Source organism: uncultured Allobaculum sp., from assembly GCF_948576815.1.
Classification (GTDB): domain Bacteria; phylum Bacillota_I; class Bacilli_A; order Erysipelotrichales; family Erysipelotrichaceae; genus Allobaculum; species Allobaculum fili.
The window spans coordinates 1-51,849 of the sequence record NZ_CAPAEZ010000009.1; the positions used below are offsets into that span (position 1 = coordinate 1).

59 protein-coding genes, 3 tRNA genes and 1 pseudogene are annotated in these 51,849 nt (G+C 49.7%); 48 read left to right on the plus strand and 15 right to left on the minus strand.

Translation table 11 applies throughout. The features are described from left to right. The first annotated feature begins 446 nt into the window (after nucleotides 1–446). From Q2J39_RS02005 to Q2J39_RS02020, 4 genes are all read left to right on the plus strand, one after another. On the plus strand, nucleotides 447–1,799 hold the full coding sequence (locus Q2J39_RS02005; protein WP_288339049.1) for an MATE family efflux transporter: 1,353 nt from the start codon (nucleotides 447–449) through the stop codon (nucleotides 1,797–1,799). Between the two features lie 217 nt (nucleotides 1,800–2,016). Beyond that, complete coding sequence (locus Q2J39_RS02010; RefSeq protein ID WP_230268062.1) at nucleotides 2,017–2,598, plus strand: hypothetical protein; 582 nt, start codon at nucleotides 2,017–2,019, stop codon at nucleotides 2,596–2,598. A 268-nt stretch (nucleotides 2,599–2,866) separates the two neighbouring features. Beyond that, nucleotides 2,867–4,249 (plus strand): MBOAT family protein, encoded by a 1,383-nt coding sequence (locus Q2J39_RS02015; RefSeq protein WP_288339048.1) that lies wholly within the window; start codon nucleotides 2,867–2,869, stop codon nucleotides 4,247–4,249. A 229-nt stretch (nucleotides 4,250–4,478) separates the two neighbouring features. Next, the gene (locus Q2J39_RS02020; protein WP_288339047.1) at nucleotides 4,479–5,627 is read left to right on the plus strand and encodes a hypothetical protein; all 1,149 of its coding nucleotides are present in this window, start codon (nucleotides 4,479–4,481) and stop codon (nucleotides 5,625–5,627) included. A 41-nt stretch (nucleotides 5,628–5,668) separates the two neighbouring features. Here Q2J39_RS02020 and Q2J39_RS02025 read toward each other — a convergent pair whose 3' ends face one another. Next, nucleotides 5,669–7,300: a recombinase family protein gene (locus Q2J39_RS02025; RefSeq protein WP_288820527.1), complete on the minus strand. Its 1,632-nt coding sequence runs from the start codon at nucleotides 7,298–7,300 to the stop codon at nucleotides 5,669–5,671. Between the two features lie 102 nt (nucleotides 7,301–7,402). On the opposite strand from Q2J39_RS02025, the gene Q2J39_RS02030 reads away from it, so the two are divergent. Further along, a complete protein-coding gene (locus tag Q2J39_RS02030) occupies nucleotides 7,403–7,558 on the plus strand; it encodes a hypothetical protein (RefSeq protein ID WP_288339045.1) in 156 nt (51 codons plus the stop codon). On the opposite strand, the gene Q2J39_RS02035 is transcribed toward Q2J39_RS02030, so the two are convergent. After that, complete coding sequence (locus tag Q2J39_RS02035) at nucleotides 7,555–7,917, minus strand: helix-turn-helix transcriptional regulator (protein WP_230268067.1); 363 nt, start codon at nucleotides 7,915–7,917, stop codon at nucleotides 7,555–7,557. The genes Q2J39_RS02030 and Q2J39_RS02035 overlap by 4 nt on opposite strands. A gap of 176 nt (nucleotides 7,918–8,093) precedes the next feature. Between Q2J39_RS02035 and Q2J39_RS02040 the strand changes: the two are divergent. The 35 genes and pseudogenes from Q2J39_RS02040 to Q2J39_RS02205 form a co-directional block, all read left to right on the plus strand. Then, nucleotides 8,094–8,441: pseudogene (locus Q2J39_RS02040) on the plus strand (phage antirepressor KilAC domain-containing protein); the annotation flags it as partial. Then, the gene (locus Q2J39_RS02045) at nucleotides 8,425–8,655 is read left to right on the plus strand and encodes a hypothetical protein (RefSeq protein ID WP_288339044.1); all 231 of its coding nucleotides are present in this window, start codon (nucleotides 8,425–8,427) and stop codon (nucleotides 8,653–8,655) included. The pseudogene Q2J39_RS02040 and the gene Q2J39_RS02045, both read left to right, overlap by 17 nt. 94 nt (nucleotides 8,656–8,749) lie before the next feature. Continuing rightward, nucleotides 8,750–9,031 (plus strand): hypothetical protein, encoded by a 282-nt coding sequence (locus tag Q2J39_RS02050; protein WP_288339043.1) that lies wholly within the window; start codon nucleotides 8,750–8,752, stop codon nucleotides 9,029–9,031. Next, on the plus strand, nucleotides 9,003–9,476 hold the full coding sequence (locus Q2J39_RS02055; RefSeq protein ID WP_288339042.1) for a hypothetical protein: 474 nt from the start codon (nucleotides 9,003–9,005) through the stop codon (nucleotides 9,474–9,476). The genes Q2J39_RS02050 and Q2J39_RS02055 overlap by 29 nt, the downstream gene beginning before the upstream one ends. Beyond that, on the plus strand, nucleotides 9,476–10,618 hold the full coding sequence (locus Q2J39_RS02060) for a DUF2800 domain-containing protein (protein WP_288339041.1): 1,143 nt from the start codon (nucleotides 9,476–9,478) through the stop codon (nucleotides 10,616–10,618). Before Q2J39_RS02055 ends, Q2J39_RS02060 begins: the two co-directional genes overlap by 1 nt. A gap of 1 nt (nucleotide 10,619) precedes the next feature. After that, nucleotides 10,620–11,177, plus strand: a complete 558-nt coding sequence (locus tag Q2J39_RS02065) for an ssDNA-binding protein (protein ID WP_288339040.1) — start codon at nucleotides 10,620–10,622, stop codon at nucleotides 11,175–11,177. Continuing rightward, nucleotides 11,170–13,179: a DNA polymerase gene (locus Q2J39_RS02070; protein ID WP_288339039.1), complete on the plus strand. Its 2,010-nt coding sequence runs from the start codon at nucleotides 11,170–11,172 to the stop codon at nucleotides 13,177–13,179. Before Q2J39_RS02065 ends, Q2J39_RS02070 begins: the two co-directional genes overlap by 8 nt. A 13-nt stretch (nucleotides 13,180–13,192) precedes the next feature. Beyond that, complete coding sequence (locus tag Q2J39_RS02075) at nucleotides 13,193–13,489, plus strand: hypothetical protein (protein ID WP_288339038.1); 297 nt, start codon at nucleotides 13,193–13,195, stop codon at nucleotides 13,487–13,489. A gap of 101 nt (nucleotides 13,490–13,590) precedes the next feature. Continuing rightward, on the plus strand, nucleotides 13,591–13,758 hold the full coding sequence (locus Q2J39_RS02080; protein WP_288339037.1) for a hypothetical protein: 168 nt from the start codon (nucleotides 13,591–13,593) through the stop codon (nucleotides 13,756–13,758). A 139-nt stretch (nucleotides 13,759–13,897) separates the two neighbouring features. Then, nucleotides 13,898–15,145, plus strand: coding sequence for a phage portal protein (locus tag Q2J39_RS02085; protein WP_288339036.1), 1,248 nt, complete (start codon nucleotides 13,898–13,900; stop codon nucleotides 15,143–15,145). Further along, complete coding sequence (locus tag Q2J39_RS02090) at nucleotides 15,142–15,531, plus strand: hypothetical protein (RefSeq protein WP_288339035.1); 390 nt, start codon at nucleotides 15,142–15,144, stop codon at nucleotides 15,529–15,531. Before Q2J39_RS02085 ends, Q2J39_RS02090 begins: the two co-directional genes overlap by 4 nt. After that, the gene (locus tag Q2J39_RS02095; protein WP_288339034.1) at nucleotides 15,531–16,589 is read left to right on the plus strand and encodes a hypothetical protein; all 1,059 of its coding nucleotides are present in this window, start codon (nucleotides 15,531–15,533) and stop codon (nucleotides 16,587–16,589) included. Before Q2J39_RS02090 ends, Q2J39_RS02095 begins: the two co-directional genes overlap by 1 nt. Then, nucleotides 16,537–16,758 carry a CPCC family cysteine-rich protein gene (locus Q2J39_RS10770; RefSeq protein WP_353887460.1) on the plus strand — a complete coding sequence of 74 codons (222 nt, stop codon included), beginning with the start codon at nucleotides 16,537–16,539 and terminating at the stop codon, nucleotides 16,756–16,758. Before Q2J39_RS02095 ends, Q2J39_RS10770 begins: the two co-directional genes overlap by 53 nt. 35 nt (nucleotides 16,759–16,793) lie before the next feature. Further along, entirely contained in the window at nucleotides 16,794–16,964 is a 171-nt protein-coding gene (locus Q2J39_RS02100) for a hypothetical protein (RefSeq protein ID WP_288339033.1), read from the plus strand. Next, nucleotides 16,951–17,250 carry a ribosomal-processing cysteine protease Prp gene (locus Q2J39_RS02105; protein ID WP_288339032.1) on the plus strand — a complete coding sequence of 100 codons (300 nt, stop codon included), beginning with the start codon at nucleotides 16,951–16,953 and terminating at the stop codon, nucleotides 17,248–17,250. The genes Q2J39_RS02100 and Q2J39_RS02105 overlap by 14 nt, the downstream gene beginning before the upstream one ends. A 17-nt stretch (nucleotides 17,251–17,267) precedes the next feature. Beyond that, nucleotides 17,268–17,355, plus strand: a tRNA-Ser gene (locus Q2J39_RS02110). Between the two features lie 136 nt (nucleotides 17,356–17,491). Next, nucleotides 17,492–18,907: a terminase gene (locus Q2J39_RS02115; protein WP_288339031.1), complete on the plus strand. Its 1,416-nt coding sequence runs from the start codon at nucleotides 17,492–17,494 to the stop codon at nucleotides 18,905–18,907. Between the two features lie 46 nt (nucleotides 18,908–18,953). Next, entirely contained in the window at nucleotides 18,954–19,418 is a 465-nt protein-coding gene (locus tag Q2J39_RS02120) for a hypothetical protein (RefSeq protein ID WP_288339030.1), read from the plus strand. A 5-nt stretch (nucleotides 19,419–19,423) separates the two neighbouring features. Beyond that, nucleotides 19,424–20,362: a phage major capsid protein gene (locus Q2J39_RS02125; protein ID WP_288339029.1), complete on the plus strand. Its 939-nt coding sequence runs from the start codon at nucleotides 19,424–19,426 to the stop codon at nucleotides 20,360–20,362. A 2-nt stretch (nucleotides 20,363–20,364) separates the two neighbouring features. Continuing rightward, nucleotides 20,365–20,760 carry a Gp19/Gp15/Gp42 family protein gene (locus Q2J39_RS02130; RefSeq protein ID WP_288339028.1) on the plus strand — a complete coding sequence of 132 codons (396 nt, stop codon included), beginning with the start codon at nucleotides 20,365–20,367 and terminating at the stop codon, nucleotides 20,758–20,760. Continuing rightward, the gene (locus Q2J39_RS02135; RefSeq protein WP_288339027.1) at nucleotides 20,747–21,091 is read left to right on the plus strand and encodes a hypothetical protein; all 345 of its coding nucleotides are present in this window, start codon (nucleotides 20,747–20,749) and stop codon (nucleotides 21,089–21,091) included. The genes Q2J39_RS02130 and Q2J39_RS02135 overlap by 14 nt, the downstream gene beginning before the upstream one ends. Next, nucleotides 21,084–21,290, plus strand: a complete 207-nt coding sequence (locus Q2J39_RS02140) for a hypothetical protein (protein WP_288820524.1) — start codon at nucleotides 21,084–21,086, stop codon at nucleotides 21,288–21,290. The genes Q2J39_RS02135 and Q2J39_RS02140 overlap by 8 nt, the downstream gene beginning before the upstream one ends. Continuing rightward, nucleotides 21,287–21,631, plus strand: coding sequence for a hypothetical protein (locus Q2J39_RS02145; RefSeq protein WP_288339025.1), 345 nt, complete (start codon nucleotides 21,287–21,289; stop codon nucleotides 21,629–21,631). Before Q2J39_RS02140 ends, Q2J39_RS02145 begins: the two co-directional genes overlap by 4 nt. Before the next feature lie 161 nt (nucleotides 21,632–21,792). Further along, the gene (locus Q2J39_RS02150) at nucleotides 21,793–22,203 is read left to right on the plus strand and encodes a hypothetical protein (protein ID WP_288820523.1); all 411 of its coding nucleotides are present in this window, start codon (nucleotides 21,793–21,795) and stop codon (nucleotides 22,201–22,203) included. After that, on the plus strand, nucleotides 22,203–22,472 hold the full coding sequence (locus Q2J39_RS02155) for a hypothetical protein (protein WP_288339023.1): 270 nt from the start codon (nucleotides 22,203–22,205) through the stop codon (nucleotides 22,470–22,472). The genes Q2J39_RS02150 and Q2J39_RS02155 overlap by 1 nt, the downstream gene beginning before the upstream one ends. Before the next feature lie 380 nt (nucleotides 22,473–22,852). Then, entirely contained in the window at nucleotides 22,853–23,398 is a 546-nt protein-coding gene (locus Q2J39_RS02160) for a hypothetical protein (protein ID WP_288339022.1), read from the plus strand. Nucleotides 23,399–23,636: 238 nt separating this feature from the next. Further along, entirely contained in the window at nucleotides 23,637–24,152 is a 516-nt protein-coding gene (locus Q2J39_RS02165) for an NUMOD4 motif-containing HNH endonuclease (RefSeq protein WP_075818222.1), read from the plus strand. Nucleotides 24,153–24,216: 64 nt separating this feature from the next. Beyond that, nucleotides 24,217–26,334 (plus strand): hypothetical protein, encoded by a 2,118-nt coding sequence (locus tag Q2J39_RS02170; protein ID WP_288339021.1) that lies wholly within the window; start codon nucleotides 24,217–24,219, stop codon nucleotides 26,332–26,334. Continuing rightward, nucleotides 26,331–27,803 (plus strand): distal tail protein Dit, encoded by a 1,473-nt coding sequence (locus tag Q2J39_RS02175; protein ID WP_288339020.1) that lies wholly within the window; start codon nucleotides 26,331–26,333, stop codon nucleotides 27,801–27,803. Before Q2J39_RS02170 ends, Q2J39_RS02175 begins: the two co-directional genes overlap by 4 nt. Beyond that, nucleotides 27,800–29,878, plus strand: coding sequence for a phage tail protein (locus tag Q2J39_RS02180; protein WP_288339019.1), 2,079 nt, complete (start codon nucleotides 27,800–27,802; stop codon nucleotides 29,876–29,878). Before Q2J39_RS02175 ends, Q2J39_RS02180 begins: the two co-directional genes overlap by 4 nt. A 200-nt stretch (nucleotides 29,879–30,078) precedes the next feature. Further along, the gene (locus Q2J39_RS02185; RefSeq protein WP_289068833.1) at nucleotides 30,079–30,729 is read left to right on the plus strand and encodes a hypothetical protein; all 651 of its coding nucleotides are present in this window, start codon (nucleotides 30,079–30,081) and stop codon (nucleotides 30,727–30,729) included. Between the two features lie 47 nt (nucleotides 30,730–30,776). After that, the gene (locus Q2J39_RS02190; RefSeq protein WP_288339017.1) at nucleotides 30,777–31,745 is read left to right on the plus strand and encodes a hypothetical protein; all 969 of its coding nucleotides are present in this window, start codon (nucleotides 30,777–30,779) and stop codon (nucleotides 31,743–31,745) included. Between the two features lie 22 nt (nucleotides 31,746–31,767). Next, the gene (locus tag Q2J39_RS02195) at nucleotides 31,768–31,974 is read left to right on the plus strand and encodes a holin (RefSeq protein ID WP_288339016.1); all 207 of its coding nucleotides are present in this window, start codon (nucleotides 31,768–31,770) and stop codon (nucleotides 31,972–31,974) included. After that, nucleotides 31,971–32,228 carry a hypothetical protein gene (locus Q2J39_RS02200; RefSeq protein WP_288339015.1) on the plus strand — a complete coding sequence of 86 codons (258 nt, stop codon included), beginning with the start codon at nucleotides 31,971–31,973 and terminating at the stop codon, nucleotides 32,226–32,228. Before Q2J39_RS02195 ends, Q2J39_RS02200 begins: the two co-directional genes overlap by 4 nt. Before the next feature lie 62 nt (nucleotides 32,229–32,290). Further along, nucleotides 32,291–33,202 (plus strand): N-acetylmuramoyl-L-alanine amidase, encoded by a 912-nt coding sequence (locus Q2J39_RS02205; RefSeq protein WP_288339014.1) that lies wholly within the window; start codon nucleotides 32,291–32,293, stop codon nucleotides 33,200–33,202. A 313-nt stretch (nucleotides 33,203–33,515) separates the two neighbouring features. Here Q2J39_RS02205 and Q2J39_RS02210 read toward each other — a convergent pair. Beyond that, nucleotides 33,516–33,601: transfer RNA gene (locus Q2J39_RS02210), tRNA-Leu, on the minus strand. Between the two features lie 12 nt (nucleotides 33,602–33,613). Then, nucleotides 33,614–33,688, minus strand: a tRNA-Cys gene (locus Q2J39_RS02215). 397 nt (nucleotides 33,689–34,085) lie between these two features. On the opposite strand from Q2J39_RS02215, the gene Q2J39_RS02220 reads away from it, so the two are divergent. The 4 genes from Q2J39_RS02220 (at nucleotide 34,086) to Q2J39_RS02235 (ending at nucleotide 38,624) form a co-directional block, all read left to right on the plus strand. Next, nucleotides 34,086–34,979, plus strand: coding sequence for a YitT family protein (locus Q2J39_RS02220; RefSeq protein ID WP_288339013.1), 894 nt, complete (start codon nucleotides 34,086–34,088; stop codon nucleotides 34,977–34,979). A 450-nt stretch (nucleotides 34,980–35,429) separates the two neighbouring features. Next, nucleotides 35,430–37,523 carry a penicillin-binding protein 2 gene (locus tag Q2J39_RS02225; RefSeq protein ID WP_288339012.1) on the plus strand — a complete coding sequence of 698 codons (2,094 nt, stop codon included), beginning with the start codon at nucleotides 35,430–35,432 and terminating at the stop codon, nucleotides 37,521–37,523. Nucleotides 37,524–37,674: 151 nt separating this feature from the next. Further along, complete coding sequence (rpmG, locus tag Q2J39_RS02230) at nucleotides 37,675–37,824, plus strand: 50S ribosomal protein L33 (protein ID WP_230267913.1); 150 nt, start codon at nucleotides 37,675–37,677, stop codon at nucleotides 37,822–37,824. A 173-nt stretch (nucleotides 37,825–37,997) separates the two neighbouring features. Continuing rightward, nucleotides 37,998–38,624 (plus strand): MBL fold metallo-hydrolase, encoded by a 627-nt coding sequence (locus tag Q2J39_RS02235; RefSeq protein WP_288339011.1) that lies wholly within the window; start codon nucleotides 37,998–38,000, stop codon nucleotides 38,622–38,624. 166 nt (nucleotides 38,625–38,790) lie between these two features. Here Q2J39_RS02235 and Q2J39_RS02240 read toward each other — a convergent pair whose 3' ends face one another. Together Q2J39_RS02240 and Q2J39_RS02245 are read right to left on the minus strand one after the other, a co-directional pair. Then, complete coding sequence (locus Q2J39_RS02240) at nucleotides 38,791–39,732, minus strand: hypothetical protein (protein WP_288876412.1); 942 nt, start codon at nucleotides 39,730–39,732, stop codon at nucleotides 38,791–38,793. Next, on the minus strand, nucleotides 39,716–40,666 hold the full coding sequence (locus tag Q2J39_RS02245) for an ATPase, T2SS/T4P/T4SS family (protein WP_230267916.1): 951 nt from the start codon (nucleotides 40,664–40,666) through the stop codon (nucleotides 39,716–39,718). The genes Q2J39_RS02240 and Q2J39_RS02245 overlap by 17 nt, the downstream gene beginning before the upstream one ends. Before the next feature lie 397 nt (nucleotides 40,667–41,063). Between Q2J39_RS02245 and Q2J39_RS02250 the strand changes: the two genes are divergently transcribed. Next, nucleotides 41,064–41,708, plus strand: coding sequence for a YoaK family protein (locus Q2J39_RS02250; protein WP_230267917.1), 645 nt, complete (start codon nucleotides 41,064–41,066; stop codon nucleotides 41,706–41,708). Nucleotides 41,709–41,801: 93 nt separating this feature from the next. Here the strand turns inward: Q2J39_RS02250 and Q2J39_RS02255 are convergent, their stop codons facing one another. The 3 genes from Q2J39_RS02255 to Q2J39_RS02265 all read right to left on the minus strand — a co-directional run bounded on the left by Q2J39_RS02255 (nucleotide 41,802) and on the right by Q2J39_RS02265 (nucleotide 45,408). After that, nucleotides 41,802–42,722 carry a DMT family transporter gene (locus tag Q2J39_RS02255; RefSeq protein WP_288339009.1) on the minus strand — a complete coding sequence of 307 codons (921 nt, stop codon included), beginning with the start codon at nucleotides 42,720–42,722 and terminating at the stop codon, nucleotides 41,802–41,804. Between the two features lie 71 nt (nucleotides 42,723–42,793). Further along, nucleotides 42,794–43,744, minus strand: coding sequence for an NAD(P)-dependent oxidoreductase (locus Q2J39_RS02260; protein WP_288339008.1), 951 nt, complete (start codon nucleotides 43,742–43,744; stop codon nucleotides 42,794–42,796). Nucleotides 43,745–44,151: 407 nt separating this feature from the next. After that, nucleotides 44,152–45,408 (minus strand): cation:proton antiporter, encoded by a 1,257-nt coding sequence (locus Q2J39_RS02265; protein WP_288339007.1) that lies wholly within the window; start codon nucleotides 45,406–45,408, stop codon nucleotides 44,152–44,154. A 530-nt stretch (nucleotides 45,409–45,938) separates the two neighbouring features. Here Q2J39_RS02265 and Q2J39_RS02270 point away from each other — a divergent pair. Beyond that, the gene (locus Q2J39_RS02270; protein ID WP_230267921.1) at nucleotides 45,939–46,490 is read left to right on the plus strand and encodes a DJ-1/PfpI family protein; all 552 of its coding nucleotides are present in this window, start codon (nucleotides 45,939–45,941) and stop codon (nucleotides 46,488–46,490) included. Nucleotides 46,491–46,624: 134 nt separating this feature from the next. Here Q2J39_RS02270 and Q2J39_RS02275 read toward each other — a convergent pair whose 3' ends face one another. The 6 genes from Q2J39_RS02275 to comGC all read right to left on the minus strand — a co-directional run bounded on the left by Q2J39_RS02275 (nucleotide 46,625) and on the right by comGC (nucleotide 49,637). Continuing rightward, the gene (locus Q2J39_RS02275; RefSeq protein ID WP_230267922.1) at nucleotides 46,625–47,215 is read right to left on the minus strand and encodes a PolC-type DNA polymerase III; all 591 of its coding nucleotides are present in this window, start codon (nucleotides 47,213–47,215) and stop codon (nucleotides 46,625–46,627) included. 104 nt (nucleotides 47,216–47,319) lie between these two features. Further along, nucleotides 47,320–47,628 (minus strand): hypothetical protein, encoded by a 309-nt coding sequence (locus tag Q2J39_RS02280; protein ID WP_230267923.1) that lies wholly within the window; start codon nucleotides 47,626–47,628, stop codon nucleotides 47,320–47,322. A gap of 154 nt (nucleotides 47,629–47,782) precedes the next feature. Continuing rightward, nucleotides 47,783–48,211 (minus strand): hypothetical protein, encoded by a 429-nt coding sequence (locus tag Q2J39_RS02285; RefSeq protein ID WP_230267924.1) that lies wholly within the window; start codon nucleotides 48,209–48,211, stop codon nucleotides 47,783–47,785. Nucleotides 48,212–48,276: 65 nt separating this feature from the next. Then, nucleotides 48,277–48,402, minus strand: coding sequence for a hypothetical protein (locus Q2J39_RS02290; RefSeq protein ID WP_288339006.1), 126 nt, complete (start codon nucleotides 48,400–48,402; stop codon nucleotides 48,277–48,279). A 424-nt stretch (nucleotides 48,403–48,826) separates the two neighbouring features. Then, a complete protein-coding gene (locus Q2J39_RS02295; protein ID WP_289068831.1) occupies nucleotides 48,827–49,081 on the minus strand; it encodes a hypothetical protein in 255 nt (84 codons plus the stop codon). Between the two features lie 247 nt (nucleotides 49,082–49,328). After that, on the minus strand, nucleotides 49,329–49,637 hold the full coding sequence (gene comGC, locus Q2J39_RS02300; protein WP_288339005.1) for a competence type IV pilus major pilin ComGC: 309 nt from the start codon (nucleotides 49,635–49,637) through the stop codon (nucleotides 49,329–49,331). A gap of 222 nt (nucleotides 49,638–49,859) precedes the next feature. Between comGC and Q2J39_RS02305 the strand changes: the two genes are divergently transcribed. Continuing rightward, complete coding sequence (locus tag Q2J39_RS02305) at nucleotides 49,860–50,726, plus strand: 3-hydroxyacyl-CoA dehydrogenase NAD-binding domain-containing protein (RefSeq protein WP_288339004.1); 867 nt, start codon at nucleotides 49,860–49,862, stop codon at nucleotides 50,724–50,726. 441 nt (nucleotides 50,727–51,167) lie between these two features. Continuing rightward, nucleotides 51,168–51,656 (plus strand): hypothetical protein, encoded by a 489-nt coding sequence (locus Q2J39_RS02310; RefSeq protein WP_288339003.1) that lies wholly within the window; start codon nucleotides 51,168–51,170, stop codon nucleotides 51,654–51,656. Nucleotides 51,657–51,849 lie beyond the last annotated feature (193 nt).

Genomic DNA, 51,849 nt, shown 5'->3' on the forward strand with positions numbered 1-51,849 from the left:
AAACTAGAAAGGCAAGGCACTGCTCACTTGTGAAGCTTAAGTGAACAGCATTGCAATTGGATGTCTAAAAAAGTATATACAAGTATATACAATATGAGATTCTTTCGACTTTAACGGCGCTGAAAGAAAGCCTGTGGCTCGGAACAGTCCAAAGGCCAAAACGGCTGGCTCATTCTTCCGGTACCTTTCAGGCTGTTGAAAAAGAAAAGCGCTCCCATTGAAAAAAGGTTTCGCTAAAGGTACATGTTCGCAATCTACGCAATGAAATCCATGAAAATATCCATAGAATAAGGATTCGAATCGCGCTAACTTTAAAAGTCGCAGATTCTTGAAGAGCCTTTTCCTGGTTACACGTTTTTTCCCGAGGGAAAACGCCGAAGGAAAATAAATGGCTCACCGGATCTGGAAGCAGCCGTTCAATCCGGCTGTCTGGTTTGGAGGTTTTCATGAATGGTGAACTTACGTGCGGGCCGCTGAAAAAAGCCTTGATTTTTTTCGCGCTTCCGCTGTTTCTTTCGCAGCTGTTTCAGACGCTGTATAACACGGCCGATACGGTCATTATCGGCTATACGCTGGGCAGTACATCGCTGGCCGCGGTCGGTTCGGTTGCTGCGCTGTTTGAATTGATTGTCGGGTTCTGTACCGGATTCAGTCAGGGCCTTGCCATTATTGGGGCACAGAAATTCGGAGCCGGCGATCTGAAGGGATTTCGTCGAGCTCTCGCTCTGTCGATTGTGCTCTCGATCCTGGTTTCCATGACGATTTCGATCCTCTTTCTGTTTGGGATGGAGTCTGTCCTTCGTCTTTTACAGACGCCGCCTGAACTGTTTGATCAGGCCAGAAAGTACATTTCGGTAATCACTTTGGGACTGATCATCACGATGCTTTACAACCTGGCGGCTGCCTTTTTGCGGGCGGCAGGGGATTCGAAAACACCGTTAGTCATTTTGCTGATTTCCTCGGTCATCAATATCGCGCTCGATTTCCAGTTTATCGTCCAGTTTCATATGGGTGTCGCCGGTACAGCCTGGGCTACGCTTTGCGCCCAGCTGATTTCGCTCATTCTCTGCGTGATCTGGGTGATCTGGAAAAAGCCGGATCTGTCTGTGCATTTTTCGGATTTCCGCTTCCGCTCGTCCATGCTTTCCAATCTGCTGAAAATGGGCTTTTCCATGGCGCTCATGTCTTCGATTGTCTCCTGCGGTACGCTCATTTTGCAGACGGGAATCAACCCGATGGGTACGCAGATCATTGCCGGTCATACGGCCGCCCGAAAGCTGATTTCGATTCTGAACCTGCCGGTTTCCTCTCTCATGATGGCTCTGTCCTCGTTTGCCGCGCAAAATGTCGGTGCCGGCGAGTACGAACGGGCGGAACAGGGAATCGCGTTTTCCAATCGACTCGGTCTGTACTACGGAATTACGCTTACCGTTCTGATCTTTCTGAGCTCCAGAACCCTGGTTCAGGCGATCAGCGGCAGTACGGATCCGGCCGTTCTCGATATTGGCAGCCTGTATCTCAATACCAATATTCCGTTTTTCTTCATTCTTGCGATCCTGCTCAATTTGCGCACTTCGCTTCAAAGCATGTCCATGACGCTGATTCCGATTCTTTCTTCGGTCATCGAACTGGCGGGGAAAATGCTCTTCACCTTCCTGGTCGTTCCGTTTACGGGCTACTACGGAATCTGCGCGGTGGAACCGTTTGTCTGGACGGTCATGGCTTTGTTTCTGAGCTATTTCTATTTACGAAACAGACTGTTCAAATCGCATGGCATTACGGCTCATATTTATCGATAAATCCAAAATCTGTCCGGCGCGTTCAGCCGGTCAGACCAAACCGGAGGGGCTTTTGACCCCGGTATAATAAAGCTGATCTCTGACCGATCAGCTTTTCTTTCGCTTTCAAAAACAATTCGAGACAAAACGGAACGAAAGCGATCAGGCAGAGTGTCCTGTATGATGGAACAGGTTCAATAAAAAGAAATTAGAAAAGGACTTTTTAAAAGGAGCTATTATGAAAATACTCAAATCATTTGTTTTAAGTTTTGCATGCCTGTGCATGGGCCTTGGCTTTGCGGGCTGCACGTCCTCGAATAACAGCGGCAGCGCTTCGGATTCGCAGAGCGTTTCCTATGCGGATGCGCAGGAAGTAATGGAAGCTGCGTGGAATGCGCAGGAAGAAGAAACCAAGCCGTCCGTCTTTGGCGGCTATGGCGAAGAGGTAACGGAAGGCATGCCGATGGCCATTTCTCTGGATGAACCGGACAGTCTGGCAGTCGCCTTCAACGTTCCGGCCACTTTGGTTGAACAGTCGCAAGACGCTTCGGCGATGATGAATTCCATGATGGCCAACGCCTTCACTGCATCCTGCTGGCAGCTGAAAAAAGAAGCTTCCATGGAAGAGCTGCGTGATCAGGTGCAGACCACGTTGCTCGATACGCAGTGGATGTGTACGTTCCCGGAAGAATACGCGATTGTGACGAAGGGACAGTTCCTTGTGGTCGTCTACGGCTACACCGATCAGGTCGATCCGTTTGTTCAGGCGCTTCGCTCCGTTTTGCCGGATGCGATGATCACCAAAGCCAATTTTGAGTAATCCGGATTTTTGCAGTGCAATTTTCGAAAGAAGCGTAACGATTCCAGAACAGGAATAGAAAGCCTGCACTTGCTGAAAAGGAAAAGAGATGTACCGACCGTCTGGGCCCTGGCTTGAACGGCCGGCTTTCGTATACAAACCTTGCGGGCGGATCAAAGGATCGAGCTGAAGGCTTCGATTCGGATCCCCTCACTAACAGATCGCATGGACTGGATTTCTGCAGCAGAGTTTGCAGGATCCAATTCGTCCGTCAGGAAAGGAGAGCGGCATGCTGTTCAGTTCAATTTTGTTTCTTGTCTGGTTTTTGCCGCTGACCTTTCTGGTCTATTTTTGCGTGCCTAAGGCTTTCCGCAATTTTGTTCTGCTTGCGGCAAGCCTTATTTTTTACGGCTGGTCTTCTCCCTGGTGGCTGCTTTTAATTGGAGCGGACTGTCTGATCGGCTATGCGTGCGGCCGGTTTATGGAAAACGGGTCTCCATCCGTTCGCCGGGCGGCTTTGATTGTCGGAATTGTTCTTTCCGGAGCGCTTCTGTTCTGGTTTAAGTACGCGATGTTCTTTTCCCGGCAGCTTTCCGCGCTGACTGGTCTGGATCTGGTCTTAAAGGGAATCGCGCTGCCGGCTGGAATCAGTTTTTATACCTTCCAGGTGATTTCCTATCTGGCGGATGTCTACACCCATAAAGCCCCCGCCCAGCATTCCTTTTTGCGCTTTGCATTATACGTCTGCATGTTCTTTCAGCTGATTGCCGGTCCGATCGTTCGCTACAGCCAGATCGAAGGCGAGCTGGAAACTCGAAGAATAGATGCAAAAAAACAGTCGGATGGGGCCCGGCGCTTTGTCTGCGGCCTTTCGAAAAAAGTGCTGATCGCCAATCCGCTCTCAGCACTCAATCAGTTTATTGTCACACAGGCCGAACCAGCCATCGCCTTGTTCTGGCTGAACGCGTTCGCTGTCTCGCTGCTGATTTATTACGATTTTTCCGGCTACAGCGACATGGCGATCGGTCTGGGGGCCATGATGGGGTTTCATCTGCCTGAAAACTTTCGCTATCCGTTTCAGGCCGGTACCATTTCTGAATTCTGGCGCCGCTGGCATATGTCTCTGACGGCCTGGTTTCGCGATTATGTGTACATTCCGCTGGGCGGAAGCCGAAAGGGGAAGGGCAGACAGTTTTTCAATTTGTTTGTCGTCTGGATGTTTACCGGTCTCTGGCACGGAGCGGCCTGGAACTTCATTTTGTGGGGACTGTTTTTCTGGGTGTGGATCAGTCTGGAAAAGTTCCTGCTGCCCGAATCCGTATTGCACACCTGGTCTTACGGGCTGCTTTGCCGCCTGGGAATTCTGATTTCGTTTTTGCTCTTTTATGCGCCGACGCTTTTTGATTTTGCTTCGCAGATCCAGGCGATGTTTGGCGCTGGCGGCCTTCCAGTATGGACCGCGCAGACCGGCTATGTTTTTCAAAACGCGTGTTTACTGATGGCGGCGGCGCTGATCGGTGCCACGTCTTTGCCGCATCGGCTTTTTGTAAAGTACCAGCCGTACCGTATCGTGCAGATTCTCTGCTGGTGTGCGGTCGCTTTCGGACTGATCTTCTGTCTGGCTTCGCTTTCTGCCGGCACATGGAATCCGTTCCTGTATTTTCAGTTCTAGAATTTTCCATTTCAGAATTTTCTGTTGGGAAAGGGAAGATGGCATGCGACATTCCATCTGGATCTGGGTTATGAGAAGGGGTGCGCCAGCTGCTCACTGAAAAACAGGATGGAGATGGATTGTCGTCCGCAAAACGGTTCTGGCGGATGGTTTGTTTCATCTGGCGGATGGTTTGTTTCATATTGTGTTTTTATAGGGCTGTAATTAGTCCGGGAAAGGAGAGCTGTCTATGAAGTTTTCGAGAAATGAAAAATCGAATCCAGAGAAAAATCGGAAACGGTCGGTTCATCCCGGCATGCCGATTGTGCTTGGCATTCTTTCCTTTTTCTGTATCGCTTCACTGATCGGTGATACTGGCTTTGCGCAGACGTACTCGCCGACGGAACGGCGAAAACTTGCTTCCTTGCCAAAAATGGATGTTGAGAACGTTCTGGATGGCAGCGGGGGCAATGCGCTCGAACGTTATACAACCGATCACGTGTTTGGACGGGAAGAACTGCTGCGAGTGAACGCTTGGATGGCCAGCGGTCTTTACGGATCGAAAGAGCAGAACGGCCTGATTGCCAAAGAGGGAAAGATTCTTTCCGTTCAGCGAAAAATCGATAAAAAATCGCTGGATCATGCCAGAGATGTTTTTTCTTCGATTTACGAAACCGATCTGAAAGATACTCAGTGCGCTCTGTACGATTCGATCGTTCCGGACAAGTCATACTTTTTGAAAACAGGGGAGTATCTGAATATGGACTACGAAGCGTACCTGGCCCAGGCACAGTCCGTGTTCTCTTTCGCCAGCGAGATCCCGATCGCTTCAACGCTTTCTCTGGACGATTACTACGCCACCGACCCGCACTGGAGACAGGAAGCCATTCTGGAACAGGCCAGAACGATCGCTACGGCTATGGGCGTAAAACTGGCGGAGGATTTTACAGAAGAGACCATTCGTGAAAATTTCACTGCGCAGCAGGGCCTCCAGAGTGTATGGCCGCACAAGGGGGATACGCTGAAGGTTTTAAAGTCGCCTTCGATGAGCGGCTGGACAATCTGGCGCTATGATGAAAAAGGAAAGCGGCAGGGGACTTTGTACGATCGGACAAAAGCAGAAGGCGAAGATCCGTATTCCGTATTTCTTTCCGGATCGGCGGGAATGATCGAGATTGAAAATCCGGATGGCCCGAAGGATCGGCAGCTGGTTCTGTTTGCGGATTCGTACGGCAGCTCCATGGCACCGCTGCTGGCTACCGGCTACAGTCGGACGACAATTATCGATTTGCGCAACCTGCCCTCGTTCCGTCTGAAGTCTATGATCGATTTTTCCAGACAGGATGTGCTGTTTCTGTATTCCACGTCCGTTCTGAACGCTTCCTACAATCTGAAATAAGGACCGATCCGATTCTGAAAGGTTCGAACACTGACTTTGCCTCAGACAAAAAGAAAACGGATCGCTGCTGGAGGCTGACTGTAAAGCGATCCGTAAAGAGGCAAGAATACAAAAAGACCTTCCTGATTCAGGAAGGCCGATTTGTTGTATATGAAATGGTGGGGGCACTGCGACATAAACTGAACCGTTCTGGCTGGCTCGTCGGAGAGTCTGTATGAAATTCGGATATAGCCGCCATTTCCATCATTTTCATCGTCGAACACTTCAACCCGTTCAACAAACGCATCGAGAAGAACTTTCTGGAAGTCGACTGGTTCAAGAGCACCGCGCATTTTCTCAAGATAGTAGACAACTTTTTCGTAAGAAATAGCGTAGCTGCTCGCCTCGATCTGAGACAGATAGTTTTGAAGATTTGCTTTTTCCTCTTCTGCTTCTTTCAGCCTGGAGACAATCGCATCAGACATTAACCCGTTCGCGATTGCATCGACCAGATTGTTAATCTTTCTGTCAGACTCCTGAATCTGCTTTTTAGCGTGCTCAGTTGCCGCATGAATATCTGACTTTTCGTATTCACTGACCACGAATCGAGCAATTTTATCAATGTACTCATCAGTCAGCATGCTGACTGCATCGTTGATAACCAGTTCTTCCAGCAGCTCTTTTCTCTCGTTTTTCTTATCGCAGTTATGAAGCTGTTTCTTACCATTGCATGAATAGTAGCGGTAGACCTTACCTCTGCGGCTTGTTCCGCTGTCTGGAGTCATTGCATAGCCACAATGACCGCAGAACACTTTTCCTTTCAGTAAAAACTCAGGTGCATCTTTCTTTGGACGTTTTCTCATAGTGGATTGATTCATCTTCAGTTTCTCCTGTACTGCCTGCCATGTCTCCATATCAACGATCGGTTCAATCGCATCCGGATCGAAGATCTCTTTGTGTTCATAGATACCGCAGTACTTCTTGTTTTTCAGGATCCGGCTTACGGATCCGGCCCTGAACGGCTTACCGCCGATGTTGCGAATTCCGCGATTATTGAGCTTAGTGGCGATTTCCCGTAAAGTCATTCCTCTCAGATAATCGGAATACATCTCCTCGATGATGTGACGCGTGTCTGGATCGGGAACGTATTTCTTGTTTTCAATCTTAATCCCCAGAGGAACCGCACCGCCTAGACACTGTCGTTTACGGGCTGATTCATCCATGCCGCGCTGTACTTTCTGAGACAGCTCGCGGCTGTAATACTCGGCCATTCCTTCGAGCAGAGATTCCATGATGATGGATTCAGGGTTATCTGAAATAGCTTCAGTGGCAGACAGTACCCTGATACCGTGCTTTTTCAGCTTGGCTTTGTAGTTTGCAAAATCGTATCGATCACGGGCGAACCGATCCAGCTTGTAGACGATAACCGCCTGAAAAGATTCCCGATCAGCGTCAGCAACCATCTGCAGAAAGTTCTTCCGCTTCTGGGTGTCATGACTGGCGCTGGCGGCTCGATCTACATACTCATCTACAATGAGAATGCCGTTCCGCTCTGCAAAAGCCTGACAGACAGTTCTCTGTCCCTCGATGCTTTGCTCAGTCTGGTTGTTCGATGAATATCGAAGATACAGGACTGCGTTCATTTTGGTTGATATAATAATCACGCCTTTCATTAGGTAGCTCACCATCGTCACGTGCAATAGCGCTGGTGAGCTTTTTTCTACACTCTATATTATATGTAAATTTTTGTTACATTCTACTGTTTGATTCTATGCGCTAAGTGTTACAATACGCATATGAAAGATAAGGATGCTCAAAAATTGCGCGAGAAATTAGTCATCAAAGTAATAATGTGTTTAAAAGATTTATCAGTTGAGCAGCTGAAAAAGGTTATTGAATATATTGATTGGTTTCGAGTTCAAAACTACGCAAAAGAAAAGGAGGAAGCTTAGGCTTCCTCTTTTTCTTTTACAAGGCCTTGTAAAAACTTTTTGATCACTTGTCTTTCCTCAGCTGGCAGTTCCATGAAGTCTCTGATGATTTTCATGTCCATTTGATCAAGATGGTATGTCGCAGCTAAGTTCTCAAGCATGTGTTCGGGTAGGGTTGTGAACATTTCACCTTCACCTGTCTCTAGCCAGCTAAGAGAAACACCGAATCGCTGGCATATGGCAGAAAGCATTTTTTTCGGTGGAGTTCTTAATCCGCTTTCCCATGTATAGAGCGTCTGGCGAGTGATTGCAAGTTCATCAGCAAGCTGATCTTGTGTTAACCCTAGCTCTTTTCTAAGAGCTTTAATGCGTTCGTTCATTATTCCCTCCTTTCGCATATATTATACGCTCTCTGATTTTGAATGTAAAAAAATCTTACATCTACATGCATTACGTTCTTGCATGTAAGAAAAATTATGGTTAATATGTAATAGCAACATACATAGGAGGAAACAGATGACAGCTAAAGAAGTAAAAGCGCCTTGAAGCGGCCAATGCAGAGATGCAGCCAAAAGCACTCTTCGCCGACGCAGTGGCGGCCAGCCACACAAGCATCCTGATCGGTGATCTGGCCAAAATCATCAAGCAGAATGGCGTTGATATGGGACAGCGCAGACTCTTTGCCTGGATGAGAGACAACGGCTATCTGATCAAGCGTAAAGGCGCTGACTGGAACAGCCCGACGCAGAGAGCCATGGAAGCTGGTCTCTTCGAAATCAAAGAAACCGCAATCCATCACAACGACGGACACGTCAGCATCAACAAGACAACGAAGGTCACTGGCAAGGGCCAGCAGTACTTCATTAACCGACTTGTAGGAGACACTCATGCGACGCAGAACTGACAGAACAAAAGCACTGACCAGAGCCGCCCACTTCCTCGGCGCAATCTTCGCCCTGTCGGCCCTGTCAATGGCCGGTCTGATCGACGGAGAGCGGATCTCTGGCGAGCCATGCAACATCTGGCTTTTCATGGCTACGTTCGCGATTGCCGTATCCAGCTACATCGGATCGATGGTGCTCAGTGACATGACGGAAAAGACCGGTGGTGACCGATGAAAAAAAGCCCTTCTGACGGCAATCAGAAGGACCAAGGCCGCTCGGCAAAGCGGCTTACAAAAAGAAACAACTCTATTTTAACGAAAGGAAAACGATGAATAAAGACACACTGCACCATTACGAAATCGCTTTGGATACAGCAAGCTTCATCCATGATCAGGCGCTTTTTGCCATTGAGATCAGAATGGGATACTTCGATATCGCAGTTGAAGAAGGAAAGATCTATCCGGATGAAGTGGACATTGACCGAATCGTCGGCCGGATCGAGAACGCATCCAAGCGGTTGGAACATATGCTTAACGAATTGAAGAGAGAGATTTTTGAAGAAGAGAAAGGGGAAGAAAGAGATGGAACTGAAAATTGTGATCAGCGCTGATGACAGTGCGCTTGAGTTCTCCAGAAATCTTGGAAAGCTCATCGGCCAGTATATTAGCCAGGCTGATATTGAAGCCGGCCTCGCTGGCAAGGTAATCACGGCAACGATCGAGCCGGACACGATGCCGTGGGAAGACGAAGTGGAAAAGGGCCGTGCCTTTGCCGATCAGGCACAGAAAGCGGCAGAAGCCAACGCCAACCAGATCATTGCGGAACACGAAGCGCAGAAAAAAGCCAAGAAGGAAGAAGCAGCCAAAGCGCCAGCCGTCCAGATTGACGTGAAGGAAATGCGGGCCAAAGCCATTGCCTTTGGAAAGGCACACGGAAATGACGCCATGAAGTTGATTCTGGCCAAGATCGGGGTGGCCAAGCTGTCAGATCTGTCTGCGGATCAGCGGATCCTGGCCGCGCAGATGATTGATGAAGCTTCACAGGGGAAAGAGTAATGCCAGAAGTTCACGCCAAAGTCACAGCGTCTGGAAGTCACAGGTGGCTTCACTGTCCAGCTTCAGTGGAACGTGAAAGCCACTTCCCTGACAGATCCAGCCCTGCGGCAGCCGAAGGGACAGAAGCACACGCCCTGGCTGAAAAGAAGCTGTGTGCATGGAAGAAGAACGGCAGGCGCCAGCGCTTCAAGCATGATGACGAAGTCATGCAGGAAGCCACTGACGGCTACCGGGACTATGTCATTGAACTGGTCAACCAGTTGAAAGAAGAAGGTGCGGATCCAGAACTGAACATTGAAGTTCAGCTGGATCTGTCCGACTGGATCCCGGAAGGATTCGGAACCAGTGACGCCTGCATTGTCAGCACAGACTGTCTTCATATCGTGGATCTGAAGTATGGCAAAGGCGTCAAAGTGGACGCGCCAGAGAATCCACAGATGCGCCTGTATGCCTTGGGTGCAGTTGCCCTATTCTGGCCGATCTACGAATTCAGCAAGGTCAAGACGCACATCTACCAGCCGCGCCTGGATCACATCAGCACGGAAGAAATCAGCGTTGAAGATCTGCTTGCGTGGGGTGAAACGGTCAAGCCAACAGCCAAAAAGGCTTTTGACGGATGCGAAGAAGCGCACAGCGGTGAATGGTGTACGTTCTGCAGATGCCGGGATGTCTGCAGGACACGGGCGCAGGAAATGTTTGAAGTCATCAAGGACCAGCCAGACAAGATGTTCATGACGCTGGAAGAAGTGGCTGCCTATTTGCCGCAACTGGACGATGCGATCAAGTGGGCCAAGGGCCTGCAGGACTACGCACTGGAAAGGGCTAGATCCGGTGAAAAGGTACCAGGCTACAAGCTTGTGGAAGGCAGATCTGTCCGGAAGGTCAAAGATCCGGGTGAACTGGCCTGCAGGCTTCAGGAAGCCGGGTATGGTCCGGATCTGATCTGGAAGCCGCTGGAACTGCAGACGCTGACCAACCTGGAAAAGCTGGTTGGCAAAAAGACCTTTGCCACAGACTACAAAGATTATCTGGAAAAGCCGAAAGGCAAACCGGTCCTTGTACCGGAATCTGACAAGCGCCCTGAATGGGTGGATCAGACGCCTGAAGAAATGTTTGGAACAACTAAAGAAAGCGAGAAATAAAATGCCAGTAACACTGAAGAACGTTAGCCTGTCCTATCCTTCCCTTTTCCACAAAGCGGAGTTCAACGGGGAAGAACAGAAGTATCAGACATCCGTGATCATCGAAAAAGACAGTCCCAACTACAAAGCCCTGAAAGCAGAGTATGACAAAGTCTGCAAAGCGGCAGTGGACAGCAAGAAGCTGACCAAGTCACAGCTGACGCCCTGGTTCAAGCCGGCGGCAGGCACCAAGGGAATTGTCACTGACTGTGAAGAAGATCCGGAAAAATTTGAAGATGACCGGTTCCTGAATGCCGTGGTGGCTACACCTAAAAACGGCAACCGGCCTGTGGTGGTAGACGGTCACAACCAGCCGATCTATGAAGATGACAATGAAATCTATGGCGGTGTGGTCTGCAACGTGAATGTCACAGTCTACGCCTACAGCAAGACATACAAAGGAATTGGCCTTCAGCTGAACGGGGTCCAGAAGGTCAAAGACGCGGATCCGTTTGGCGCGCCAAGAATGACAGCTGATGACATGTTTGGAGTCATTGACGGAGACAGCATGTATGACTAAGCAGCTGAACTTCAGAAGAACGCTGCACATTGATATTGAAACCTATTCATCCGTAGACCTGGCCAAAGCCGGCGTCTACAAATACGCGGAAAGCAGTGACTTCCAGATCCTGCTTTTCGCCTATGCCTATGATGACGATCCGGTGACTGTGCTGGATCTGACAAAGATGGAACTGCCGCCTGAAATCGTGGCAGATCTGGATGATCCAACCGTATGCAAAAAGGCACACAATGCACAGTTTGAGCGAATTTGCTTATCTGCCTATCTTCGGAATGTCTACTGTCCAGGCGACATGGAAACCAGCTGGTATCTGCCGCCTGACGCTGGATGGTACTGCACCATGGTTCACAGTTCCATGTGCGGGCTTCCTTCCAGCCTGAAGCAGGTAGGTGAAGCCCTTGGTCTATCAGAAGACAAAAAGAAACTGGCCACTGGTCAGGCGCTGATCCGGTACTTCTGCCAGCCATGCAAGGCAACCAAAGCCAATGGCGGCAGGACCAGAAACCGGCCTGATGACGATCCTGAAAAGTGGGCGGAGTTCATTGAGTACAACCGCCAGGACGTGGTCACGGAAATGGAGATTGAAAAATCTTTATGCGCCCTTTATATCATGCCGAATGAAGAACTTTTCAGGTATTGGATTGACCAGAAAATCAATGATCAGGGTGTCCGGATTGTCATGGACATGGTCCGGTCAATTCTGGACTATTCCGAAGTGCATAACCAGAAGACCAAAGACGAAGCGGCGGATCTGTCTGGAATCAATATCAGCAGTGTTGTCCAGCTGAAGGGCTGGATCAAGGAACGAACCGGTCAGGGTCTGGCAAGCCTGACCAAGGGCGTTCTGGATGATCTGATCCGGAACCAAAGGGATCCGGCAGTAAGACGTGTCCTGGAATGCCGGCAGGAAATCGGAAAAATATCCTGCAAGAAGTACAACGTGTTTGAAAATGCCGTCTGTGAAGACGGACGCGTTCACGGGATCCTGCAGTTCTATGGATCCAGAACGGGCCGATGGGCTGGCCGTCTGATCCAGCCGCAGAACCTTCCGCGGAACAGCTTTGATGACTTTGACGAAGCACGGGCGCTGGTCAAGGCCGGTGATTGGGATCTGCTGGAACTGTGTTACCCGTCCATCAATGACGTATTCAGCACGCTGATCCGCACAGCGATCATTCCAAAAGATGGCTGCGCATTTGCGGTGGCTGACTATTCAGCCATTGAAGCCAGGGTGATTGCATGGCTGGCGGACGAAAAGTGGCGCCTGGACGTCTTCCACAACGGGAAAGACATCTACTGCCAAAGTGCCAGTCAGATGTTTGGCGTCCCGGTGGAAAAACACGGAGTCAATGCGGATCTGCGGAAGAAAGGCAAAGTGGCAGAACTGGCCTGCGGATACGGCGGCGGCGTGGCCGCATTGAAAGCTTTTGGCGCTGACAAGATGGGTCTGACGGAAACTGATATGACGGACATCATAGCCAAGTGGCGGCAGTCATCCCCTAAGATCTGCCAGCTGTGGAAGACCTTTGACCGGATGGCTGAAGGCGCCATGAAAGGCCGGACGATGCAGGGGCCAAAGGGCATCACGTTCCGGATCCATGACGAAGCGCTGGAAGTCAAACTGCCTTCCGGCAGGTGCCTGATCTATCAGCATCCAAGATTCACGGAAGAACCCGGACGCGGCCAGCGCTTCACGTTTGATGGTCTGAACCAGACAACGCATAAGTGGGAACCCGTCTTCACTTGGGGCGGAAAACTCACGGAAAACATTATCCAGGCGATTGCCAGGGACTGTCTGGCCATTGCCATTGACCGGATGGCCGTAGAAGATCTTTTGCCGGTCATGCACATCCATGATGAAGTGGTGGTTGAAGTGCCAGCGGCGGATCAGAAGCACTGGCTTCACCACTTGGAAGGCATCATGGCCAGACCGATCCCGTGGGCGGAAGGTCTGGAACTGACGGCAGCCGGATTCACGGCGGCCTACTACCAGAAGGACTAGAAAGGAATTGAACATGAGAATTGCAGGATGCGAAGACATCACAGGGGAAGTTCCGGAAATGAAAAAGTACGTGTCTTTCTATCGCTGGGTGCGCCTGTATCACGAAGGCGTCATGCCAGACATTTATGACAACTGTGTCATTGGCGACATCATCAATGACGCGCTGGCGGATCCGAACTTTCCGAAGGACGGAGATCTGCGCGAATGTATCAAATACCTGAAACCGAAAATGCCAACGAAGGACGCGGAAGTGGCCTTGAAGATCATGACGGAGTTCTACCGGTACGCCATGACTGACTGGTCTGACTAGAAAGGGGTGGCACTATGCAGGACAGAAAGCTATCCATTTCTGTCTGTAAGCACAGATCTGACCTGACTTACACATACAAGAAAATAACCTGGCCGGATCTGATGGCCAAACTTTCCCAGACTAAACGCACGGCGGAAACGGTGGCCGAATACAAGGCCAAAAATAAAGACGATCAAAGCGCCATCAAAGACGTGGGCGGTTTCGTCCTTGGTCAATTGACTGGAAAAAGTATAGATCATAGAGATTTATCCAATCATAAAACAAACTGATTTATTCAATTGTATAACTTGATACGAATTAGTTTTAAGAGGGGTTATGACCCCCTCCCCCTCGGGCGGCCGTACTTCCCCCGCCGCACTGTACAAATTCTCTCGCGGTTGGGCCTTTTACAGAGAGGAGATCTGAAAAATGGCTGATAACCTGTCCTATCTCAAACAGCTGCTTGCCAATAAGCGCACCCGATCAGAACTCAGATATCGGCACTACGAAATGAAGAGCCATCCGCAGGACCTTTTCTCTACAGCGGAACTGAAGGCCTGGAATTTACGTCCGGTGCTTGGGTGGTGTTCGAAAGCCGTTGATTCGCTGGCGGATCGTCTGCAAGTCAAAGGATGGAAAAACGATAACTTCAATCTTGAAACGATCTTCAGGATGAACAACTGGGACATCTTCTTTGATTCTGCGATTCTTTCGGCACTGATCAATGGCTGCAGCTTCGTTTATATTTCCGAAGATGAAACGGGATTTCCACGAGTTGAAGTCATCGACGGAATGAACGCAACCGGGATTATTGATCCGGTTACGAATCTTCTAAAAGAAGGGTATGCAATTCTCGAACGAGACAAAAACGATGCGCCTGTTCGTGAAGCCTATTTTGAGACTGGCAGAACGACTTTTTACGAAAAGGGGCAAGAACCTTACTCGGTGGCAAATCAAGCGCCAGCGCCTCTTCTCGTGCCCATTTTGTATCGTCCTGATGCAAAGCGGCCATTCGGTCACTCACGGATCAGCAGAGCAATGATGAGCCTGGTCAATTCAGCTGTTCGCACGACCAAACGTTCTGAAGTCGCTGCAGAGTTTTACAGCGTTCCTCAGAAGTATGTCCTTGGTACAGATCCGGATGCTGAAGCGCTGGATAAGTGGAAGTCGACGATTTCATCTCTGATGGAAATTTCCAAAGACGAAGACGGAGACCGACCGACGGTTGGACAGTTCACTCAGCAGTCGATGCAGCCGCATATGGATCAGATCCGGACCTTTGCCGCGCTGTTTGCTGGTGAATCCGGTCTGACCATGGATGATCTTGGCTTTGTCTCTGACAACCCGTCGAGTGCAGAAGCCATCAAGGCAAGTCATGAATCCTTGAGGGTGCTCGCTGAAAAAGCGCAGCGAGTATTCGGCTCCTGCTTCCTGAATGTCGGCTATATCGCCGCTTGTCTGAGAGATAACTTTCCATATCAGCGACGACAGTTCTATCTGACAGAACCGGTATGGAGACCGGCATTCAAACCGGATGCGGCTGCACTTTCCGGAATCGGGGATGGAGCCATCAAGATCAATCAGGCAGTTCCTGGTTATTTCAACAAAGATAACCTGACCGATCTGACGGGAATTGATCCTTCAGAAATGGAGATACCCGAAGAGGATGACCTATGAATAAAGCGATTTTTGTCTGTGGACTGATCGGAGCCGGAAAAACTACCTGGGCGAAGAAACAGAGCCGGCTGGTTACAGATTTTGATGATCTGCCCGACGGATCGACGAAGAGAGATCAGATCAAATTAACAAAACGTCTCCTGAAAAAAGGGGACGTTTTTCATATCACCTGCTATCCGACAAGAGAGGAACTGCGGGCGTTCAAAGATGTTGAAAAAGACTTTGTTCTGATCGACACGAGTAAGCACCAGGCAAAAACAAACATCCTGATTCGCGGAAGAGACAGAGATCTGGAGAATATCGGATCCGTTTTTCAGGCGAACAAGAAGTACTGGCGCCGATTTAAGACTTCAGATCTGCCATTTCGGAAAGTGAAGGTTATGTGATGAGTGATATCGTTCCGGATCTGAAAAATAAAATCATGAATGACTTTAACAGTTTTGTTAGGTCCGACCAGAAACTGAACGATCTACAAAACCGTTTGAATGACGGCAATGTTAAGTATTCGATGGGATACGAATTTGCGGAAAGAGTCGGGGAGCTGGCTTCTCAAGCTCTCCAGAACAACTTGTCAGCTGAAGTGTTACCGAATGGAGTAATGTATCTCAATATTTCCGACAGGATTATTCCTGAACTTATGAAAAAAGTTCAGCAGTTAGTTGATGGGTTTTGCTCAAAAGTCACAGAGGCAGTGAACGAAGCCTCTAGAATCAGAATCAAGTCGCAGCCAACTGAATTCAACGCTGATAAAGCGCATGGGCTCGCAAAAAAGGTTTCAGATGATGTGTTCGAAAAACAAAAGTGGGTTTTGGATGAACCGATTGTAACGAATAGCCTTGGGGTTGTAGATGACCATATCAGAGCCCAGGCAGACTTCCATTCCAGATCTGGGTTGAATCCCCAAATATCCAGAGTAACAGCTGGTAAATGCTGTAACTGGTGCCGGAATTTGGCCGGTAGATATAACTATCCGAAAGACGTTCCCAATGACGTTTTTAAACGCCATGAAAATTGCCGATGTGAAGTTGAGTATTGGCCAGGAGATGGAAAACGTCAGGATGTTTGGTCGAAGCTTTGGAAGGAATCTCAAAAAGACATCAACAAACGCGACAATTTTAACAGCGCAAAATCGGGAGAACGCTCGTGGTTCTCAGGGGCTAGCGAACATTTTGAAAACCATGGCGAAGATGTCGGAGCCAAAACCCTTGCAGAATATTCAAAGAAGGCGAATGAACTGTGGGATTTGGATTTATCAGATGATGTAGAGGAACTTGAACGAGAAGATTACTCGGTCGCGCGATATAAATTTTCGACAAACGAATTTTCAACTATCGACGAAAACGGCAATTTAACCACTTATTTCAAACCAGACAGAGGTATAGACTATTGGTATGACGAAATTGAGAGACCGGACATTGTTTACTACTCAGCAGAAACCGATTAAGTGCCCAGTTTGTGGCGAAGAATATGTTGATAAGTATTCGATTTGCTCCATTTGTAATTGGGAAAATGATCCAGTGCAATTATGGAAGCCAGATACTCGTGGCGGCGCCAATCATATGAGTCTCAGCGAAGCGCGCGAAGCATGGAAAAAAGGAGAGCCGATTACGTAGACCCCTAACCGGCTCTTTTCTTTTGGAGGAATGCAATGACTGAATTCTTGCTCTTCCTACTGATCGTTCTGATCTACGCATTCCTTCTCTTTGAATTTGCCTGCGGATTGACCGAGGAAGCTGAAGAACGGATCAGAATTGACTGTATGCACGCTGAAGTGCTCCGCCAGGCTGCCAAAGAGAGCTCTAACAATGATCACAATTGACACAGATCTGAAGACAGACATTCAGATTAAAGGCCACGCTGGCTATGCACCTGCTGGATTTGACATCGTTTGCGCTGCTGTTTCCGTTCTCTACGAGACACTCAAGAGCCTGCTTAAAGAGAAAGCTGCAGTCCAGGAGGAAGACGGGTTAGCCAGGCTGATTCTGGATGCGGATCAGATCGGCAAACAGGAAGAGGATTATCTGAACTTCTTCCTGTCAGGGATTCAGGGGATTGAGAAAACGTATCCCCAACATGTACAACTGATGATTGGGCGAGCAAACTGACTGCTCGCTTTTTATATGCCGGAATGGCTGAGCGGCTGAAAGCATCCGCCTTGAAAGCGGAAGATCTTTACAGATCCGCAGGTTCAAATCCTGCTTCCGGCGCCATATGGCGGCCTGTTAGCTCAAATGGGAGAGCGCCTGATAGCTAATCAGGGAGATGCTGGTTCAAATCCCGCTGTGGCCGCCACCGATTAAACAATAATCGCCCTGGACACGGCGTTAAAAGGTTCGAGGAGGTCTTATGGCAGCTGAAAAGAAACGAATTGGCCGCCAGACTCCTACAAAATCCTTTGTTTTGCCTTACAAAAAATCGCTTTCGGACGAAGCTGTAGCACTTTACAGCCAGACGGGGCGCACCGCCATGGAGTGGCAGAGCCTTCTGCTAAAAGACATCATGGCGGTCAATGATGACGGGTGCTGGACGCATATGACAGTAGGTTATTCGATTCCTCGACGGAACGGAAAGACCGAAGATGTCTATATGCGGGAAATCTGGGGGCTCCATAAAGGAGAACAGATCTTGCATACCGCTCATGAAAACTCAACGTCTCACGCATCGTTTGAGTCTCTGGTGGATCTGCTGAACGCCATGGGGTACGAGGAGAAGAAGGACTACATAAAAAACAGCGCTCTTGGAAATGAGCGTATTACCATGATTGAAACCAAAGGCGTGATCAAGTACCGCACCCGAACGAAGGTAGGCGGTCTTGGCCTTGGCTTTGATCTGCTTGTAGTCGATGAGGCTCAGGAGTACACCGATACGCACAGATCGGCACTGGAGTACACCATTTCGTCCAGTCAGAATCCGCAGGCGATCATGCTTGGAACACCCCCGACGCAGAGTTCAAAGGGGACGGTTTTTGTACAGTACAGAGACGCTTGTCTGTCCGGATCGGCAGAAGATTCCATGTGGGCCGAGTGGTCCATCGAACAGATTGCCGAGGACAGGACGAAGACGGATCTCTGGTATGAAACCAACCCGTCGCTTGGCCAGACTCTCCCGGAGCGAAATGTGCGCCGAGAGCTTAGCCAGGAAGAAATCGACTTTAACATCCAGCGACTTGGTGTCTGGCTTACATACAGTCAGTCATCCGCGATCACAGAGCCAGAATGGGAGCATCTAAAATGCGACAAGCTGCCGGCCTTTACAGGTCGGCTTTTTGCTGGAATCAAGTACGGCAAGGATAACCGGAATGTTGCCCTTTCCGTTGCCGTTCGCACGGATGATGGCCGGATTTTCGTTGAAGCACTCGATTGTCGCCCGATCAGTCAGGGTAACGGATGGCTGATCGACTTTTTGCAGCAGGCAGATGTGGAAAAAGTCATCATTGACGGCGCTAACGGCCAGTCGATTTTCGTTGAAGAGATGAAAGACTGCAGGGTTTCCGTAAAAGCGGTTCTGCCGACGGTGGCGCAGGTCATCGAGGCCAATACGCTGTTTACCCGTGGACTGGCGGGAGATGTCGCGCATTCTGGCCAGCCGTCTCTTGCTCAGGCGGCCACACACTGCGAGAAGCGCGCAATCGGGACCAATGGCGGCTTTGGCTATCAGAGCCAGTCGGAGGATATCGATATCGCGCTGCTGGACAGTGCCATCTTTGCTTACTGGGGATGCAGCACAACCAAGAAGGTGAAAAAACAAAGGATCAGCTATTAACCCTCAAATACGCGTACGGCGGCGGAAACAGCCGGTAGGAGGAACTATGGCAGAAGAAAATACATTCACACCGATTGAGACGCAGGAAGCGTTTGACGCGGCTATTAAAGAGCGTATTGAGCGTGCAAAAGCATCGGTCAGGGATGAATTCAAAGACTACGAGGACTTCAAGACGAAGGCCTCAGCTTATGACGAGAAGGTCAAAGAGTATGAGACAAAAATCACCGCTCTGACCGGATCGGCTAGCGAAAAAGACAGCAGAATCAGCGAACTGCAGGCGAAGGTAGCCACATACGAGTCCGACTCGGTAAAAACGCGCTTGGCCGCCGAATATGGTCTGGATCCGGAAACCATCGAGTTCATGACGGGCGAGGACGAGAAAGAATGGAGACAGAAAGCGGAAAAGATTTCTGCTCTTACGAAAAAGCCTTATCCGCACCGAAGCACGAAGGAAAACGCGTCCGCGCCAAGCCTGGCTAAGTCGCTTCAATCAATGCTTAAAGGAGATTAGAAACTATGGCAGGAGAAACAACTGTAGTACATACAACATCAGGATCGCTTTTTAACTCGGATCAGACGAACGAGCTTTTTAATAAAGTTCAGGGGCACTCTGCCCTGGCCAAACTGAGCGCGCAGAAGCCCATCCCGTTCTCTGGAACAGACAGCTTTGTCTTCTCTATGGACGGAGAAGCCTCAATCGTGGCAGAAGGCACCAACAAACCGGCAGGCAATGCGGCTTTTGACAAAGTATCGATTAAGCCGCTGAAATTCGTTTATCAGCACCGCCTTACAGAAGAGTTCGTCAACATGGCTGAGGAAAAACAGCTGCCGTATCTTGAAGCCTTTATTGATGGCTTTGCCAAAAAAATGGCGCGCGCACTGGACATTTCGGCAATGCATGGCATTGACCCGGGAACGAAAACGGCTTCTACCGCCATCGGGGCCAACTGCCTGGACAGCGCGGTTCCAACGGCTTCCGTAATTACAGGAACGACTAATGCAGCTAACGACCTGCAGTCTGCTGTTGATGCCGTCCAGCTTCTGGATTGTGAAGTAACGGGCATGGCGATGTCCCCGAAGTTTGCCGCCAACATGGGCAAACTTAAGCAGACATCTTCGTCCAATGTTGTTCTGTATCCGGAGTTTGCGTTTGGCAGCCGCCCCGATTCCTTTAATGGAATGACCGTGGATGTAAACAGCACCGTTTCCTACAATGCTTCTACAACGGCCAACGCCGTGAATCCAGAGTGCTATGTGGGAGACTTCCAGAACGCATTCCGCTGGGGCTACACCGATTCAGTCAAGACTGAAATTATCCCGTATGGCGATCCGGATGGTCAGGGTGACCTGAAACAGTCGAATCAGATTGTTCTGCGCGCTGAGGCCTACATTGGCTGGGGCTTCCTGAACAAAAACGCGTTCGCTAAGATCACCAGCAAAGTGGCTGCGTCCTAAAAATGGCGCCGTCTGTAACTGTTGAGCAGGTCGAAAGCCTCTTTCGGCCTCTCACCATTGATGAGAGAAAGCGCGCTGAAGCTCTGATTCCCGTTGTGATCGCATCGCTCAGGCAGGAAGCCAAAAAGTCAGGGCAGGATCTCGAAGCAATGATTGAATCCGGCGAACTGTATGAGGAAGTCTTCCGGTCGGTTGTGGTTGATGTGGTGTCCAGGACACTGCTCACCAGCACGACCAGTGAGCCGATGACCCAGATGTCTCAGTCAGCCATGGGGTACTCGGTATCTGGCACGTACCTGGTGCCAGGAGGCGGACTTTTCATCAAGAAGAGTGAGCTGGCCAGACTCGGATTGAACCGGCAGCGGATCCGGATGGTGCCCATGTATGACGATGATTAAAGGCATGAGTGTGACGCTCTATGAGCGAAAGGCGGCCGGATCGGACCCGTTTGGTGTCCCGATCTATGAGGAAACGCCGGTCAAAGTTGAAAACGTCCTTGTCGCGCCTGCATCCTCGGAGGATGTAGAAACGACGACCGCGCTGTATGGAAAGCATGCCCGCTATACGTTGGCGATCCCTAAAGGTGACCAGCATGCATGGGAGGACGCCACAGTCGAATTTTTCGGCAGAAAGTGGCACACCATCGGTTTTGTACAGCTGGGAATTGAAGAAAACATCCCGCTGAGCTGGCATGGCAAGATCTCGGTAGAAGCTTATGAATGTGCTTGAGATTGAGCTGGACAGCGCTGCCATCCGGCAGTGGTTGCAGTCGGCGGAGATGTCCGACATGCTGGAAACCTTTGCGCGGCAGTCTTTTGGCAAAGACTATGAAGTCAAGGTTATGCCGAGCCGGGCGATCATCACCAGCGATAAAGCCAGCGATAAAGCTCTGCTTCGAGGAGTGAAGGGCGGAGGTAAAAGAAAATGATGTCTGAACTGATCGTCCTTGATCACCTTAAAAAGGCGCTTTCTGTCCCGGTGTCCATGACGATGCGGGACGATGAAAGCTACGTACTGATAGAGCGAGTAGGCGGCACGGATGGCTTCATTCGTACCGCCTCATTCGCCATTCAGTCATATGGATCCAGCCTGTATGATGCCTGCTGTCTCAATGAGAGAGTCAAAAAGGCTATGAGCAGGCTTGTAGAAAGTGATGAGGTATCCCGCGTAGAGCTGGATACTGACTACAACTACACAGATGAAGCAACGAAAAGATACAGATACCAGGCTGTTTTTGACTTGGTACTGTTTGGAGAAACGGAGGAATAAAAATGAGCACAACTGGAAATAATGCCGGTAACGTCAGTCAGGGTAAGCCAAAGGTAGGCGGAGCGATTTTTCGTGCGGCATCCGGCACGACTCTTCCGAAAAGTGCAGCAGAAGAGCTCAATGAGGCCTTTAAATGCCTCGGTTACGTCTCTGAGGACGGCGTGGTTAACCAAAGTGAAATTGAAACCAGTGAGACAAAGGCGTGGGGCGGAGACACTGTCCTGAGCTCCCTTACGGGTAAAAGCGACAAGTTCAAGCTCACGCTGATCGAATCGCTGAACGTGGAGGTTCTTAAACTGATCTATGGTGACGCCAATGTTTCGGGGACTCTGGAAAACGGAATCACGGTCAAAGCGACATCCGAACAGCCCGCAGAAGCATCCTATGTTATTGATATGGTGCTGAAAAACGGCGTACCAAAGCGAGTTGTTATCCCATCTGGAACGATGTCGGCGCTTGATGACATTACCTACTCTGACTCTACGCCGCTGGGGTATGGTACGGAAATTACTGCAACACCAGACGCAAATGGCGTGACCCACTATGAGTACATCGGAGGTACGGCAGTCTAATGATTAAAGGAACAACAACTGACGGCTTCAACTACGAGATTGATGAGGCTGTATATGACGACTGGGAACTGATCGAAGATCTTGCGTCATTGGAATCAGGAGATATTTCCGCGACCGTTCGAGTTATGAAGCGACTGCTCGGTGATCAGCAGTTTGCCGCACTCAAAGAGCACGCCAGAGATCCGGAAACAGGCAGGGTAAAGACTTCTGTCATGCTGAAAGTTCAGCACGAGATCATGACCATGGAGGGGCCGGGAAAAAACTCCTAGCCCTCAGCTGCATGTTGAAAACTGACAGCGACTGTCTTAAGTGCGATTTTGCGCAGACGTATCACATATACGATCTGCACAGCATACCGCTTCGGACAGTCGCTGTTTTGGCGTGTGGTTTGGGGGATGACTCAAGAATAAAAAGAAAGCTTTCTGGACAGCCTTGCTCTGCAGACACCCTCCTTCTGGCGCGATGCTCAGACTTTTTGGCGCTGATTCTATGGTCCAAGTGCAAACCGGGAACCAGACGCCCGGACTCCATTCTGCAGATCCTCACTGGATCCAGCGAGCGGAGCAAAAAAAATGATGAAATCATGCCATTTGATTCCATTGAGCAGTTTATGGCTGCCAGGCAGAAAGCAATGAAAGGAGGCGGCTAAATGGCTGGAACAGAACTCGGTAAGGCGTATGTCCAAATCGTTCCTTCTGCGAAAGGCATTAAGGGCGGGATAAAAAGCGCAATGGATCCGGAAGCCAGGGAAGCGGGTTCATACGCAGGAAACACGATCGCCGGAACAATCAAGAAAATGATTATCGCCGCCGGCATCGGCAAGGCGCTGAAAGACTCCATTTCCATGGCTCTCAACGAGGGTGCGGCGCTCCAGCAGTCGATGGGAGGCATTGAAACGCTGTTCAAGGGCTCGGCGGATACCATGAAAAACTACGCCGCGCAGGCCTACGCCGAATGCGGACTTTCCGCTAACGAGTATATGGAACAGGCGACTTCTTTCGCAGCCAGCCTGATCGCGTCGACCGGCAATGACACAGCTAAAGCTGCTGAGGTTGCGAACAGGGCGCTGCGTGACATGTCCGATAATGCCAGCAAAATGGGCACGGATATGGAGTCGATCCAGGACGCATATCAGGGGTTTGCGAAACAGAACTATACGATAAACTTAATGTCCGCTATGCCAGTGATGGCATAGTGATTTCTTGTGAACCTTATCAAGGGTGTGGGCTTTGTGCCTGCTAACGGGGAAATCTAAACCGAAAGGCATGACAATCCCGTGCTAAGCTATATACCAATTATTCCTGTTAGATAGCTGAAATTGTGCTATGATAGGTATATAGAAAGTGTAACGACTATGAGTTAGTTACTCAGTACGGCTTCTATTGATACGAAGCTGGAAGCGCAAGACACTTTTACTAACAGGAGGATTTCTAGTGGAAGAATTCAGACCAATTAAAGATTTGCCCGGATATTCCGTCAGCAACAAAGGCAGGGTTAGAAAGGACTCGACAGGACAAATCATGGTTCTAAGCAAAAACGGTGGGTACTGTCGTATCACTATAAGCAAACACGTTCATCGGCTTGTTGCAGAGGCATTTATTGAAAAGCCGCATGAATCAAAGGCGTGGGTGGACCACATAGACGGAAACAGATCGAATAATGATGTTTCAAATCTGCGCTGGGTCACACCTTCTGAAAATTGCCTTGCTTATGGCTATCATTCGAGAATCAAAAATAAAAGACGACCGGTTAAAGCCGTCCATACAGATGGGCAAGAAATTCTCTTCGAATCAAGACAGCAGGCAGCCGAATATTTTGGATGCTCTGACTCGGAAATTGTTTACGGTAAAACATATCAAAAACATTCTCCAAAGGTCAGAAGTAATCCAAATGCTCATGACAAAAAAGGCTGGAGATTCGAGAAAGTAAAAGATGAAGATATAGTCTAATCCCTGATAGCCGAGAGGCTGTTTTTAAATACCATGAAAATGGGGGTATAAATGGTTAGACAACTTGAAGCTCGGATACGGCGGTACTCAGCAGGAAATGCAGAGGCTGCTGGCGGATGCAGAAAAAATCACGGGAATCAAGTACGACATTTCCAATTTGAATGATGTCTATAGCGCGATTCACGTAATCCAGGGCGAACTTGGTATTACGGGGACAACCGCAAAAGAGGCGGCAACCACATTTTCCGGGTCAATGGCTATGGTCAAAGCTGCATACTCGAATGTTCTTGGTTATCTTGCTAACGGGCAGAATGACGAGGCCTTTGAGGCAATGCACGGTCTTATTGAAGCGATTAACATTTTCCTCTTTGACAACTGTTTGCCGATGATCGGACGATTTGTCTCTCAGCTGCCTTCCCTTATCGCAACAGGACTGGGAGATATGGCTGGGCGAATGCGTGAAAGCGCACTGGATGGATCCGGAGAGTTTATCCGGACGTTTCTGGAGTCCATCCCGGATATGGCGGTGGCAATGGCTGAGTTTTTGGGTGCTGCTGTGTCTTGGATCCGGAACAACTGGCCAGAAATCAAAAAGATGGCCCGCGAATGCCTCCAGGCATTTATTGACGGATTAAAAGAATCATTTCCTGAGATCTCCGGCATCCTTGATCAGCTGCTTCCTGTGCTGGAAAAAATTCCGCATGCGATCGCCACATGGAAAATCGGAAAGCTTATCCTTGGGGCATTCACTGGAGTTCAGGGAGCAATTTCAACACTTACTGGCTACTTTGCACCATTGGCCGAGGCTTTCACTTCAGCTGGCGGAGGGCTTGCCGGACTGAAAGCGGCATTCGTTGCGATTGGTGGACCGATCGCCCTGGTGGTCGGTGCAATTGCAGGGCTTGTGGCTGCCTTCGTTACTCTCTGGCAGAGCAATGAGGAGTTCAGAAATAAAATGACCGGTATCTGGGAAGATATCGTCGGTAAGTTTCAGGGCTTCTTCCAGGGACTAACGGATCGGATCAATGCGCTTGGCTTCGACTTTGAAAACTTCGGACAGGTCATGCAGGCTACATGGCAGGGGCTTTGCGACTTTTTACAGCCTGTCTTTGAAGGCGCATGGGAAGGAATTTCCCTCGGGCTGGGAACCGCTTTTGAAGTAATTCTTGGTATTGTAGACACCTTTACCGCATTGTTTTCCGGCGACTGGGATGGCTTCTGGGCTGGCATCCAGACCATTGTGGATACCGTATGGCAAGGCATCGGTGATTTCATTTCTCTGATTATCGAAGCCATCACAGGCTGTATTTCAACCTTTCTTGGCTGGTTTGGCATTAACTGGAGCGCCACCTCGACAGACATCCAGAACGCATGGACCACGGCATGGCAGGCCATTAACGACTTCATCAGTCCGATCATTACTGCGATTCAGGAGGTTGTAGCTGGATTTATCGCTCTCTTTAACGGCGACTGGGACGGATTCTGTTCACATCTTTCCACTGCCTGGGATGCGCTGTGGAACGGGATCAAGACATTCGCCTCACAAATCTGGGATGGCATTAAGCAGCTTGCCTCCGATCTGTTTGGAAAGATCAAAAAAGCGATCACAGATAAATGGAACGAAATTAAAACGAATCTGAAAGGCGGATGGGACGGCGTTAAGAAAAAACTGTCCGACGCATGGGACGATATCCTAAAAAAAGCAAAAAAGGTCTTTGACGATATCAAAAATGCAATCTGTAAGCCTTTCGAAGAAGCTAAAAACTTTGTTTCTGGAGTGTGGGACTGGCTTACTGGTCACAACAAGGTGGAAGTCGAAGTTTCGCAGACAAAAAAGGAAGCATCGAAAAACGCTGTTGGAGGCATTTTCCGAAGCGCAACGTTCTTCCCGGATGTATCGGGAAGAACAGGCGGAAACATCGTTGGAGAAGCCGGATCCGAGGCAGTCCTTCCGCTTTCCGGCTTTTATAAAGAACTGGATAAATCAATCGAAGCCGGATATATGCGCAGTGCTGCAGATCCGCGAGGGGATCGCATCGTTGAACTGCTCGAAGCGCTGCTGATGAAGTCTGGAAATGTATACCTCGACAAAACTGCCCTGGTGGGGGAAATTGCAGAGGATATTGAAGAGCTGAATGGCCGCCGAGGCCGGCGGCTCGCTTTTGTAGGGGGTAATAAATGATCAATCCAACCCTTATCTTTAACGATCATGACTTTAGCCGGGAGATTCCCGGCTTTTGTCTTCTTGATATTCAAGGCCGCGAAAGCCAGAAACGGAACATAACGGATCTGGACATTCCTGGCCGTCGCGGATCACAATATCGATCCGCTCGCTATGAGCCGAAAACCCTTAAAGCAAAGTACTGCATTCATGAAGCTGTAAACCGGAAGAAGGGCGCCCGCTATAACGCATTGCAGGGCTTGCTTTCCGGTGAACAGAAGCGACTCATCTTCACGGATGAGCCGGACAAGTACTGGATCGCCACTGTATCCGCCGTCACAAAAGATACGATCACGTTCTACTGTGCGGATCCATGCAAATACGCGCTCTTGGAAAAAGTAGAAGATTTTTCACCTACCAGCCTTGCCTGTCAGAAACAGCTGCGTATTACCAATGAAGGAACCGAAGAGGTTCCTGTCCGCTATGAAGTAGACCTGTACGGAGAGAGCGGATATGTCGGTCTGGCATCCGCGCAAGGCGCTATGGAGTTTGGCAGCCGATCTGAGACAGATCGCGTGTACGGCGAAAGAGACGAGCAGGTCATGGGATGGGGCGACTTTCCCGCAGGAAATGATGCTCAATCGCATCATACGCTCCAGCGAATTCGCGTCCCTCAGGATGGGGGAGACCGCAAAAACATGGACTGGATCGCTCTCGGATATTCGGCTGGTGTCGGCGACCATCCCAGATCCGGATGGTGTCACTCATGGAACACATACACTGTTCCGAAAACTTCGCAGAATGGCGATGTGATGGACTTCGAATTCCGTGGCCTTGCGTGGTTCGAGTGCGGAGGCCCAGCCCAGATCGGTGAAATGATCATCGAGTGTCTGGGCGAACGGGACGGATCTGAGTGCCAGATCGCGCGCCTTACGCTCAGTAAAGGCTCAGCTGACTTTGCGGCAGACTGCCTGATTCACGTAAATGGGCAGACCAGAAAGACATTCCGCTTCACGCCAAATGGTCAGAATCCGTTTGCGGGCGGAACGGGGTCTTTCCTTATCTCTAAAGAAGGCCATACGGTCATTGTTCGTCCGGGAAGCGACGGGAACACGATACGATGCGATGTTTCTGGATTTGAGTCTGTACCGCTCAAAAAAATCCGGATCTACATCGGCCATATGCCGTATGTGAATCCGGATCGTGTAACCCGTTTGTATTTTGGAAACCTGATGCTTATCGCCAAGCACGTGAAAGGCGAGTTTGATACGCGAAACACTTTCTTTCCCGGACCAAATGGTCTGCGACTGACCATTGACGGTATTACATCTAAGTTCTATGTAGACGGAACCTATCGACCGGATCTGGAGGTTATCGGAACAAAGTGGTTCTTGATCCCTCCGGGAACGCACACGGTCAGCCTGATTCTTTCTGACTGGTACAGCGCTAAAGTCAGCGCTAAAGCATTCATCAGGGAGGCATGGCTATGAGAATTGCACTCCTGGATCCATACGATCATATGCTCCGCTTTCTGGATAATGACGTTCCCGAGTGCATGCACTATACCAGAGCGACACTGAGTACTTATCTGGCTGGAGATGCCTACACGATGAACTTTGCGGTAGCTTCAGATGAAGAAAATGCGGAACTCATTGCAGAAGGCTGTAAAATCGCCTTCCGTGCAGATCTGACGTCTGACAGTTCACTTTCTGGAAGCAAGGACTACTATCTGACGATCGTTCAGGTCGAGCGAGATGAAGATCTCATCTCCGTAGAAGCATGGGGACTCACACTTGAACTGACGAATGAAGAGGTGGACAATTCCGAAGTTCCGGACGACATGTCCATCAGCGGATACCTGGCTTATCTCGGCTTTGAACGGGACGTGCTAACGATTGACGACTCACGGCTTGCCGGGGAAAAGCGAAGGCTGCACTTCGACAGCCGGGACTCTATCCTTCACCGGATCTATGCCCTTGCTGAAGCCTATGATGCGGAAGCAAGCTTTGAGATCCATCTGAAGCCGACCTATCAGCTCGACAAGATTAATCTTGTGTTTTATCCGGCGGGCGACAAGCAGGGAATGGGTCAGGATCGCACCAGCGAAATCATTCGCTATGGATCGGCGACCACAGGAATCAAAAAGACGGTCGACATCAGCAATTTCTATACCGCCATTCGGCCGCGGGGCAAAAATTCTTCTGGAACGGTTGAAGAAACCACCGAGACCTGGACGTATGCGAATGGGGCAGTACGTACACTGCGGACGGTTATTGCTCGAGACGATCAGAAAGTGGAAACCCGTCGTGTGGAAACTATCCATATTTCAGGGCAGGAGGACTGGGTAGAGACACGCATTAATGTCGTCTACACGGAGAGAGATGGGCGCGTAGTTACGATGCCTGAGGGCGTGTATACCTGTTCAGCCCGTCGCCCGTCTCTTCCTTCTTCCCATCAGACGTACAGCAAACAGGGTCCGGTAATGAGTCCGGAGGCGGATCGTATCCTGACCCTGTCCGGTTTTGGCGTATGGCGTCGTGATGACAAGGGATCCTATCTGATCATTAACGAGGATATTCGATGCCCAGAAGCACGAGACCGTTTCCCCGCATCTCTGGCCAAAAACGATGCCGGGGCATTCAAGGACGGATACATCGTTCGCTACATGGATGTTCCAGACGCTGATGATCAGGGGTCACTTTACGAAAAGGCCCTTAAAGAGCTGCAGAATGCTTGTGTGCCAAAGGTCAGCTATCAGCTGACAGGCTACATGCCAGGCAACGTTGGCGACTGGGTGACCGTCGAAGATTCTCAGTATGACCCGCCAATTTATCTGCAGTGCCGCATTATCGAGCAGAAAATCGATCTTTGCGAGCCGTGGCGGTCGTCTTCAAAATTTGACAACTTCACCACTCTGAAATCGCAGATAAGCCCGCAGATCACATCTACAGCACAAAGCATGGCGGCAGCTGAAGAAGTTTATGATCTGGCAATCTCTTCCACACGGGGGACTGTATTTGAAGATGGTCAAGGGAGTCATACCTTTACAGCATCCGTACGGCGAAATGGGATCAATGCCACCGATGATTTCCGGCTGATCTGGACATTCAAAGGAAGCGACATTCCAACAACCGATCCAAGGGTAGACGGGGCGTCCATCACGATTGACGGATCCGACGTCACTGGCGCGGTTGTCCTGAGCTGTAGAGCTGTGAAAGACTCTGTCATTCGCGGATCGAGCTCAATCACGCTTACGTCTGTGTATACTCCAAAGGTCAGTCAGAAAGAGACTGCGGACGGCAATATCCTTTTTGAGACGGCGTCTGGCGGAAAAGTGCAGCAGTCCACCATCTACAATGGAAAAGACGGCTTTTCTCCAACTGTTAGCCTTAGCAAGTCGGGTAAGACATCGACACTGAAAATCACAGATAAAAACGGTGATCATACGACACTGATCCAAGATGGAGCGGATGGTGCTGATGGGAAAGACGGAAAAGATGGACCGCGAGGCCCGCGAGGTCTCAAGGGAGACGCCGGGCCAGCGGGACCGGGATTAGTTCTGTAACCGTCAAGTACTACCAATCCTCAAGCTCATCCACGCCGTCTCAAAGCTCTTCTAGCTGGAGTACGACGTTACCTACACCTACCGCCGGGTACTACCTGCATACTCAAGTGGCTGTCGCGAAAACAGATGGAACGACAACTTACTTTTACCTGAAGAACCGGAACGGATCGAACGGAACAAGTCCGACAGTGGTAAACAACTTGACCAGTACGAGCACGACAAGCGCGCTGGCCGCAAATCAAGGGCGAGTATTGAAAGAGGAAATCGACGCCATACAAACAGAGAGCATTTATGCTCATAAGTATGCGTATAACGGTAGTTCAACGGCTCTTTCAACCTTTATGAGCCGCCTGCTGACTAAACAGGACAGCGGATACGATGTTTTCAACTTCAAGGTAAAAGCGCAGGCGTCATGGTCACCAACAGGTGCAGAGGCATGGTTAAAAGGGGTCGCCTTTGCTCAAAACAATGGGTATACATCAGACTGGGGCGAAATGATCGTGCTTACGAATAACATGGAAGCCTATCATGGCCACATTGATTACTTAACCAGTAAGGCTGCCTGGTCTGTATCGTGGAAAAAGCTTTATGGCGATTTGAAGCAGGCTATCATTAAGCGTGACTTTACCGCCACATGCTCAAGCACAGCCGTTGATCAGCTTGTTCAAGTTCCCATGACACTGCCTTCTGGATATCTGCCGTTGGCGGCAGTTAATGTCGCTACAAACGGATTCGTTAGCCATTTTTATGTAGAGTCATTCAGCACAACGACTATACAATGCTGGGGAAACACTCAATCTGGAAAGTCGATTACGGTGAGTATGCTTTTTATCCGTGATGACTTGTATTAAAAAAAGCCCGCCTTCATCGGCGGGTTTTCTAATGAAAGGAGAATGAAATGACAATTTTACAAGCTGATTTTAAATCGAAACAAGTTGTTAGCGCAGACAGCTCAGATAAAAAGCCTGTCGTTGGCGTAGCAGGCGACAATGCAACTAGAACAATCCGCTTCCTGCTTGAGAAAGACGTGGATGAACTTCCGAAGGGCATCAACCTGAATTCGATCGCATGGGAAATGCAATACGAAAACGTCAACCTTCAGCGCGGAAGCGTGCTTCCAGACAGCGTAAGCGACAAGGACGGCAAGCTGGAAATCGTCTTTACCATTCCGGCGAGTCTTGCCGTTGCGCCAGGTGATTGCCAGATCCAGCTCTGCGGATCCGATGGCGATTCCAAACACTGGCACCTTTCGCCCATGACAGTCCAGATCGGCGACTTCTTCGAGCCGGACACGATCGAGGAGACAGACCCAAAGTACGATTTGCTGAATCAGCTCAGTGCGAAGGTAAGCCAGCTGGAAGCGGCGGATTACTTATCCGGAGCAGATGCGGCCAATACATATCTAGCCAAAACGGATGCGGCAGATACATATCTGGCGAAAGAAGAAGCGGCGAGCAAATATGTCAAAAATGAGGCGATTGGATTTAACCATTTCGACATAGCAAATATGTATGGCCCTAGCACAGGCACGTTATACGGCGGATATTCGGAATATCAGATCTCTATTTATGCGGAGTACGAAGGTGATGTGCCGATTACATTTCGAAATGACGGAGCGCAACCCGTGGTGACACAAAACATTCGCTCAAAACTTGGCATGAAATACGCGACGTTCTTTGTCGTCAAAACTGTAACAACAAATGGAGTGAGGATTCTTTTTGGACAGGGCGACGATCCTATTACCAGTCCTCTTCAGGAGGGCGTGAGCTCGATCTACACATTAGGCAACAACGATGGCTACATCAGTGTAGTTGAGGTAGGGCCAATTCCAGAGCGTATTACGGTCAGCTGTGCAATGCGTGGATAGTAAGAAAGAGAGGGAAAAGATTATGACAAAAATTTGGATTAAAGCCGCAGGCGTGCGCGCCGTCAAAACAATGGCTCAGGCTGCTCTTGCCGTTCTCGGAACTGGAACAATCGGGCTGATGGAAGTGGACTGGCTCAATATCGTGTCCATCACGCTGATGGCTGGAATTTGCTCAGTTCTCACTTCCATTGCGGGCCTGCCAGAGGTGAAAGACGAGGTAACGGAATGATGGATCCGGTGATCACTTCGGCTATCATTGCCGCCAGCATCCCCGCTATCGCTTCGATCGTGGTGAACCTGATCGCCAATTCCAAGACTTCGGCTCTGATGAAATACCGATTGGATGTTCTCGAAAAGAAGCAGGACAAGCATAACCAGCTGATCGAGCGAGTATACCATCTCGAGGAAGGTCAGAAAGTCCAAGACGAAAAGATCCGGGTGGCCAATCACCGGATCGACGATCTGGAGAAAACAACAGGATAAAAGCATGGCGGAGTAATTTGCAGATTATGCAATTTGCTCCGCTTTTATATGGAGGAAATGAAATGGTAGAAATCACAAAATCCTACATCCCGGCAGGTACGCCCGCTCGCCCTGGCTACCCGATGGATCCAACAGGCGTGACGATCCACAATACCGGATCCAGCGCATCGGCCAAAAATCACATGCTGTACATGACACAAAACGGCGGTTTCAACTCGACAACCAGTTATCACTTTGTGATTGATGATATCAACTGCTTTCAGCTGCTTCCGATCACTGAAAACGCGTGGCACGCCGGTGATGGCGCGCTAGGGGCTGGTAACCGCAAGACGATTGCCATTGAAGTTTGTGAGTGCGGTGACATCAAGAAAGCTCATGACAGAGCGGCAGAGCTGACCGCATACCTGCTCAAGCAGATCGGAGGATCTGCGCAGCACAACGTATTCCAGCACGCGCAATGGATGGCGAAAGACTGCCCGCGCCTGCTCAGATCCGGTCGCCCGTACTCCTGGAGTACGTTCCTGGATAAGGTTACTCAGTTCATGAAAGCCGATGCACCAGCGCCGAAGAAAGAGCCGGTCAAGATTCCGGAAGCTGCGGCCGGATCTGTATACCGGATGTATTCCGGAGCGGACCATCTATATACACAGAGCCACAAAGAAGCCCAGTATCTGGCAGATCTAGGCTGGAAGTATGAAGGCATTGGCTGGGTAGCCCCGGCCGATGGAGCGCCGGTCTGGCGGCTTTATTCCGGGAAGACGCACCTGTTCACAGCGGATCCAGTCGAGAAGAAGCGACTGCTTTCCATCGGCTGGAAGGATGAAGGGCAGGCTTTCGTGTCGGGCGGATCCAGGCCGATCTATCGCATGTACAATCCGTACAGCGGTGAGCACTTACTAACGGCTAGCCTGAAGGAACACGATGCCGCCACGAAGGCCGGATGGTACTGCGAAGGGCAGGAAATCAAGTATTAGTGCTATACTGACTTCACTAAGAACGGCAAGGAATCCTACGGGACTTGCACGTGTAAAAAGGTCCCAGATTGGGGCCTTTTTATGTGTGTCGACAGTGTCGATGTAGCTTGTCGACAGTGTCGATGTAGCTTGTCGACAGTGTCGACAGGGCTCGACAAAATGCGAAACAGTTCATCGAGTGACTCGACAAAATAAAACCCTCAGCTTTCGAGCTGAGGGCGTTTTTTAGTTTCGCTTAAAGGCGAATGTGTGAATTAAAACTAAGCTTGAAACTTCTACAACAAAGGTATCCGTGTTCAGCTTTTGTATCAAATGGTGGGAACGGAGGGACTTGAACCCTCACGAGCAAAGCTCGACGGATTTTAAGTCCGTTGCGTCTACCGGTTCCGCCACGATCCCGTGCAATAAAAATGGAGGTTCCGGTCGGAGTTGAACCGACGATCACAGAGTTGCAGTCTGTTGCCTTAGCCACTTGGCTACGGAACCATTTGTGTGAATCATTTGTTAACGGCTTGGTTAATGCTCGTTCATATTATCAAAGATCTTTCCGAGGGTCAACCGTAAATCTGAATTCCTGATTTCTTAGCATGAAGAAGCAAAACGCCGGAAATTGCCTCGTTTCCAATTACTAGTAATCCCCCAAAATCGTGATCTTTTCCCCGCGTGTTTTTTAACCTGGAAATTTCAGAAGGACGAAAGTGAGCAGGGGATTCTTTCTGGATTTGTTTTTTGCGGATTTGCTGGAATTCTTGGCAAGAGGAAGCTCTTTTCGCTTCGATTGTTCCAAAAAGAAAACTTTGTCTTATAATGCATGAAGCCCGGTCTGCACCAGAGCTTCAAAATCTGGCGGCAGCGGTTTCAAATCAATATCAAGGAGGCTGACATGTATCATCTGATCGAAGAATTTGAACAGAATCTTGGCCGCAACCGAACGCTGAGCTTTCTGTTTTCCCTGATCAAAATCATTCTCTCTGCGCTGCTGCAGACGTATGTCATGCAGGTTTTCATGGATCCCTGCAACCTGATTTCCGGCGGCTTTACCGGTATTGCGCTGTTTATCAGCCGTGTCGCCTCGCTTGGCGGGATGAATCTGCCGGTCTCTTTACTCATTATCCTCCTGAACGTCCCAGTCGCCGCGTTTTGCGTGCGCGCCATTTCCAAGCGCTTTGTTCTCCTTTCGGCCATTCAGTTTGTTCTGGTTTCCATGTTCCTGGAAATTTTCAGCTTTGAACCGTTATTTTACGACATCATGATGAACCTGCTGTTTGGCGGCATTCTCTGGGGCTTCTCGATTTCTCTGGCGTTAAGTTCCGGCGGCTCGACCGGCGGTACCGACTTTATCGCCCAGTACGTATCCAACAAGATTCACCGTTCGATCTTTAACATCGTGTTCTATTTCAACGTCGCGATGTATATCGCCTACGGTTTCTCCTTTGGCTGGATTTACTGCGCGTATTCCATCATCTTCCAGTTTTTGTCCACGACCGTCATCAACAAGATGTACAAACGCTATCAGCGCATGACCCTGCAGATTACGTGCAAGGACCCAAAACCGGTTGTCGACGCGTTTATGGAAACAGTTCGTCACGGTATGTCCATCATCGAATGCAAGGGCGCGTACAAAGGTGAAACGTACTACATCTGTGAATCCGTTGTTTCTTCTTTTGAACTGCCGGAGCTGACCCGTGCACTGATCAAGGCGGATCCGCACTGTCTGATCAACGTCTATCGAACCGTATCGTTTTACGGCAGCTTCTACCAGAAGCCAATCGAATAGAACCCTGTTTTATTTCCCTTGTTCTTTTAATGCACACGAAAGAGGAAGACCGAAGACGTCCGGTTTCCCTCTTTTTCTCTGGCTTTTCGCTGGTGCAAAAATGCTTTAAATTTGTGGGTATTCGGCGCGAACCGATAAGCGCAAATAGTTAAATAATACGTATATTTCACAAATCGATTCTGCTATAATGAGAAGCGCGAAACCCGCTCCAGTTTATGCAGACGGCTTTTTATTCCCGTTTAAGAAGAACGGAGTAAAGTAAAAATCCAAATGTTCAGACTGGAACATGGACGACGCAAAATTTTCGAATAAGCGAAAAATAAAATAAGAAATATATAAGCGAAAAAGGATCCGGATTGAGGATCCTGTCCGATAAATCCAAGTGAATTGAAAAGCCGGCATTCCATGCCGATTGCCTTTTGGTTCGCACCCACTGGAAAGGAGGAAAAAATGAGAAAACGCAGAAGCTCAAAATCCAAAGAAAAAAGCAGCCGGATCAGCCGACTGGTCTCCAATCGAATTCTGGTTTTATCCATCGTCATTGTGGCTCTGTTTTTGAGTCTGTTTGTGCGTCTGGTGGATATCCAGGCGATTCATCACAATTCCTATCTCGAAAAGCAGGATGACTATACGTCCATTAAACAGTACAGTTCCGCACCGCGCGGTCAGATTTACGATGCCAAAGGACGTGTGCTCGCCAAAACGGTTGCCTGTAAAAATATCGTCTATACGACACCGCAGAACGCTACGTATACCGATATGATGATTTACGCCGACCGTATGGGCGAAGTGTTCCATATTGAGATGGACGACTTCACCAATGCGGAAATCAAGGACGCGTACCTGCAGTACACAACGCTCCTCGATCCCGAAGATCCGCATTACGACGGTCTTGATCTGCTCAATGAAGAACAGAGAGCAACGTACGATGCGGGAGAAATGACATCCAGTCAGCTTCGGCAGATTCAGTTAGGTGCCATGACGCAGGAAACCATCGATCAGGCTGACGCGCGTGCTCTGAAGGCCGCAGCCATTTATAACCGTATGGCCCAGAGTTCGTCGACCGGTCAGTCGGCAGTCATTGCCGAAGACGCGGACGATGAAGAATGCGCCTATCTCGTTGAACACAAAAGCGAGTTTCCCGGCTTTGACATCGACTTTGGCGGCTGGAAACGCGAATATCCGTACGGCGAATCGCTCAGTGATGTTCTCGGATCCGTATCGACGTCCACCGAAGGTCTTCCAGACTCGCTGGCGGACGAATATCTGGCTAAGGGCTATCAGTACAATGCCCAGGTCGGCAAATCCGGTCTGGAACTGCAGTACAACGATCTGCTCAGCGGTACCGATGAAATCGCCAAAATCACCTACGACTCCAACGGTCTTGCGCATAAGCAGATTCTCCAGCCGGCAAAGAAGGGGCATGATCTTTATCTGTCTGTAGATATCGACTTGCAGCTCAAGCTCGATGAAACGTTGAAATCCGTTTTGCAGGCGTACGGCGGAACGAAAAACCGTGAAAACTTCTACACGCTGTTCATGTGCATGGAAAACCCACAGACCGGGGATGTGCTGGCCCTTTCCGGCTATCAGATGGATCCGGAAACCCGGCAGCTTTCCTATTACGCGTCCGGCAACTATACCCAGCTGATCAACCCGGGCAGCTGCGTAAAAGGCGCTACGGTGTACATGGGACAGTCCGAAGGCGTTGTGCAGGAAGGCGAAGTCATTGTCGATGAAGTCATGAACATCGGCGGACAGAATTTCGGCTCCTACACCGAACACGGTCCGGTAAACGATGTGCAGGCGCTTTCGGTTTCGTCCAACGTTTACATGTTCCAGATCGCGATGCGTCTTGGCGGGTATAACTATGTACCGGGCGAAGCCCTCAATATCGTCGATGTTCCTGGAACGCTCAACAAGATGCGCAATTACTATTCGCAGTTTGGACTGGGCAATATGACCGGTCTCGATGTTCCCAATGAAGTGACCGTCTTCGCAGCGGGAAACAATACACCCAACATGGTCATCAACTACGCGATCGGTCAGCTCGATACGTATACTCCTCTGCAGCTGATGCAGTATGCGGGGGTAATCGCCGCAGACGGCAAACTGTTCCAGCCGCGCTTTTACCAGTACTCCAAGGAAGTGGGCGGCGACGAAATTTTCGATCTGAACGAAGTCGTTCTGAAAAACGAACTCGACGAAAAGAACGCCAGCCATCTCAAGCGCGTTCAGGAAGGCTTCCAGGCCTGCGTCGCGGATGAGAACTGCTTCAAGCCGCTTAAAAATCTTGATGAGAACATGGCGGCGAAAACAGGAACAGCCGAAGTCGGCGAATGGACCACGGCCAACCTGGTCGGTTATGGACCTGTGGAAAAACCGAGCGTCGCCTTTGCGTGCTTGGCACCGACGTCTTCGATCAACAGCCAGTCGCTTTCAGCCAACATCTGCGCCAATAACGTCGTAGGTCCGGTCCTGCAGGAATACTTCAACCTGTATCCGGAAAACCGCGTACAGAGCGGCGATTCGGCGGCGCAGTAGACGGGTTCAGCAAACCCAATAAATTAATTTGAATCAACTGACAGCCCCGATGGGATTGCCGCTCTGGCGCGCCCATCGGGGCTGTTTCAGGAATTATTGTTCGTCTCAATTTTCTGTGCTATAATCGGCAGGAATGTAAGGAGGAAACAGCGTGAGAGATCGTATCACTTTCAAGTGCGCGGTTTGCGGCGATGAAAACTACATCGGTACCCGTAACAAGAAAAAGCATCCGGAACGTATGACCATCAAGAAATACTGCCCGAAATGCAACAAAATGACTGAGCACAAAGAAAAGAAGTAATCGCACTGGATCTTCATCCGGGAATCCTTTTCCCGCGCCGTGTCCATTGCACAGACGGATGCCCAAGCGGCATCCTTTTTTGTAGCCGTTTTTTCGCTTTTGCGGCATCCGTTTAAGCTTTGCAGGTGAAAAAGCATATGATGAAGAAGGAAAAATTCCAGGGAGGTACAGTTATGGAAGTAATCTGCAAACCCGTTGGTCCCGTACAGGCCAACTGCTATATTGTTTCCGATCATGGACACGCTTTGATCATCGATCCGGGTGATGAAGGCCGCGAAATCGCCATGATGGTTCGCGCGCTGAATGTGAAAGTGGATGCCATCTGTCTGACACATGCTCATTTTGATCATATCGGCGCGATCGATACGCTGCTTGAAGAGTTCAACGTCGATGTGTACGTCAATCCGGCCGAACTCGACTTTCTGTCCCAGCCGGAAAAGAATGCTTCCGCTTCGTTTGTCGGCATTCCGCATCTGACGCTTCAGGCGAAACCGGTTGCCTACAAAGAAGGTCAGAATCTGATCGGTACCTTCGGCGTTACGGCGTATTATGCGCCAGGTCATTCGATCGGCAGTACGATTCTCGAAATCGGAGATAACCTGTTTACCGGCGATGTCCTGTTTGAAGGCTCCATCGGCCGTACCGATCTGCCCGGCGGATCCGTCAGCCAGATGCGCGATTCGCTGAACTTTCTCAAATCGCTGAAAAAGGATTATGTCGTCTATCCGGGTCATGGTCCATCGACCACGCTCGAACAGGAAAAAACGCATAACCCGTATCTGATGTACAACCTGATCTGATTTGATTTTGAAGAGCCTGCTCTGCGGACTTTTTCTTTTGCGTTTGATTCCGGCTTGGCGTTCGCTTTTGCCTTAGGATTTGTTCAAAGCGATCCAGTCATGCGCAGTCTGCTTCATACAGGATGCATCTATGTATGGAAGACCCGAATATCTTCCTGTAACGGATCTATATCCCTTCCAGCATGCTTAACGGCTCCAGCATGATCTGATAGACGCTGATTGCCAGAATCCCGACAAAGCCATAGGCCGCATAGAGAAGATAACGGCTGAACTGACTGAGCTGCTTTTCAAAAAGCAGCAGACGACCCTGCTGATACGCCTGCATCATCTCTTCCATACGGCTTGTTTCCAGACCAATTTCAAAAAAGCGGATAAACCGATCTTCCAGCCGTCTTTCCCTGCGTATGCACGCTTCCAGACTTTTTCCCGCTTCAATCTCTCGAATCCAGCTTTGCCATAAAATCTGCGCGAAAGGAAAACAGCCCGATTCCTGAATTAGACGGCTGGCCTGCCTTGTGGACAAGGATGCTTTCTGGACGCATTCAAAGACGACGGCGCATTCCATGGACGAAAACGTCTTTAAAAGGGGAATGGAAAACAGAAGCGGCGAAATCCGGGAAGCCGCCTGCGGAAACGTGATCATCCAGCCGACGGCAACGACACCGATGAAAACGGCGATCCAGAACAGCAGGGAAACCAGCTTCAGCAGATTCAGCAAGGAAAGGTAAGAGGACCCGCCTTCGCCAAGCAGGGAGGGAAGAATGCTGTCGGCAAAAAAACAGACCAGACCGCTCGCAAACGCCATGAGAAAGAGTGGGTAGCCGCTTTTTTTCAGGAGCGTTCCATGCAGCGTTTTTCGCGCTTTGCGCAGCTGTTCGTGAAATTCGAGCGCCAGGGAAAGATCGAAGATTTCCATCAGAACACCAAGCTGCTTCATGTTCCGCTCTTTTTGTGAACGGACGATCTGCGAAAACGGAATACCCTGTTCAAGCCGTTTTTCAATTTCTGCATGGGATTGAAACGAAAGAGACAGGGCATCGGGAAACGTCAGCCCGCTTTTGAGCAGCAGGCAAAACAGATCCATTTCCTTTTCATCCAGAACCGGCATCCCCTTCGGGGCGAAGACAGGCTTCAAAAGAAAGTCCCGGACGGGCGTTTTCTTTTTCTTCGAAGAGGCGATGGACGTCTTCCTCATTCCAGATTTCATAAACACACTCCTTCTGATCGCCGTTTCGTAAAAGGCGGCAGACAAAAATTCCTTTCAGTACACTGCGCAGATCCTGCTCGTCTGCACCGAGATCGAGCAGGCGCAAAAGGCATTCCAGGCCGCTGCCGCAGTGCAGAGTCGTATAGACGACATGGCCGGTGAGGGAAGCGCGAACGGTCATTTTCGCAGCGATTTCCGAACGGCATTCGCCGATGAAAAGAACATCCAGATTTTGGCGGAGCAGTTCTTCGAGGGTGCGCTGGTACGTAACGCCTCGGCCTGGATTGATCTGAATCTGCAGCATGTCCGGCTCCTGAATTTCGATCGGATCTTCCATCGTCACGATTTTCAGCGGCCGCTTTTCGAGAATGCGGTGGAGCAGCGCGTGAATGGTCGTCGATTTTCCCGATCCGGTAGGACCGCAGGAAATGATCAGACCCCGATCGGTCTGCGTAAAGCGCTCAAGACGTTTTGCTGCTTCCTTGCAGGAGCTGAGATCTTCAAGCGCAAAGTGTCTGGCCGAATGGAGAAGACGGATTACCCCGGTTTGCGTATCCTGAGCGTGAAGCAGAGAAAAGCGGCATTGCGCTTTCTTTCCGTAAACCGTCATCGTAAATTCGCCGGACTGCGGTTCATTGGGCTGGCAAAGATCCATGCCGGAAAGGAACTTCAGATACTCCAGAAACTCCGGCGGGAAAATGTCCTGATCCAGTTCTTCAAGCCCTTTGTCCGTTCGAAAGAAGAGGTGAAGTCCTTTTCCTTTGCGCTCTAAATGAATGTCGGTGATTTCCCGTTCCATCGCCAGAGACAGCAGCAGCCGGCAAAGATCGCGCATGGTCTCACCTCCTGTCTGTTCATACGAAAAACGAGACAGACGATGAAAATGGAAAGTCGACTTTTTCCGTCGGATTCGACCTCGAAGAAGATCCAAAGCCGTCAAAAAAGCAGAGTTTTCAGAAGACGCAGATAGAAAAAGATCACCGAAAACGGGAGAGTCCGGTATCGCATTGCATTGCTGAAAACGCTGTCTTCGGATAAGGACAGGTATCTCAATAGGTTTGTCTTTTGAAGCCTTTTATAGTTACAGGGAAAAAGAAAACAAATCGAAGCGAATAAACGGATCGATTCGTTTTTCAGGCAAAATCGCCCGCAAACATCGTATTGGCTTTGTGCGGGCAGGAATGGGTAAAGACGAGGCGAACAAATTGAAACTGAAAACATCACAGAAACAGATGTCGGAATCCCTTTGGACAGTGGCATTTTTAACGCTTTCCGGAGGACTTCAGGATGCGTATACGTATTTTGAGCGCGGAAAAGTTTTCGCCAACGCGATGACGGGAAATCTGGTCCTGATGAGCGCGCGGCTGTTTGAAGGGGACTGGATGGCGTTTTTAAAATATCTGTTTCCCGTTCTGGCCTTTTGCGGAGGAATCGCAGCGGCGCAGCTGATTCATCTGCACTTTTTGCACGCCCGCTTTCACTGGCGGCAGATGATTACTGTACTTATGATCGTCCTGCTTCTGGGCGTACCGTTTATTGAAGCCGATTCGCTGGCCAACGCGCTCGTTTCCTTTTCCTGCGCCATGCAGGTGCAGACGTTTCGCAAGTTTCATGGCATTCCCTTCGCTTCAACCATGTGTATCGGCAATTTGCGCGGCGGTACGGATTCTCTGATCAGCGCCATTCACAGTAACAATTCAGGCCTGTTTGAAAAAGCCTTCAGTTATTTCCTCATTATCGGTCTGTTCGTTCTCGGTGCCGGGCTGGGCAGAGTGTTCTGCCTGCAGTTTGGCTTAAAGACGATCTGGATTTCCTGCGCCCTTCTGCTTTGTGCGCTGGTCATGATGAGCGTCCATCCGGATGTCGTGGAAAAATAAAATAAGGGTCTGTGTTCGAGAAAAGGGGGACCTTTGTCGAATACAGACCCTTTTGATTTGGATCCAAATCGTTTGGAAAGGATAACGTCACGCTCAGGCCGTTTTTGCCTGCAGGTGTCTGCGCGCGGACGCGGGCAGAGAATTCCAGATGACGCTGCAGATGACGATGGCCGCGCCAGCAAGCGATAAGCCGCTGAGCGATTCGTAGCCGGCCAGAGCAACGAGCGTCGGATTGAGTACCGGTTCGATCGCGTTGACCAGAGACGCGTTGAGCGCGCTGATCAGGCCGGTTCCTAAAGCGAAGAATACATAGGCGAAGCCGACCTGGAAAGTACCGAGCCAGAAAATCGCAAACAGATTGGAAGGCGTCATGGAACAGCCGTAAGCAAACGGAGCCATGCAGATCACGGTACCGATCTGGCCAAGGAAAATGGACGAGAGGGCATCGCCGTTTTTAAAGCTGTTCAGCATGAACAGAATCGCGTAGAATAATCCGGAAAGGATCGCGATCAGATCGCCGGCCCAGCTGCCGGACTGCAGCGAATCCAGGAAGAAGCAGACAATGCCGATCACAATGAGCGTCAGGGCGATGATCTGTCTTCGATCCGGCTTTCGATGAAACAGGATAAGGTTCAGCAGGACGATCCAGATCGGGCAGGAAAACTGCAGGACAATCGCGTTGCCCGCAGCCGTCATTTTGTTCGAAAGAACAAAGAGCGTTGTCATGAACATGTACGCCACCGCCCCCGCAAACACCGATTTGTTCAGGCGCAGGCGATGGTGGGTAATAAGCATGAACAGACCGATCACGACAGCCCCAAAGCAGGAGCGAACGCCGTTAATGGCCAGCGAATTCCAGTTCGTCCATTTCAGAACGAGACCGCCTGTCGCAAAAAGAATTGAGGCAATGACCATGTACAAAATGCCTTTTGCCCCTTTTGAAGAAGCCATCCTCCTGGAAGAGGACGGCGATAGAGCGGCGATCTCGTCGCTCTCGGTTACCGTTTGACGCATACTTCCAGATCCTTTCTTAAACTCGGTTAACTCTTTTTATTCACTCTTATTGATTCGATACTTTGCCGCCTTCAGCCGGCCTTGATTTCGTTTTTAATCGTTCCGTTCAGCCACGAAAAGAGGTTGTCAAAGACAATTTCCGCCCGCTCTTTCATGGACTGTTCAGAATCGTAGGCGATATGCGGTGTCAGAATCGTATTGGGCGCTTTTAAAAGCGGCAGATCGAGGGGCAGAGGCGGCTCCTGATCAAAGACGTCAATACCTGCTCCCGCAAGATGACCGTTTTCAAGAAGAGCAGCCAGTGCATTGTTATCGAGAATAGGTCCGCGCGCCGTGTTGATGACGATCGCTCCCGGCTTCATGCACTCCAGCTCCTTTTTACCGATCAAACCGCGTGTCTGATCGGTCAGCGGCAGATGCAGGGAAAGAATATCGCTTTCCTGAAGCAGCTTGTCCAGGGGCACCTGTTCATCGATCCAGTCACAATGAACTTGCGAGCGATTGAACGCCAGAACGCGGGCGCCCATCGATTTAGCCAGCTGAGCCGTACGCAGACCGATTTTTCCCGCGCCGGCAATACCGACGGTCCGATTCTGAAGCGTCCAGCCTTCTAGACGGCCTTTGGCCTTGCCTTCCCGGCAGGCCTGCTGAAGCGCTGGCACTTTTCGTGCAAGTAAAATCATCATTGCAATCGCCAGTTCCGCAACCGATTCCGTGGCATAGCCCGACGCGTTGGAAATCGCAATGCTGCGGTGCAGGGCTTCCTTTACGGGAATGTGATCGACGCCGGTAAAGGCGACATCGATATAGCGAAGATGATCTGCCTGATCAAGAACAGAATCCGGAAGCGGCATATTCGCCAGAATCAGCACGTCCGCATCCCGGACTTCCTCTTTGAGGGTATCGACATCGGATGTCCGTTCGTAAACAGTAAAGCGATGTCCGGCGGCTTCAATTTGGGATCGATACGAATCCAGCAGCCCCTGGGGAATGCCGAGGGATTCAAGAAGAACAATATTCATAAAAACATCCTTTCCAGACGCTTCCTCTCCCGCAGACGAGACGGTCCGAACGCGGTGAGAGAAAGAATCGGTCTTCCAGCAGCCGCATGTCGGGCTGTCCTTTTAGTTTTAATCGTTCTGTCTGCAGCGCGCAATGGCGATCCCTCCGGAGCCAAAAAGGACAGGCGGAATCGTATGGAACTTTTGCCTGAAACAAAATCCAGAGTGTTTTCGCCATACACGAATCAGGGGAGATCCGAGAAATATCTTGGCGCAGCGATTCTGCCATCTCCAGAAAAGCACCAAAGGATATAAATCGGTCAAATCCGGCTGTTCAGATAGAAGAAAAGCCGGATTTCCTGCGAAATCCAGCTGTAAGGCAAAAGGGAAAATCCGTTTTGCGAAAAATGAAACTTGTTGCTTTCTGACTATTCGTCGGCGAGGTTTTTTGGTTTGATTTCTCCGGCTTTGGTCAGCGCAAACTTGGTCAGAGACGGTCCGATCAGCTCATAAACCAGAACGCCGAAGAGAACAACGTTGCGGATCATCATGCCGTTTTCACCCATGCGGGCGCCGACCGTAGCAGCCATGCCCAGAGCGACACCAGCCTGCGGGAAGAGGGTAATACCGAGCCATTTGCGTACGGTTTTCGGCGAACCGGCAATGACGGCCGAGAGACTTCCGCCCAGGTATTTACCGAGGCAGCGCGAGAGAATGTACGTCAGACCAACAGCGAGAACGAGGATGTTGCCAAAGGCGAACAGGTTCAGTTCCGCGCCGCTTAATACGAAGAAGAGGGTGATCAGCGGAGCCGACCAGCGATCGGCACGGCTCATCAGATCTTCGGACTTGCGGCAGCAGTTGCAGAAGATGGTACCGAGCATCATGTTGACGAGCAGGGAAGAAAGACCAAAATTCATCGGTCCGATGTGAATCTGGGCGGTTGAAATGGTTACGCCCAGAATGACGAAGCTGACAATCAGCGTATTGCGGTTACGATTCGAATGGAAAATACGGGCGACATGTGTCAGGATCCAGCCAAGCAGGGCACCGATGCCCAGCGAGAAGAAGATTTCCATCAGCGGTTCAACAAAAAGGGAAACCATGTTCGCACCGTCAGGGGAACCAAGATGCATGGCTACGCCATAGGAAATCGCAAACAGGATCAGGCCGACGGCGTCATCCAGCGCAACGACAGGAAGCAGGGTCGAAGTGACGTCGCCTTTGGCTTTGTACTGACGGACAACCATCAGTGTTGCCGCCGGAGCGGTGGCCGCAGCAATTGCGCCGAGAATGAGAACGTCCGCGAGCGTCAGAATATCTGGAACGATCAGGTGTGCAACGAACAGAACGCAGTCGACGACAATCGTGGTGATGATACCTTCGAGAATACCGATCGTCAGCGCCTGTTTTCCAGTCTGTTTCAGTTCGCTTAAACGAAATTCGCTTCCGATCGCGAAAGCGATAAAGCCAAGCGCCACATTGTTAAACGGCTGAAGGACTTCTACATCCTGGAACGTATGAAAGCCAAGGCCAGGAATTTTAAGAAGACCGATGCAGCAGGGTCCAAGAAGGAGTCCGGCGATTAAATAGGATGTGACATCCGGCAGACGGAACTTGTTTCCCAGCCGGGTCAGCAGAAGACCAGCCAGCAGTGCAGTTCCAACACTTAATGCATAATTCATGCAGTTCATCCTTTCTGATTCAATAGAAGATTCATGAGCGATTTATCTGAAAGTCGGATGGTTTTGCATGCCCCAGAAGCGGAAGAAAAGCGGGGGTAGTATGGAAAACGCAAGAGCCGGCGAGTACGCTGAACCTTTCCTTAATGTATACCCGTCAATCAAAAATGTGAAATTTAGTGAATTATTTAAGGAAATCTGAACAAAATGGGGAGGAAACACAGAATATCGTTTAAAAAGTACAGAAAACCATTCCCAAAGTGAATCAACGGCTTCAATTCGAAAAGTTGATGAAGCTGACTTTATAAAACCTTAAATTCAGAATGCGTCGTCGATCAAAAATCGCTCCGGTTCTGCTAGTTTACAATCTTGCAAAGGATGCGAAATCTGCCAGCCTGTACCGGGCTTGAGACTGCTCAAAAAGCAATAAGACAAGAACCGCAGTATGGATTCATCCCACAAAAGAAAACCTTCAGGCATCTGGCTTTTCGCTCGATTTTTGCCTTCTTAAACTGGAAGCGAGGTGATAAACATTGAAAAAAGCAGCGATCCTGATTGCGGACGGGTTTGAAGAAATTGAGGCACTCGTTCCCTTTGACCTCCTCAAGAGAGCCGGAATCGTTACGGTTCTTGTAAACGTTGAAAATAAGAAACTGGCCAGAGGCAATAACGGCCTGATCATTGAAACGCCGACGGAACTGCGCGGCTATGATTTTGAAACGACCGATGCGCTGATCGTCCCCGGCGGAGACGCGTATGCGGTATTCAAGAATATTCCGCTCATTGAAGACGAAATTCGCGCCTTTGCGATGAATCCGCAAAAGGTACTCGGCGCAATCTGTGCCGGCAGCGCCCTTGCGGGAGAACTTGGCGTATACAAAAACAAAAAGTACGTCTGTGTACCTTCGATGAATGAAGACTCTTTTGGCGGTACGTTTGAAAAGAAGCATGCGGTCGTGGACGGAAATATCGTTTCCGGCATTTCAGTAGGCGGCGCTTTTGAATTCGCGTTTGCGCTGATTGAAAAACTGACCGACAAGCACAAAGCCGAAGAACTGAAAAAGGCTGTTGCCTACACGCTCTAAGATCATTTCCAGGAGCTTCCCTGAGCAGGGGGGAAGTAAAACAGAAGCCATGGCATTCCAGAATTGTAATGATCTGGAAAGCCATGGCTTTTATTGTCTCAAAATAAAGAATTGGATCGGCTTTGCCGGCTTGATCAGGATTCAATTTCCGCCAGCAGCGCGAGAAGAATTCGACCGCAGGTCAGCGCATCCGATTCCGCGCGGTGGGCCATTGGATTGATGAGTCCATAATGAGTGGCAAGCGTATCCTGCTTGTAGTTAGGCACGGTGCGAAGAGTACTGCGGGCAATGCGCAGCGTATCGAGATAGCGGAAGTTTACCGAAAAGCCCTGTCGATTGCAGGCGGCGCATAAAAACGAAAAGTCAAACGCCGCATTGTGTCCGACAAACAGAAGATCGTAACCGGAAAAGCGATTCAGAAACGCGAAGAGTTCAAGCAGAGCTTCTCTTTCATCCGGCGCATCCGCGACCATGTCATCGGTAATGTGATTGACCATCGACGCGCCGATTGGAATCGGTCTGCCTGGATTTACGAAGGTATTGAAGCGTTCCGCCGGCTGCCCATTTCGAAAAGCTACTGCACCGATTTCGACGATCCGATCGGAATCGGGGGAAAGACCGGTCGTTTCCAGATCCAGCGCAATATAAAACCGATGAACCTGTTCAAAATGGCGGTTTGTCAGCCGCACATATTCTTTCGTAGCTCCAAATCCCTGTAAATCCATAGTAAACGACCTCCTGATCCGTTCATTTTGCTTTAGGTATGACCAGTCTCATCGATTCGCTCGCTTTTGGCAGCTATGTTTATTGCCAGAGGACGCTTTGAATTTCAGTGACTGTACTCGGCTTTTATAATACCGGTCTCATCGTAATAAAGCTCGATTTTATACTTATGGCCATGATCCGTATACTGCGCCAGAATTCTTGAGGATTCATCTTTGAACAGAACGTCATGCGCCTGGATTGTCTCGTGAAATATCTTTTGCGGAGCAGCCGTCTGGCATCGTCTGGACCAGGCGCATTCTCCCGCAAACTGTTTTGCACGCTCGACAATTGCCAGATCGATGTCCGATCGTCCGGATGCCGCAAGCAGAGCGCTGCGCGCCTGCAGGGAAGCACAAACCCATACAGAAACCATTAAGACCAGACTGAAGAGAACGAGGGCAGGTTCCAGCGCAAATCCATTTTTCTTTTTGAACTCGACGGTACGAAATAAAGACGGATTTGCAAAGAAGCGCTTCTGCCCGCCCGGAAAATGGTGTGAGGGTTTTCGCAGACGAAAATGGGAGGACTTACTGAATCTGCCAGGTCTTCTTATGGTTTTCATACATCACCTCGAGTTCAATTTTTCCCTGATGTTCTGTGAATACCGCCGAATCGATATTTTCCATGAAGATTTCATAGCCCGGCTTTTTGACGAGACGTCTCTGATCCAGAGCAACCGTTTCGGCTTTGTCGGCCCATTGAAGATGCAGCTGTCCATTCGATACGCTCGCCTTCCAGGATAAAGAACAGAGCTCGCGAAGCTGAAGAATCGCAAACTGTTCCTGAGAATCGTCACGGATGCGCAGACTTGAAGAAAGAACACGCGTCTGTACTGAAAGCAGGGAAACACAGATCATACCGACCAGAAAGGCTAAAAGGGCTTCGCTCAGTGTAAACGCGTTTTTTCTGTGCTTTGAAGAAGACGAAGACGCCATTCGTTCGAACCGTTTCTTCACGAAAGCAGGCAAAGGCCTTTCCAAAAAGCACCCTTTTTGTTCTCGATAGCCCCAATCCCGTCTTTTCATGAGGATGTACTTTCCAGAGATTCAGAAACGCCCTTGGACAGAGCGTGTGTATACGCCTGAATACTCGTACTGAGCAGAAAGACGGAGAGCGAAAGAATGAGCAGCGCCAGAAGCGCTTCCATCAGAAGAAATCCGTTTTGCCTTTTTCGGCCTTTATGGGTGCGTATGTCTGACCTGTACGCTTTTCGAAAAAGAAAGACCGGTGAACGGGGAAATCTGGACAGGGAATGGGCTAGCTGAACAAGGAGAACCTTCTTTTTAAGGGAAGAAAAAAGATCGGTCATGGTCAATGGCCAGGGATACCTTGTTCCCGGCTGGATCCAATCCAAAACTTCGGATCCACTCGAGAATTCTGAAAAACTGGCCCGCCTCCTCAATCGATTCGGTATCCAGACGCTCCTGTCGGTCTTTAAAGAATGATCGCCAGAGCGTCTTTTTTCCTACTGTATTTGTTTTCCAGGCAAAAGGGGAAAGACAAACGTGAAGTCTGTCTTTCGGATCGTCCAATGGGCTGCAGGATCTGAATGTTATTCATACGAACGAGGTTTATGGCCCGCTTTCGATCCGTACGCGTCCGCTTCCCAGCTGAAATACGATGCGAAATGAACTTGTTCCAGCCGTACACCGCAATGTTCCGCCTTTGGAAATCGAACCTGTTTCGTTCCAGGAAAGCTTCATAGGCGTACAGGCAAGCCCCTTAGGAAAATCAAACGATTCCTGCCCGCTAAGCATTCGATCCTTTTGAATGTCCACCGCACGCGGCTGGCGCAATGAGAAGGCCAGATACTGCTCCTGATTCACTTTTTCCAGAAGAATTCGACTCGAAAGGCCCGAACTGTCCGCACGAGGGGTCAGCGAAAAGACAGATACAGACAGGCCTATGAGCAGCAGTACAAACAGGGTTTCGCTCAGAGAAAAGGCGTTTCGTCCCCTGGGGTTCCTGAAAGCTGTCTTTCGACACTTTGTTTGACAGTCTCTGCGGCTGGTCAGAATGTGTGTTAGGCTTTTGAAACGGAAACTGCGCCTGTCCATCCTCAGAAATTCAATCCTACCGGCTGGCGGCCTGCCCATTGACGATCACCACGCTTTTTCCGTCCGGACATTTTGCCTGCCCGTCTTTGAGATAGCCTTTGGAAATGAGTTCCTGTACGGAAGTCGGAGTACGATCTTCATCGATTTCATAAAGCATAATCTGAGAATTGACGACTTCGATGAGCGCTTCGCAGCCTTTGGCGCTGATGATTTTCTCCTTGCCCTGGAAATTCGGAATCGTGATCCATAAAGTGATTGCTATGAGCAAAAGAGAAACCATACATTCGATAAGCGAAAATGCATTCTTTTTGTTGCCTGAGTTCATGTTTTTACCTCCTGTCTGTTTATACGGATGGATTTTGTGCAATCGATATTTGTTTTGAACCGGCCGTCCGAAATGGCTGGAGGCTTTTTGAAAATGCAGAGGATCGCCGGGAAAAAGAAAGAGGCGGAGAAGCCGCAAAGTGCACTGTGCAGTTCGAATCAGCTGACTATGTCGGTTTGACGAAATCTGATAAGCTGTGAATAAAAGGAGAGTGATTATGCAATGAAACACGTTACTGTTGCCGGCGGCGGTGTTCTAGGTGTGCAAATCGCCCTGCAGTCTGCCGTGAAAGGAAAGGACGTAACCATCTGTCTGCGTTCTGAATCCAGCATTACGCGTACTCAGCCGCGTATTCAGTATTACAAAGAGCAGTATCTCGGTACGCTCCAGAAGGGGATCCCGGCCCCGGGACTGGTCGGCGTAACAGCCGAAGATGTCGAGAAAGCCGTCGCTTCGATTCGAATCGAGCTCGATCTTGAAAAAGCGCTGTCGGATGCCGATCTGCTGATTGAAGCCATTTCGGAAGATGCTGGCGTGAAAAAGGATTTCTTTGAAAAGGCTTCTCCATACATTACGGAAAAGATGATCGTCGTGACCAATTCGAGTACGCTGCTGCCCTCGATGTTCGCAGACGACGTACCGTATCCGCAAAACTTCCTGTCCTTGCATTTTGCCAACCATATCTGGATCAACAACCTGGCCGAAGTCATGGTTCATCCCGGAACAAATCCGGAAGCCTTCGCAAAGGTAATGGAATTTGCCAGAGAAATCGGCATGGATCCGGTAGCCGTCATGAAAGAGAAAAACGGCTACCTTCTCAACAGCATGCTCGTACCTTTCCTGATGTCTGCCATGGATTTATACGTGACGAAAACGGGCAGTCCCGAAGACATTGATAAAGCCTGGGCAAAAGGCACCGGTGCTGCCATTGGTCCGTTCCGCATGCTCGATGCGATCGGTCTGGAAACCGCGCTTCTGATCACCAGTCAGTTTGTGAACATTCCGGACGAAATTGCGCCGTTCCATTACAAGGACATCGCGCAGATGCTGAAAGAGCGGATCGCGAAGAAGGAAAGATTTTACAGCTGATCGAGAAATATAAACGATCGACCTGAGTAGAATGGATCCTGAAATTAAGAATTAAAACAGCCCCCTGTTCCCATGCCAATCGGATGAATACAGGGGGATTTTTCATGATCGGATGTCATGCTCTTCAAAGTAATACAGCACAGAAATTCGAATAAATTTGAACGAACACGTACCATTTGTTTTTTCGGCCTATTCTTCATAAAGCATGACAAAGGCATGCAATTCGGACAAAATACCGGTTCTGTTTGTGCTTATTGGCGCACTGTCAAAAAATTGGAGGTCGCAAAGAAAGAGGATTGTATAATTTGACTATTCATGAACCCAGAACAGAAACCGGCTGTTTCACGCCATCTTCTTCATTCGCTTAAGACGGAGTCGGACGCCCTCGAAGAAGGAAAGTCTGGGCGAAACGGCGGTTTCAGAAAGAAAGGAACCCAGTTTATGGCAAACCAGCCCTATTCCCGTGAGATTGCTCAGACGGTACTGCGCTATCTCGATGACGATGAGTGGAATTACGACTTTGATGAAGAACTTGGACTGATTCGTTTCAGTCTCAGCCTCAGTTCCAAAATCAAGCACATCAAGTATTACCTCGACATCGACACAGAAAGCTTCAACGTATACGCTCTGTGTCCGCTTGGAGCCGATATGGACGATGAGACAACGGTTCGAGAAGTCAGCGAATTCCTTCATCGCGCCAATTACGGTCTGCGCGCCGGAAACTTTGAAATGGACTTCCATGACGGCGAAATCCGCTACAAAACGTATTGTTATGCCAAAGACAGCCTTCCCTCCGTCGAAGCGATTAAGGAATCCATCTTCTATCCGGCGGCCATGTTTGAACGCTACGGAGACGGAATTCTTTCCATTCTCTTTGGCGGCCTGAGTGCACAGGATGCCATAGCCCGCTGCGAACAGCCAAGACGCTAAACCCAGTCGAACCGGAGCCTTTTCCTCGGCCATTCAATATCCTCAAAAAACGAAGAAAACCGCTTTCGTTCAAGTCGTGACGGAAGCGGTTTTCGTTTGGTTCAGCCTATATTTTCAAGTCATTCATCTGCAGAAGTCAGACGTAAGCGTCAAATAAAAGACGGGTATTTTCTCGACCGCCTCCTTGGGATAA

What these genes read in the sequence shown, in the direction of transcription:
- Q2J39_RS02200 (WP_288339015.1), top strand. Translation starts at nt 31,971, where the DNA reads ATGATGGATCCGGTGATCACTTCGGCTATCATTGCCGCCAGCATCCCC.
- Q2J39_RS02145 (WP_288339025.1), top strand. Translation starts at nt 21,287, where the DNA reads ATGATGTCTGAACTGATCGTCCTTGATCACCTTAAAAAGGCGCTTTCT.
- Q2J39_RS02045 (WP_288339044.1), top strand. Translation starts at nt 8,425, where the DNA reads ATGCGACGCAGAACTGACAGAACAAAAGCACTGACCAGAGCCGCCCAC.
- Q2J39_RS02100 (WP_288339033.1), top strand. Translation starts at nt 16,794, where the DNA reads ATGACTGAATTCTTGCTCTTCCTACTGATCGTTCTGATCTACGCATTC.
- Q2J39_RS02020 (WP_288339047.1), top strand. Translation starts at nt 4,479, where the DNA reads ATGAAGTTTTCGAGAAATGAAAAATCGAATCCAGAGAAAAATCGGAAA.
- Q2J39_RS02050 (WP_288339043.1), top strand. Translation starts at nt 8,750, where the DNA reads ATGAATAAAGACACACTGCACCATTACGAAATCGCTTTGGATACAGCA.
- Q2J39_RS02005 (WP_288339049.1), top strand. Translation starts at nt 447, where the DNA reads ATGAATGGTGAACTTACGTGCGGGCCGCTGAAAAAAGCCTTGATTTTT.
- Q2J39_RS02105 (WP_288339032.1), top strand. Translation starts at nt 16,951, where the DNA reads ATGATCACAATTGACACAGATCTGAAGACAGACATTCAGATTAAAGGC.
- Q2J39_RS02260 (WP_288339008.1), bottom strand. Translation starts at nt 43,744, where the DNA reads ATGAATATTGTTCTTCTTGAATCCCTCGGCATTCCCCAGGGGCTGCTG.
- Q2J39_RS02130 (WP_288339028.1), top strand. Translation starts at nt 20,365, where the DNA reads ATGGCGCCGTCTGTAACTGTTGAGCAGGTCGAAAGCCTCTTTCGGCCT.
- Q2J39_RS02160 (WP_288339022.1), top strand. Translation starts at nt 22,853, where the DNA reads ATGGCTGGAACAGAACTCGGTAAGGCGTATGTCCAAATCGTTCCTTCT.
- Q2J39_RS02030 (WP_288339045.1), top strand. Translation starts at nt 7,403, where the DNA reads ATGAAAGATAAGGATGCTCAAAAATTGCGCGAGAAATTAGTCATCAAA.
- Q2J39_RS02125 (WP_288339029.1), top strand. Translation starts at nt 19,424, where the DNA reads ATGGCAGGAGAAACAACTGTAGTACATACAACATCAGGATCGCTTTTT.
- Q2J39_RS02085 (WP_288339036.1), top strand. Translation starts at nt 13,898, where the DNA reads ATGGCTGATAACCTGTCCTATCTCAAACAGCTGCTTGCCAATAAGCGC.
- Q2J39_RS02060 (WP_288339041.1), top strand. Translation starts at nt 9,476, where the DNA reads ATGCCAGAAGTTCACGCCAAAGTCACAGCGTCTGGAAGTCACAGGTGG.
- Q2J39_RS02225 (WP_288339012.1), top strand. Translation starts at nt 35,430, where the DNA reads ATGAGAAAACGCAGAAGCTCAAAATCCAAAGAAAAAAGCAGCCGGATC.
- comGC (WP_288339005.1), bottom strand. Translation starts at nt 49,637, where the DNA reads ATGAACTCAGGCAACAAAAAGAATGCATTTTCGCTTATCGAATGTATG.
- Q2J39_RS02015 (WP_288339048.1), top strand. Translation starts at nt 2,867, where the DNA reads ATGCTGTTCAGTTCAATTTTGTTTCTTGTCTGGTTTTTGCCGCTGACC.
- Q2J39_RS02195 (WP_288339016.1), top strand. Translation starts at nt 31,768, where the DNA reads ATGACAAAAATTTGGATTAAAGCCGCAGGCGTGCGCGCCGTCAAAACA.
- Q2J39_RS02090 (WP_288339035.1), top strand. Translation starts at nt 15,142, where the DNA reads ATGAATAAAGCGATTTTTGTCTGTGGACTGATCGGAGCCGGAAAAACT.
- Q2J39_RS02290 (WP_288339006.1), bottom strand. Translation starts at nt 48,402, where the DNA reads ATGGAAGCGCTTCTGGCGCTGCTCATTCTTTCGCTCTCCGTCTTTCTG.
- Q2J39_RS02235 (WP_288339011.1), top strand. Translation starts at nt 37,998, where the DNA reads ATGGAAGTAATCTGCAAACCCGTTGGTCCCGTACAGGCCAACTGCTAT.
- Q2J39_RS02095 (WP_288339034.1), top strand. Translation starts at nt 15,531, where the DNA reads ATGAGTGATATCGTTCCGGATCTGAAAAATAAAATCATGAATGACTTT.
- Q2J39_RS02180 (WP_288339019.1), top strand. Translation starts at nt 27,800, where the DNA reads ATGAGAATTGCACTCCTGGATCCATACGATCATATGCTCCGCTTTCTG.
- Q2J39_RS02055 (WP_288339042.1), top strand. Translation starts at nt 9,003, where the DNA reads ATGGAACTGAAAATTGTGATCAGCGCTGATGACAGTGCGCTTGAGTTC.
- Q2J39_RS02135 (WP_288339027.1), top strand. Translation starts at nt 20,747, where the DNA reads ATGACGATGATTAAAGGCATGAGTGTGACGCTCTATGAGCGAAAGGCG.
- Q2J39_RS02255 (WP_288339009.1), bottom strand. Translation starts at nt 42,722, where the DNA reads ATGCGTCAAACGGTAACCGAGAGCGACGAGATCGCCGCTCTATCGCCG.
- Q2J39_RS02010 (WP_230268062.1), top strand. Translation starts at nt 2,017, where the DNA reads ATGAAAATACTCAAATCATTTGTTTTAAGTTTTGCATGCCTGTGCATG.
- Q2J39_RS02035 (WP_230268067.1), bottom strand. Translation starts at nt 7,917, where the DNA reads ATGAACGAACGCATTAAAGCTCTTAGAAAAGAGCTAGGGTTAACACAA.
- Q2J39_RS02280 (WP_230267923.1), bottom strand. Translation starts at nt 47,628, where the DNA reads ATGGTTTCTGTATGGGTTTGTGCTTCCCTGCAGGCGCGCAGCGCTCTG.
- Q2J39_RS02080 (WP_288339037.1), top strand. Translation starts at nt 13,591, where the DNA reads ATGGCCAAACTTTCCCAGACTAAACGCACGGCGGAAACGGTGGCCGAA.
- Q2J39_RS02115 (WP_288339031.1), top strand. Translation starts at nt 17,492, where the DNA reads ATGGCAGCTGAAAAGAAACGAATTGGCCGCCAGACTCCTACAAAATCC.
- Q2J39_RS02070 (WP_288339039.1), top strand. Translation starts at nt 11,170, where the DNA reads ATGACTAAGCAGCTGAACTTCAGAAGAACGCTGCACATTGATATTGAA.
- Q2J39_RS02190 (WP_288339017.1), top strand. Translation starts at nt 30,777, where the DNA reads ATGACAATTTTACAAGCTGATTTTAAATCGAAACAAGTTGTTAGCGCA.
- Q2J39_RS02120 (WP_288339030.1), top strand. Translation starts at nt 18,954, where the DNA reads ATGGCAGAAGAAAATACATTCACACCGATTGAGACGCAGGAAGCGTTT.
- Q2J39_RS02155 (WP_288339023.1), top strand. Translation starts at nt 22,203, where the DNA reads ATGATTAAAGGAACAACAACTGACGGCTTCAACTACGAGATTGATGAG.
- Q2J39_RS02205 (WP_288339014.1), top strand. Translation starts at nt 32,291, where the DNA reads ATGGTAGAAATCACAAAATCCTACATCCCGGCAGGTACGCCCGCTCGC.
- Q2J39_RS02075 (WP_288339038.1), top strand. Translation starts at nt 13,193, where the DNA reads ATGAGAATTGCAGGATGCGAAGACATCACAGGGGAAGTTCCGGAAATG.
- Q2J39_RS02265 (WP_288339007.1), bottom strand. Translation starts at nt 45,408, where the DNA reads ATGAATTATGCATTAAGTGTTGGAACTGCACTGCTGGCTGGTCTTCTG.
- Q2J39_RS02240 (WP_288876412.1), bottom strand. Translation starts at nt 39,732, where the DNA reads ATGCCGGTTCTGGATGAAAAGGAAATGGATCTGTTTTGCCTGCTGCTC.
- Q2J39_RS02065 (WP_288339040.1), top strand. Translation starts at nt 10,620, where the DNA reads ATGCCAGTAACACTGAAGAACGTTAGCCTGTCCTATCCTTCCCTTTTC.
- Q2J39_RS10770 (WP_353887460.1), top strand. Translation starts at nt 16,537, where the DNA reads ATGACGAAATTGAGAGACCGGACATTGTTTACTACTCAGCAGAAACCG.
- Q2J39_RS02310 (WP_288339003.1), top strand. Translation starts at nt 51,168, where the DNA reads ATGGCAAACCAGCCCTATTCCCGTGAGATTGCTCAGACGGTACTGCGC.
- Q2J39_RS02220 (WP_288339013.1), top strand. Translation starts at nt 34,086, where the DNA reads ATGTATCATCTGATCGAAGAATTTGAACAGAATCTTGGCCGCAACCGA.
- Q2J39_RS02305 (WP_288339004.1), top strand. Translation starts at nt 49,860, where the DNA reads ATGAAACACGTTACTGTTGCCGGCGGCGGTGTTCTAGGTGTGCAAATC.
- Q2J39_RS02250 (WP_230267917.1), top strand. Translation starts at nt 41,064, where the DNA reads ATGTCGGAATCCCTTTGGACAGTGGCATTTTTAACGCTTTCCGGAGGA.
- Q2J39_RS02175 (WP_288339020.1), top strand. Translation starts at nt 26,331, where the DNA reads ATGATCAATCCAACCCTTATCTTTAACGATCATGACTTTAGCCGGGAG.
- Q2J39_RS02275 (WP_230267922.1), bottom strand. Translation starts at nt 47,215, where the DNA reads ATGGATTTACAGGGATTTGGAGCTACGAAAGAATATGTGCGGCTGACA.
- Q2J39_RS02245 (WP_230267916.1), bottom strand. Translation starts at nt 40,666, where the DNA reads ATGCGCGATCTTTGCCGGCTGCTGCTGTCTCTGGCGATGGAACGGGAA.